We start from the raw sequence: 44,625 nt of genomic DNA, 5'->3' as shown, positions 1-44,625 counted from the left end.
TGCGATTCACAGTGCCATATACAATCTTTGTCTTGAAGATGAATTTGATAAGAATGGTAAAATGCTCGTACACAAGGGAGATACGGCTAGCGCTTTGCAAATAATTAAAGAATATTGTGAGAAAATTGATAAGTGTTGGTAATCTCCCCGTAAAAAGGAAGTATTTATAAGTAGAATTTTCTCGTTATAGTAAAAGGAGGAGATTTTACATGAAGAAGTCACGATTCAGCGAGAGTCAGATATTTAAGATTTTAAAGGAAGCCGAGAATGGTGTACCAGTACCTGAATTATGCCGAGAATATGGCATGAGCAGCGCAGCATTTTATAAATGGCGCTCTAAATATGGCGGTATGGATGTATCCGCGATGAATCGCCTAAAAGAGCTTGAGCAAGAGAACAAACAGCTCAAAAAGATGTACGCAGAATCTCAGCTCAAGACAGAGATTCTGAAGGATGCGCTAGAAAAAAAGTTTTAAGGCCGTCTCAACGGAAAGAGATGGCCGTGTCAGCGGTTGATAAGGGTCTCTTAAATATTCGTCAGGTATGCGAAGCATTCGGGATCAGTGAAAGTTGTTATCGATATAAGAGAAAGCTTTCTGATGAGAATGGTCTTATTGCAGACTGGCTCATACGGTTGACGCATAACAACCGTAACTGGGGTTTTGGTCTTTGCTTTTGTCATCTTCGCAATGTAAGGGGCTTCGGCTGTAATCATAAGCGTGTTTATCGTATATATTGTGAGCTTGAACTTAATATGCGTATAAAGCCTAGAAAGCGTATTCAGCGAGAGAAACCGGAGCCGTTATCTCAGCCTGAGAGTGTTAATAAGGTATGGTCAATAGACTTTATGCATGACCAGCTTGGAGATGGTCGCAGTGTAAGGCTACTCAATGTTTTAGAGGATTATAATAGAGAAGGTTTAGGTATTGAGATCGATCTATCTTTGCCTACTGAAAGAGTTATTCGCTCCCTTGATAATATCATTGAGTGGCGAGGAAAGCCGGAGATGATCCGCTGCGACAATGGCTCTGAGTTTACGAGCAGCAAGTTTCGTGTATGGGCAGAAAAGCGTAATATACGTATAACATATATTCAGCCAGGCAAGCCTCAGCAGAATGCCTATATAGAGCGTTATAATCGGACTGTGAGATATGACTGGCTTGGACATTACATATTTGATAATCTTGAAGTGTTAAGAGATCATGCCACTCACTGGCTATGGACATATAACAATGAGAGGCCGAATACTGCTATAGGAGGCATTACTCCTATACAAAAACTAAAAAGTACAGAAAGATATTCTACTATAAGTTACTGCTAAAAATGGGAGGATTACATTTCCACTGATCAATAGCTTCGTCTGAAACGGTTATTGTTGAGCCTTCTTTTATAGCCCATTTTCATCTGTTACTTTGGGCTCTAAATATAGTTTTACGTCAGTTTTTGTCATATTTAAATGCTGCAACAGAATTTGTAATTTCTTTATTAACAACATCCAGATCAGAGATCATATTGACAGTTTCATCTGCAATATTATGGTTTTCTTTAGCAATAGAATCTATTTCAAGCATACTTTGATTCAGAAGATCCATAGCTTTTGCTTCTTCGTCTGTGGCCTGAGCTATTTTTTCCACTTCCTGGGTAACTGTTTTAACGCTGTTCAATATCTCTTCCAGCGCTACTCTTGTTTTCTCAGAAGTCTCCATTCCCTCTTCCACTCTTTCTGCACTGGACTGCATATTAGAAACTGTGGTTCTAGTTTCCTGCTGGATAGTAACAATCATGCCGGCAATATTTTTTGTAGCTTCTGTAGTTTTATCCGCAAGTTTGCGTACCTCATCAGCCACAACAGCAAAACCTCTTCCGTGATCTCCTGCTCTGGCTGCCTCAATAGCAGCATTCAACGCAAGCAGGTTTGTCTGATCTGCAATATCATTTATCACTTGTATGATCTGACCGATCTCATTACTAAGCTCATCAAGCTTTACGACAGAATTCTTACTCTGGGTAACATTATCTGTAATCAGAAGCATGCCTTCTTTCGCCTTCACAGAAAGGCTGTGCCCCTCCGTAACCATCTTTTCAGCGCTAACAGCGGCTTCAGCGACAAGTGAAGCATTAGAAGCTACCTCCTGAACAGTCGCATTTAGCTCCTCTATGGCACTGGCTGCAGATGTAGATGTCTCCTTCTGCTGAACAGCTCCGGCTGATATTCTCTCTGACAAAGATCCAAGATTATTAGAGAGTGTAATAAGATGCTGTACCCTTTTGTCAATATTAAAGAACGAGCAGCTTAAATCTTTTGTCATATAGTTAACGGCCTGGCCGAGGTCACAGATTTCATCACGACCACTCACCGGTATTTTTGTTGTAAAGTCACCGTTAGATATAACTGCCATTTTCTCCTGAATAGTTTTGATTTTAGAGACTACGGTAATTTTTATATATGAGTTTAAAACAATAACAATTACCACTACTGTTGCTATTAATAAACCAATAAGTATATAAGGCAGTTTCATATTGGCATTAATTTCGTCCATTACGATTTTGCTTGGAGTGCCTACCATGTGGTAGCCAAGGGTATTACCTGTGGAGATATCTTTTACGGGGATGCTGATAAAGAAGTACTCCTTTGTCAGAAGTTTGCCTCTTTTTATAAGATCGTCGGGACTAATGCTTTTAAAAGAACCTAAAACATTTTCGCTGAACCATTTGTTATTTGCTATGTGGTAGTTGCCTATTGTTTTATTACTGGCTATTTTAGTTGACTTTGCAGCGATATCAGGTGTAGCAATCAAAGCGTACATTATCCCTTTTTTCTCCAGATCTCTGCTGACCGAGCCTACACCCTGTAAAAACTCAATAGAGCCTATATATTCGCCGTCAGACATAACGGGAGCGATAGCTCTTATCATAATCCCTATTCTTCCTGCTTCAAACTGTACGATAGTTTTTTTGTTATTTATGATATTTTTTATAGAAGTTCTGGATTTGGTAAGGTCGTCTCCATATTTTACAGTATTCCAGTTTCTGATAAAAGAATGTCCGTTTTTGTCATGTATATGTATCTTGATTCCCTTGTAGTTAGTATTAGACTTATACATCTCTCCTATAGACATAAGGGTATTGATTCCTATTTCTCTCATTCCGGTAGCGAGAGAGCTTACAATATTAGGGTTTGCGCTGAATCCTACAGCATTGGTTATGCCTACATCATATTTTTTTTCCAGAAGGTTCTGGATGTCTTCTGTCATTTTTGTTTCATAGCGTAAAAGAGCTTCGTCAGTTTTCTGCTGTTTTACATAAAAAAGAGTTGTTAAGGCAATTATTACAAAAATGCCGCCGATGATTACGTTGAATATAAATATTTTTTTGCTTATAGAATGAAACATAATAAATGCACCCTTACAATTAATTCTATGGTTAGTATAATAATACATACATTAACCTAAGTCGAGTTTTTTAGACACCATAACTTTATCATTTAGCGTAACGCTTCGTCATTTCTAATCGAGCATATGCAGCAGGTGAGGTTTATGTATCTGGCTGCTATTATCGATTGGCACAGCAAGGCTATTCTAGCCTGGAAGCTTTCCAACACTATGGATACATCACTTGTATGTGATGTTCTTGAGGAAGCTATTTATAAGCACGGCACTCCTGAGATCTTCAATTCAGATCAGGGCAGTCAGTACACCTCTTATCACCATACAGAGATGCTTAAGGGGCACAATATAAAGATATCCATGAACGGCACGGGACGTTCTATCGACAACATCGCCATTGAAAGATTTTTCCGTACATTGAAGTATGATGATATATATGTCAGAGATTATAGAACTATCAGTGAATTAAGAGCCGGGATCTGCAAATACATAGATTACTATAACAATAAACGACTGCACTCAGCCTTGGGTTACAAGAGACCTATGGATGTGCATATGAATCAGGTAAGAATAGCGGCATAGAAACACATTAAGAAATCAACTTATGCTGTCTTGACAAGGGGTGGCACTATATGGCTCTTGTTGATAAAACGGCAGAAGGAAGCTTAATAAATCAGAGGGTCGGCAAAATTGTACCGCTTGACCCTAATAATGTTAATCTTAAATTTGCTTACTATTTCCTAAGTCAAAAATTAGTAAACTCCGATGGAAACATTCACGGAGAATCTTCCGTTGGCAAAGGAAAAATATTGGGTATGAATAGAGAAGAACTGACACTTATCAGTTAACTGACACCGAACCTTAAGAGGGTAACTGTCAGATCATGTCGTGGTCAGCACACCTTATCAGCTAAGCAGACGGATCCTGTGGGAGTACTTACCAGGGATATCTACCGCAATTCTTTCTGCCATTAATTCTACAGACCAAGTAAACAAATTTTGCACGAGCATTTTCACATCTTTTCTGTAAGGAGCTGGTTCATCAAGCAGATTGTTATGCAACTCATCCGATATTCTTCCAAATTGCATGGATTTATCTTCTTCTGCAATCAACTTTCCCTCTAGCCATCGCCAAGCTCTACTTTCTGAATATGCTTTTGTTAATTCAGCTAGAGTTGCATCTTTTGTTAGGCCTAATATGTTTAAATCATGTAATACATTTATATCTAAATCACCATTAGCACTCAAACTGCAATTAACTTGTTCAAAAGATGACCAAAACAAGTCAGCTACCCATAACTTTCTAGGTGTTTTAATCAATTTGTTAAATATTCTTAAAGGCCATTTAAGATTACCAAAATTTATACGATCATTTTCAATACTATTACAATACTCTAAAATTTCAGCAAACAATTGATTATCAATAAGGACACTTTCTTCTAGTATTGTTTCAATTATTATAATATCTTCAGGACACGGAGTAAAACTAACGCCTAATTCACTATTCCCTCCAGGAACAAGTGCTAAACCATAACTAGTCATATTTGCGCTTCCAAGAAATATTATGGAGTTATCAATACATATAGCTTTAGCATGTAAATTCTGATCAGCGTATAACTCCCAGCCATAAACCTTCATTTCCTCATAAGCAGTAAGGCTAGACGCACCTGTCAGTAAATCTGACAACCTCCATCTAGTAACAATTTTAACTTTTATATTACTGCTCGAAACACGCTCCTTAATCCATGAAAGCCCTTCAGTCGTCAAGAATGCAGTAAGAATGGTTATACTGTCTTCAGCTTTATTTAATGCTTCCGACAGCTTGTTCCGATACTTCTCTGTGCCAAGCAGCATATTAAACAGCCTTAAGCATTATCTTTCAATTTACTTAGAAATGATTTCAGATGCCTACCCCATATATCTCTCATCTCATCAAGGTCATCAATTCTACTATAAAGCTCATCTTCCATTCTTGCGTATGACATTAGAGTAAGGTCAAGAGCATTAATATATTGGTCATCACCAACATCTAATAATGGCTCATACAGGCTATTAAAGAAAAGGTGACTTCGGTTGATTACTAACACACATGTACTACCTGTGGTTTCAACGCCAATAAACTGGGAACCTGGCCAGGATTTAAAATCTTTCTCAATTGCCAAATTGATCTTCTCTGGAGCAACCTGGCTAGCATTTTTATCAGTCAAGGTTGTATCTGATTCTAAAATACGATTTTTCCACTCCATAAGTTTCTCATCTTCTGATTTAGATTTACCTACTTCGCTTGACTTTGTTTTGGTTTTCTGAGTCTGAAGATCAGTATTTGCAATACGAGTACTGGTATCAGGCTGCGCTCTTTCCTTTGCACTTCCTCCTCGCTTACCAGCCCCCCTCTCTTTGATACACTCCATTAGTTTTCTGTGGTTATTAGAAAAAATTCTACTAAGTTCCAATCTTAGTTTAAGCTTCAAATCTTGTTCAAGCAATTCATCAAAGTCTTCTGCATGCTCAGTCTTAAACTCTTTCTCGTCAATATAGTCTACCCCTCTGACTGCTTGCTTATTATTTGTTACACCAAAAAGCTCGTCAAGAATTGGCTCAAATCTAATTTCACAACCCCACCACCGCTCTCTCTCATCTCTGTCATTGAAGAAACCGAAGTTGTTAAAATCAATTTCTCTTGCTGCTCTGACAAAGGAAATGCCTGTATTATTGCGATAGTGACTCCCTACTATTGAACCTCCTCCTAAAGCTTGTGTCTCTGGCAATGCTATAGTAAATCTCATTTCAACAGATGCAGTGTTACCAGACGAATCATAAACTATAGGGATATTGATAACTTCTCCATACATTACATTCAATGCTTGTGTTTCATAACCTGGGACGTTATTTGGAGTCATGAGATAAAGAGGATCATTCGCATAAAGAGTGACAACTGAACGATCTTTACCTGTTGCTACCAAATTTATTTTAACTTGGTTGCCATACCTGTTGTCATCATCTAAAAAATGTCTGTATATTCGACATAAATCCTTATTGAGTATTTTATAAAGAGTTCTCGATTTAACCATATCCAGTCTATCACACTTGCTCCAAACTATTAATGTCCCTGAATCTGATAACTCACCCTCTATCTCATTAAGGTATTTCTCAGGAAGCTCAACCTCTTCTACAGGATTTACTGTTTGCAGATTCTCTTCTTTGATTTGATCGACATCTAAAAAAGTGTGGTAAAATTTTTTATCTTGCCATGAGTAAACATCTACCTTTCGTGCTTGACTTACTGAAGCATTAGGCAAGCCTATTCCAAATCGGCCCATTCCAGTTCTTGAGTTCAGTCTGGTACCATTTCCGAACTGCAAACATATTTGGAGCGTTTCTGGAGTCATGCCGCAGCCATCGTCATAAACCGCTAATTCTCTGATTTGGGTGCTATTTCTTTTATGCATGGCCACTTTCTCTTCAAACGCAATCACTTGGATATTCTTGGCTCCAGCTTCTATTGAGTTATCAATTAACTCAGCCAGTGCGCTAGCCGTATTTTTATATCCAGCGTCTCTGAATGTTTCAATCGCCGTCTTTGCAGGTATGATACTATTAGGCATTTTCTACTCCTTTTATTGCCAATCGCTGTTAAAATTGGTGAAGGCATGATCTTCTTCAGGAAACCCTACTAAGTTATCCTTTATATCTACAAGGATACACTCCTCATTCCCTCCCATCTTCGGTCCTCTAATCCCTCTTCCTATCATTTGTGAATAAAGAACCAGAGAACCTGTTGGTCGGGCAATTAATACAGCATTGGTATTTGGAGCATCAAACCCAGTTGTTAATACACCATAGTTAACCAATACTTGGACTTCATTTTTTTTGTAATCTTCAATATATTTTTGTCTATCATAAGATGAGCAATTGCCATCCACGCATCTAGCCTCAATATCTTTTATATTTAGCAACTCTGTAAGCATATGTGCATGGTTCACTGATAAAGCAAAAACGATAATACTATAGTTTTTCCTGCATAAACTTGCGATTTCACCTAATATACAAGCATTTCTAGCAGCACTTTGCTCGAGTTTAACAAGAACAGATTTTGGTAAGTCTAGAAAATTTGAGATAAACTCAAGCTCACTCGGCTCTAAATCAATTGATATTTCACTAGGAATTTCTTTGCGAACAATTTTTGACAAATATCTATTTTCTTGCAAGAATTTAATAGGGTTGGCAATTTCTTCAGCTGTTTCGCTAGTTAGGCTTATTTTTTGTCCTCCGAAGAAATCAACTAACTCTTGAATTTCTTCACTATTTACTCTCCCAGGTGTAGCACTCAAACCAACTATAAAAGTTTTATCAATATCAGATATAAACTCAATGCCAGAGCGGTATGTTGGAGCAATAGCTTTATGAGCTTCATCAATCAATATGAATTTACACTTAGCTTTTAATCTTGATATTGATCTAAAAATCTCACTATTCTTTGATAGGCGCATTGAGTGTATTTTTTGCAAGCTTGCAACTAGAAAACCATTTTCAGATTCGAAACTAGGGACATCATAATCCCCCCAAAGTCTATAGATTGTAACTGGGGCATCTCCTCTCACTGACCATAACTTCGTAAATGTCTCCACTGCTTGCTCACACAATTCTTCAGAATGTGCTAACCAAACTACAAATGTCGACCTGTCTGCAACGGCTCTCCAGTAGTCAACAATTGCTTCGATGCTTGTTCGTGTTTTGCCAGACCCTGTCGGCATATGTACCAGTAGGCGTTGTTGACCAGAACTCAGTGATCTTATAAGTTGATTTTTAATTCTCAACTGATAAGGGTAAAGCTGAGTCTCAGGAGATAATTCTTCATGTGAAGGTTTTGACTCATTTACAGGAGGTAGGTAAGAGTCATCAAGGTCAAAAATGGCTAACAATCTTTTGGCATAATTACTACTACGAGACCAACTAAAAGAGTATAGTTTGTCAATATCTGCTTCAGATAGTTTTTCTTTTATATCGGTAGCGCCATAGAGGATAAACAGTTGGTACTCTGTAGGCAGGCGTAATAAGACTTCTCTCCTAATTTCCTTAACTGAAAATACCTGCGAGCCATGCCTAAGCATAAGAAATTTTACTAAGTTTGACTCTTTAACTCTCGCTGAAGAGATTTCAATTATGTTTTTGATACGATCTACACCCACTAACTCAGATAAAATTGGACTCCCCAATCGTTTTAATCTTTCATTTAGATTTAATCTCTCAAGATTTTCAGGTAATACCACTATATCACTCGCTTCATTTTTTCAGCATCAACTTATTAATAGTTAGAACTTAAAAAGCAAAATACTAAGATGATAGTTTATCAAGTTCTTGACAAACGTTTCTTTTAAGCTCATGAAAGCGTTCTTCAAGTACACGCTGGTAATATGTATATTCATCTTCGCTATCTCTACGTTGATACTTTTCTTGTATTGGAGTAGGCACCATGTGACCATATTGTACGATTTCATCTATCTCAGAAAAGTATTTTTCAGGCTCCATATCCCTAATAATCTCATTTGCTTTGGCTGAGATGTAGGTCCTATTCAAAGGACTATTTAATATGTGATCCTTCTTCTGCCTTAACTCATCAGCTGATTCATTTAATTTTTTAACACTTCCGAACGGGACAATGTGGTGATCATTCAAAGACAACACATAGGTTAGCTCGTCTCCAGTGTCACTTTTAACTTCAATTTTCTTATTTATCGCTACATCATAAGCAGATAATCTAACTCTAGAATATTTTCTCGGGATAAAATCACCTGGAAGGTTGCTAAGTATATATTGTAATATCCCACTATATATTGCTTTGGGCACAGAATCTTCATTCTTAAGTAATAAGGTATCTAAGTCTGAATAACGAGTATCTTGGAAGATGTTGGTAAGCCTGCCTATGAATGGGTTCTCCCCCTTATTGCTTATCCACTCGTATAAAGAATATATATCATTAATACATTTTTCGTTTTGCCCTTCTCGATATGCGCCTGAAAATAGAGAGGCCCAATACCAATACTCTAACTTATCTATAGATTTTTTCTCACCCCAAACCTCGTCAAACGACAACATGTATGCTATTGGGACAACCATTAGTTTGTAGGGAAGTTTTTCGATTATAGTTATACCGCACCTTAGCTGCAAAAAAGCATATGCACGCGCTAAAGCAATAACTGTTTCTTTTGTGTTGGAATTAATTTTCTCGTAATCTAATTCAAGTTGTTTTGCATTTTTTAACAGGTCAATTTTGATGACTCTATTATTTGCATTAAAAAGTATTTTTCGGGAGTGAGTAAATAGGGAAAGAATATTTAAAAAGTGATCTTTTGCCTCTCTAACAATCTTGTTGTCAATTACTAATTTAAAATTATTTGGTACCCAAGAAGAAAGTTGACCATTGCCTACAGCATCAGGAATCCGAACATCTTTTTGATATAGGTCAGCGATTCTCTTTGACAATGATTCATGTTTTGTATCTTTAGCTGCCTTAGCAACTACGAGGTCAAAGGTATTGAGTTTTTGACCACCTTCATTAATTGTTGTGAAAATTGCTATGGCTCGACTTATCTGATCCGCAGGTAACTCAATAACAGGTATTGCCTGTTTAAGCAAATTATTCAGATAGTTGCTAACGGCTGCGCTCCATCTTTCCGCAAGACCAGACCACGCATAGGCTATTTCATCACTATATTGTTCATTATCATCCAAGAACTCTTCTATGCTTGGTTCTACGTCTTTTAATAAATTAATAATCTGATTTTTGTCATCTCCTAACTCAGCTTGTAAATCTTCTTTTCTTTTAATAGCGATTTTCCTAATTACCTGATCATGCAAATTATCCCTTTTATACGGATATAGTGAATATAAAGGTATCAAGCACTCTTCAGCTGCCATTCTGATCACTTGCAACTGCATCCTATTGCTAGTCATTTTATTTCCATTGTCATCCTTAATATCGAAGCCAGGCGAATGCCATTCATGTGTCTTTGTTTTATAAATTTTTTTTGAAACGAGAAAGTCTAAAACATCATCTGGTTCACAATTATCAATCCCTTGAAAAGAAAGATTATTATAGCCAAAAACATCCTCACCATTAACTTGAGGTTTAACATTGATAAACCATCTTGCTCTGAGTTGGCTGTAAACATCTTCATACTTCTGTTTCCATCTATTTTCATCATAATACAGATCGCAAAAAAATAATTTCAAACTTGTAAAGCGTTGTTGACCATCCAATAAATAACTACAGTCCTCTTTAGGTTCTATTATCTGATTTTTTGCCCCAATCTCTCGAGCTAAAAAATCATCTTTATTTCCATTTAAAAGCAAAAGGTTGCCAATTGGGAGTTTTACAAGGAAAGACGCTAATAATTTTTTTTGCTTATCTTCTTTCCATTCCATATCTCTTTGAAAATCGGGCAAAACAATTTTATTACTTTCATTTTCAACAAAAAGTGATTCAAGCGTCATCCTAGAGTCCTCCAACATCTTCTCCTTATATGAAACAGCTTGGGCAGCTATTTCCCATATCCGCATCAAGTATATCAATCAGGCTTTTATTGTTTTTACGCATGCCTTTCTCAATTCTTTTTATCTGCAACAACTTAATCTCTTTTATCCTTTCAGGTTTTACAAGATCCTCAAGACGTTCATTATCCATCCAGGAGTAACCATCTTTTTCATACTCCATGGCCATATAAAAAAGTTTCGGATGTTGCTCATAAAGCCACACCCATTCAATTTTTTGTTGGAAAAAACAGAAATAACAACCTGACCTGCTCCTAGAGTAATACCCTGTCAGCTCTTTACCATCATCATTAACAGTAAAGGGTTTTTCTTTATAATACTCAGGTACTCCAACACCACTCTCTTCTAGCATTCTATAAACATCAGCCAATACAACTGAATCATCTTTTCCAATTAGCGGAAAACTATCAACAGTACCAAGCGGGTAATCAGTACCTTTTAGAAATTTAAAAACCACCTTATTAAAACTAACTGCATCCAAATTTATCAATCTGTTTAGCTTGTTGTCAAGGTTAAAGCCTTGAGAAAGCTTGGTCGTAAGTACAGTAAGAACCTCATCTTTGCTAGAATCATTACCGATAACTTCTAATGCTATATCTGTAATGTAGTCGATATTCGAATCGGCTAACACTTTACGTATTACATCAACGCTCCAAATATTATTCCTAAATGGGAAAACCGATTGAATGTTGCTTTTTTTTGAAATATAACCTTCTCTAGATTCGTCTCCCCTGATACCAACATAAGAGACAACAGGCTCATCACCGATATACTTTTCAAAAGGTTGTAATTTCAACTTCTTTGTACACCAACGTTGACTTGGAGAAGGGAGGTATCCTCCATAAAGTTCTAGAAAATGGTCAAAACCTGATTTGGTACTATTCTCAGCGGCTTTTAATTTTATAATTTTCTTACCAAGAAAAACCTCAAGCTTCTCTATGACACGGTAAGTCTCATCAAGCTCTTTTTCTGTGTCGCAGAAATAGTACTCAAGCTCTAGTTCAGGGAATTTAGTTTTAAGGTAAATAGCGAGTGCTGCACTGTCTTTCCCACCAGAAATGCCTAATACATGTCTAACCTTTATACTCATTCAACTCATCCATTAGTAAGTTTGCCAAAGCAATAAGTCTCACTTTTTCATCACCCTTAGCAATTTTTCTAACTACATCTTTAAGCTCGTCAACATACAGTAATTTATCCTTGGGTATAGATATTGTTCTCTCCACTAGCCCTCCCTGTATATTGGTCAGTGAACACTTCACAACATGCTCATTTTCGACATCGATACTATCCTCTGAGAATTCACGTAGGTTATCAAGTTCTCTCAATATATGTTTAAGGTTCTGAATAAGCATCATTTCCTCGTCATCTTGCATATTCTCAAGTTTTTTCCCTAGAACTGGTTGAATTAACGATGACACCCAAGCAACCCTATCATCAATATTTGAGTACAATCTTGTATAAAAAACTTTCTGATGTGAAGTTAGCAGACCATTGTTTACACTGCTAAAACGTTTTTGAATGATCTTTTTGTAATCTTCAAACACCATATCTTGATAGCCAAGTTCATCTAATAAAGAATTCTCAATCCTTTCAATTAGTTCTTGATAACATGACCTAAGTTCAGAGATAGATTTCTGCAAGTGCCCTACGTAGCGTTCAAGTAATTCCTCATTTTCTATTAGCTGCTCAACGGTATAGCCCAACGCCTTAGGGAACGATTCAAAAAATGTTTGTTCCGGATCTTTTGCGAAAACTATAGACTTACGAAACTGTATTGTGGACTTTGAAAGCTTATTTGTGTTTTTAGCGTATTCTGGCAAGCCACTATAAAAAACTAAGAATGGTTTTATTGTCTCAATAAATGACTCATTCGTCACTTGGGCTCCAGTTTTCTCGTTTATCATTTCACGGTACTTATTAAATAGGTTTAACCGAACTCCAGTAACATTAAATGCTTTAATGGTATATTTACTTGGTGACTTCCTGATAAGCTGAAGAACCTCAAGGCTTATCTCAGGAACAAAAGCACCGTCTTCATATATTGCATACTCGTTTTGTTTAGCTAATAAGAAAATTGGCACCCAAAACTCGATAAGGCCGTATTTAAGCCTATAAGGTTGCTTTTGCAATTCGTCTATTAAGTTTGCCACCGTTTTCTCTTTATGTTTTGATTCCTCTAAGAACTCTTCACATCGGTTCCAGAGAGGTGTAAAAGATGCTTCTAGCGGTTTATTTAAGCCAAAGATTCCACTATCGCTGCGATGTATACCAGTCTTTTTAAGTAATGCTAAATAAATAGTCTTTTCAGCAGGATACTTAGTCTTATCAAAGGCTATATCTTTATCCTGAGGATAAGTTAAAAGCCTTTTAAACAACTTATTCCATGCAGTAGATATTGTCGATGAAAGTTTTGTTCTATTGATAAGTTCATTTTTTAACACTGGTGTGCAGTGGTAAAGTTCATCTGAAATATTAGATAGCTTTTTATTAAGATCAGCTTTGCTTTTGATTTCATGCGCCTGGCCTTTATAATGCCAAGAAACCTTCTCAAAATCAAAAATAATATTATCAACCAAACCTGACAACTTACTCACAAAAAATGCTTTCATATTATTGAGTTCTAATGTCGCTACTTTATCATCAATCACATTTGAAATAACAGACTTGATCTTATCTATTTCGAATAAAATTTGTTTAATTTCTGAGAGGTCTTGAATAACACAATACACAGTATCTTTATTATCTTTAGAAAACTTTTGAATTTCACTCATATCAACGTTGTCATTTATTACAATATTAATGCGACCATCAATTTCGTCAGACAAAGGTGTATGTGTAGGGATATCGGTGACTTCATAAGTAAAAAAGCGAGGAGTCCCCTTATTCAAAAACGATGCCTTTGCCATTTCCACATTATATGGAAGATATTTTTTTAATTTATCTACAATATTTACGCCAAAAGATATTTGCTGTGACGCTTCATAGAGAGCAAGATCTATATCTAAATCTGTACCTTCAAATAGTATATAACTAGACTTAAACGCTAAAAAACGAATTATCTTTTTACTTTCTAGTGTTTTCAGCACAGTCTCTGTAACACTTTTAGGAATTTTCTCAATTACATCCATGTAAGAAAACAAGAATTCAATATCTACCTTTGCCCCAGCATCGGCAAAGATATTTAGCAAACCAATTGTTTTAACAATTTTCAGAGCAGATTCTCTATCTTCGTATACTGAGCTAAGAACCCTCTCAGTTGATTTATTAATCGCGGCCCACTGTAAATAGTAAGGATTTTCCTTATTATATATGTAAGAATGAAAGTTATGAAAGAGATAGTCGTAAGCTGAAGTTATGCTATAAAAAGCTCCATTGGAAGTATTGTGATTTTTCAGACCTAAGTAGTCATATGATTCAACAAAACTAAAAATGGATCTCTCATTTTGGCCATATAATTGGAGACATTTTGCTAATATGACAATACTTATTGGATCAAATGGATAAATATCCTGTAAAATACTGCTATCGAAATTGTTTGAAAAATCACAAATTTTAGCTTCACTCAAAACTCTTAAATCATCACTATTTAGATTAATGTCACATGTACTTTCAATTAACTTTGTATTTTCTTTCAGAAGATAGATTAAATTCCCAACAGGCTCATTAAATTGAAGTTCTTTAAACCTTCCCTTAACTTTATACCATTCTTGTTTCTGAGAAATTGAAAGTCCAGCTGAGTAAGCATCAAAGTTCTGGTGCAGTGTAGTCAATACTATTACATCTAGGTCGTTACTACTCACCATTTCGGCGAATTCCTGCATAAAGAACAGTTCTTGCTCAGGGTTATTATTGGCCGCATATTCCAAAAACTTACCAAACTCATCGACTGAAATCAGCAAGCTCGTATTTTTTTCTCCAAAACGTTCTAGAGATACCATTAGATCAGAAATTATGTTTTCTGTCTCAATATTAACATCAAGAGCGTTACAAATCTCATCACGAAATGACTTATAAGCGCCGGTTACTGAAAGAACTTTTATTTGATCTCCCTTGAGCAACCGATCCAACTTAAGGTGTTTTTCAATACCTAACAGGGTTCGCATAATTGCCAGCAAAAATGACGATTTACCAGTGCCATATGAACCGACAATATTAAACACCTTAAACCCTGCCTTATGATTATCCAAAAGCTGGTCTAATATATCTGAAACATTTTTAGTTACAATATATTTAAAATCTTTTTTAATATCTCGCACAATATTTACTGATGGTCTAAAGTCACTCATAGCAAGCCCTCAAGACTCTATCAACCGGGAAGTTATCTTTGATCTGCAAAAGCTTAACTCCTGCATCTTCAGTAAAGGTAATACCATTATAGGTACTCACTATTTTCTCAATAACACTCAGTAGGTCTTTTGCTCCAAGGCAAAGTAATTGCCCCAAACCATTGTTGCCATTCAAGATATCATTAAAAGTAATGCTATCCCCAAACTGACTATTTGATAAAATTCCATAAAGAGCTACATTCGGATTAATGTTGTTTGCCTCTGAGCCATCAAAAGTGTACCAAGCCTCAGAGCCAACAGTAGAACTACCCATCTCTCTTATAAGCCTCAAATCATGAAATAGTGTTGTGTAGTCATCCTCAAAGTTTTTAGATTTCTTACTCGGAGATAAGTATGTTTTAATAAATACACCTATGTCTGTTTTTATTATTTTTTCACTTACTGATTGTTCATTATCAAAACAAGCACTTACAATAAAATTATTTAAGTGTTCTTTTGTAAACTCTATTCTCTGTTTTCGAAACTCATTAAAGACTAAGTAATACAAACTTGCTTTAGCCTTCATTATTAAGTTAAGGTGCAATATCCATAGAGTGCTCTTATGCTCCAGGTATGGATCTAGCCCCACATCATCAGCGAAAATCAGATGTGCAAGCTCGGTCAACTCAGTCTCCTTTGTTAGACCAAAGGCTTCCATCCAATATCTAATAGAAGCTACCATGTTTTTGCCCACACCAAGCGATATCACTGCGTCTTCACTATTAAATTTATTACCGGCAACTAAGAACTCATACCCTTTCTTTAACCAGAAGAAACGACAATAGAACGATTCGTGTCCAGAAAAAATCAGTTTCGTCAATTCTAACTCCATAATAATTACATAAGAATTCTTAACTAAATGATACTATACAATTTATAGTATCCCATTTTAAATCCTTTGTCATCATTTCGTATATCTTTCAAGCAATCTTAAATTAACTAAACGACAGTTGTTGACGTGTCGAAAGATAATTTTGTGTCTGTTTGGTGAGAGATGCGTAAACTATACATAGCCCTTGTAAGAGTCCTCTTTTCTTACAGCATATATTTTGAGTTTCCCGCTCTTTCAGCATACTCCTCAGGAGTCATTGTAACTGCCCCTTAGTCTAGTCCAGTTCACTCAAGCAACTCTTATTATCCCGTCATAAGCTGATATGTCAGATATCCCGTATTTATTGAGAAAGGTTATGTTTTGACCTTGTATGTCTTGTTTTGTTAGGTAGTCATAGAGCCTTTCATCTCCGTCAACTCTTTGTATATCAATCCCTTTTTCATAGTTGAACAATATCTGGTTTTTATATGCATTGTACTCCCTGCAAGCTTCTTCAAAGTTTTTCTTTAAGTCCGGCAAATTCAGTTCCGGATCATCGTTTATTAACAGGTGGTAATGAGGATGTGTCTTTGCTGAATTGTTTTCATATATAGCAAAGCCCTTTAGGTGACTATCAGGTTTCTTTCTGAATCTATTGCAGTAAAATCGTTGATTCACCTTCTTCAGCAATAGGTTTATGTTTTTAATGAACATCGCAACACTTTTGTTTGAATGGCAATCATTGTTTTTGCTTTGAGTGATAGTTATAAAGTAAGCAATATTCGAATTGCGCAGTAGCTCAGTTAGTCCTTTACTATTTTTATATCTCTCCATCAATATGTTGTAATTATATATGAAGTTATCTGCTTTTGTTTTGGTTTCATCGTTCATCTCTATATCTGTGTTATTCTGAATGTGAGTTCTTATTATTGCCAGCTCTTGTGTGATTGCCTGAAGTTCACTTTTGTGTTTATAGCCTAAGCAACTGTCTTTCTTCATCAACTCAATGTTTCTTTCATAATAATCAACATTTCTGATATCAAATATGTCTTTCATAATAGCTCCTTATAAATATTTTGACTAGATGGCACATGTGCTTAAACTTCACCTATTAACAATTTTTAGTATTTAAAAATTGCCTGGTAATGTGTCAAATTGTTATTTAGTAAGTACCATCACGTGCATCAACTCACGTGGCAATACTCACCAAACAGCAGAGATAAAATCTCTACTACTATTTACTCAGAAAAAATTCTGTTTTTGACAAACAGGTATTTTCTGCAATTTTTTTCATCATGACCTGATGGGCGGTTTGCCCGGAAATGTTAGAACAAGTATTTGGGTTATATACATCCTAGAGCTTATTTAGCCCTGTTAAATAAACACTTATTGAGAGCTTCCTTTACCTAACCCACTAAGTAAAGAGCTCATAATCACCTGACAGTAGGTTTCGCATATATGCTTATACGATATCTGAAACCAGCTGCTTATTAAGTTGTTTAAGCTGAACGTTTGTTGCGTTCCTCTACTTTTTCCATTAACCAAGACTCAATTTCATGCTTTAGCCAACCTGTGGTTCTCTCGGTAAGTTTGATTGATTGGGGGAAATTCCCTGTTTTCATCAAAGCGTAAATCGAAGACCTGGAAAGGCCGGTCATGTTTTCAACCTCCTTCCTACGAATAATTTGTAGTTCAGTAATTTCTGTTTTCATATACTCTCCTTTAGTATTATTAAATGATAGCAAAAAGTTTTATTTCTTCTGGACATCTCATATTTACTTCCACCGAAAGTTATCCTTATTAGCTATCATATGTTGTATATATTTACTTTTATGATATTTTGGCATTTCGATAGTAAATGTAATATAATTGAATATGTCGAAAACAATCTATGTGTGTATTGAAAGAAGATATTTGATAAGGCTGAACGACCAGAGAGAAAATGCTGAAAGTTTATTAGAATATGAACTTGGGTATGGAATCATGAAGTATTTCAATTATTATAAGGGCTTTGCGAAATGTCAGAACAAGTCAGCAAAGGGTAAGATGAGCTGTAAGCTTGGTGAACTGGTGTGCCTTTGTATAGGATATTTTGAGAACGTTGAGGTGGGTAAACTTCGAGTTATAAGCGAGTTCGCCTCTTACTGTGTAAAGGAACAGCTTTATCTCCCTAGAGATGACTATTCTACAAATACTACTGTAAAGGCCAATACTCAGAGAAAGACCAAAGCTGATGAATTTGCAATATCTATCAAACCTTATATATATGAGCTTATGAGCTCTGGCTGTATAACAAAATATAAGATTGCTGAGGAGCTCAACAAAATGGGCATTCTTACTCGGCGTAATATGATGTGGAATGCGAAAGCTGTTTCACGAATTTTAAAGCGCTTGAATGAAATGAATTGAATCAGACTCCTTTCAGTTTATCCAGATAATCCGCCCACCACTGCATCATTCGGGCCCTTTCATCGAGGTGTTGGGCGTAATTGTATGCAGCTTTAACAGTATTATTTTCAACATGAGCAAGTTGACGCTCAATGCAGTCTCCACTCCAGCCGTTTTCATATAAAGATGTGGATGCCATAGCTCGAAAACCATGTCCTGTCATATCATCTTTAGAGTATCCCATTCTTCTTAGGGCTGCGTTTATGGTATTATTGCTGATTGGACGTTCCTTGGAGCGCATTGATGGAAAGAGGTATTTCCATCTTCCGGTGTGCATCTGGAGTTCTTCAATTATCGAGATTGCTTGGCTTGAAAGTGGCACAATATGTGGACGCTTGGTTTTCATCTTTTCGGCAGGAATTTTCCATATTTTTTCACTAATGTCCAGTTCGTTCCATTCCGCATGTCTTAGTTCCCCTGGCCTTACAAATACAAGTGGAAGCAACATTAGTGCAAATCTTGTTATGATTTCGCCCTGATAGCCATCGATGGCTCTTAATAACTCACCGATCTGTTTGGTGTCGGTAATCGTTGCCATATTCTTTGAGGTGGTTGGGATGAGCGCCCCTTTCAGGTCTTGAGTAGGATCTCGCTTAGCCTTTCCAACAGCTATTGCGTAACGAAATATTTCACTGCAAATACCCTTTGCTCTATGGGCAGTTTCAATTGCTCCTCTATTTTGTATTTTTTCAAATACTCGTAGAAGTTCTGGAGGTTCTAGAAATCGAATGTCTTTACTTGCTATGTATGGAAGAAGATTCTTTTCAATCGAACGCCACTTCTTTTTAGCATAATCATCAGACCATTTACGTTTGTTCTTTATGAACCACTCACCAGCAATGTATTCAAATGAGTATGCTTTATCGAAAGATTTACTATCCCTCAGAGTTTTTCTATGTTCGACAGGATCTATCCCTTCTTTTATCAGTTTTCTTGCAGCATCACGAATTTCCCGAGCTTCTTTTAGTGATGTTTCCGGATAGACTCCAATAGCATATGTTTTTCTTTTCCCATGTAGCTTGTAATCCAGGCGGAAATACTTCCCCGATTTCTTAATCAAGAGATACATAGCCTTTTCATCTGCTAATCTGAAATCTTTGTCTGAATATTTAGCATTTTTGATTTTTAGATCGGTAAGTGCCATTACAGTATCTCCTTTTAATATATTATAGATACTGTTATAAGTACTGTCAAATCATACAGTACCTCGCTGGATGTTGGTGGACGATATTGGTAATTACTGTCTTGTAAAACTTTGTCTATGTGGTATTTGTTAGACATGAGTGGAGTGTGTGGATTGTAATGATATGGAGGCGGCGGGAATCGAATTATAGCCATTGCATTATAACGCCTTATGCTATATTTAAATAAATTAGATGTTGACAGTGCTTTATAAAATATTTTATATAATATTTCATCATGTTACATCAGAAAATTTGGTGACATATGGTGACGTATTAGTGGCGATTTGGTGACACGAAACGGAATCGAACCGAGAGCCACAGCACGGAATCTAATCAGGGTTGAATATGGCAGATTTACCAAAGGGACTTAGAGTTAGAGGAAAAAGCAAGCTGATTGAAATTAACCTCTATTACAAGGGTGAACGCCTCTTTGTGCGTACAGGATTACCCGCAACGAAAGAAAACCTAAAACACGCAAGCATACTGCGTGAAACCATGATTAATGCAATCAAGCATGACAAGCTCAATGGGACTGAACATTTCAACATTACCGACTACCTGCCAGAATCAGGAAAGATTAACCAGCTTTTAGGCAGAAACACAGTAAACAAGGGTGCTACTTTTCAAGACTATGCAGAGAAATACAGAAAGAGAATCCTTGAATGTCATGAGTCAGGCGAACTTAAATATTCATCATTAAAAAGCTACAAGACAGGGCTTAGAAGACTTGAAACAGCCGCTTTCTATAAAATGAAAATGCGTGACATCAAGAAGTCACATATTCAGGAATACATCACCCAGCTATTAATGACAGTAGGCAAGAAGTCTGTAAATAACCTTCTCACACCGATGCGTCAGGCTTTTGAAATGGCTTTTGAAGATGAAGTTATTGACAGCAACCCAGCAGACAGAGTTAGAAACCCAAAATTCCCTAAGCCAGAGATGCAACCGTTTACAAGGGATGAAGTGCTTAAAATATTAGCTTATTTGAGAGAACATCACCCTGAACATGCTGGCTATATTGCGTTTGTTGTTTATACAGGTTGCAGAATAGGCGAGGCAATGGCCGCTAAGTGGGAAAACCTTTCTTGTGATGGTGACGAGTGGGCTTACTACATAAATAAAAACATAGTTGAGGGGAAAGAAAGCACACCTAAAACTATTGAAAGCATAAGAGAAGTCCCAGTTTTAGAGCCTTTAAAGCCCTATATACAAAGACAGAAAGCAATTTCATTAATGGCAAGTGAATACATATTCCCAAACCCCAGAACTGGCAGACCATTTAACAGAAATAGACCAGTAATAAACGGCATATGGAGACCGACATTAAAAAAGCTGAAAATTGCATACAGAGACATGAAACAGTTAAGACATACTCATGCCGTACTTGCATTAATTGCAGAAGACAATCTGCATGACATAGCAAAAAGACTTGGACATGCTAACACTGGTATAACTACAAAAGCATATATTAAATACCACAAAGGCTATTCTAAGCGTTCAAATCTTGAAACCTACTTAGATGAAGAAACAAACTGCAAAAGCAGTGATTTAATAAAAGGAGGCATTAAAGATGCAGATTCAAGTAACTAACCCATTTGACCACAGTGTAGTAGACAACAAAGAAGTGGTGGACATCACACAAGCCCCAGAGAGAGCTTTAGAGCGTGTTATGTACAACAAAGAGACAGGAGAATATATATTGCTCTGTGACCACCAAGCACTTGTCATTAAGCCTTAATTTCGGTCTTATAAAGCAGACAGCGGAAAGAATGCTGTCTGTTTTATATAGCTGAAATATACCGCCCAAGTGGTAGACGTGTGTTAATAAATATTACGAAAGAAAAGAATGGTTATTTTAGGGTATGCTATGACTGATTTTATGCAGAAGATTAAAGAGCATGAACACCTTGTTGAAAAGCAGGTAAGAGCCAGACTTAAAGACTTTGGCGAAATACCAGTGGACGTTGAGGACATGAAGCAAGCGTTTTTAATTCTGCTTGCACAAGCTGTTGGCGACTATTACGAACACGAAGAAAACAAAGCAAGTTTTGACACATTTTATGGCGGAATAATTGAAAAGTATTGCAAATACAAAATCAGAGAATACACCAGAAGAATCAAGTCAAGTTCTGGTAAAATACTTAATGGCGTTATGGAAACATCAGACGATGACTTTGAGCAGTATGGTGAGAATGACGGTTACGGCAGAGAGTCATTGCTTTTTGACATAGCAGGTCAAGACCCAAAGGTTCAGTATAAAGTTGCACCGAGCCACAGGTTAAAGCTCATGTTCAGGTGCAACGGGGAAGTTGTTGCAAAGCGACTGATGAAGACTATGAGAGAGCAAGGCGGAACATATAGAACTCTGACCAAAGGTAATGATTTTCTTGTGTTTACCACCGTGAAGCCACGCTTGGAGTTAAATGAGTTGTTTGGCATTGAATTGTATGCACTTGCTTATGAACCTTGGGAAGAGCTGGCGAAGAGAATAGCTACAGGAAGAGCCAACACCCAGACAGAGTGTATGGTGTTGTGTTTGACGGAAGCGTCAGTTAAGAGGTTGAAGCGTCAAGCGGATGCTCAAGGCATAGAGCGTAGAACATTTGAAGAGTCGAGGCATTTTTATACATTGCTGTCTGGCATTCCGATTTTTGAAAAAGAGAAGTCAACAAAGGACATGTTTTTTCTCAATCTCAAGCATCAACCTTGGGACACCGTGCATCATGACTTGACTGCATGTACTAGACCCATAAAAGTGTAAATTCTGTCCATTTGAGCGACAAAAAGCAAAAATTTTTTTTCTCAGTATTAGCAATATTTTAAGTGCCCTGTTAGTCGAAAACCTAGACAAGTGACAGGGCATTTTGCAATTATACATATATAGGGGAATATTAAAAATTTTTTGAAATATTTCTTTTTTCAAGAAACGCTTTCTTATTAAATGTGAATGTTTCATCTGATTTAGAAAAATAATAAATCAGGTAGACTATAAAGCCTATTCCAAAAAATAAAAACCACAGCAACCCCCAAAAGAAGCTAAATTCCTTTTTTCTAATTAAATATATTCTTTCATCTGATTCGTTATGAACAGTCCAGCCATTGCGGTTGTAATACGCCAGCCTTTCTTCAATGGTTTGATGGGAACTTAAGGCTTTTTTGTGTTTCTTGTCACTTATTTTGTCTGAAATTTTCAATATTATAAGTGACAAAACAAGCACCACTGCTAAAAATATTAAAATTTCCATTTTACACCTCATAAGTTTTTAATGTAAATACAATAAACCTTAAGTGAATTCAATATTTTTTCACAAGTTATTATATAGTTAAGACTAAATGACCTATAAAATGTCAAGTTTGGTGTGATTCCTAACCCTAAGTTCATGCTAAACCCTAAAGCCGTTGGTGGTGTAATGCCGCTGACGGCTTTTTTTATTTGAACTTACACAACCAGAAATACAACAGAAATAAGTCATACAGGAGGGTTCAAAGTGCAGAGAGTAATCAATATTTACATTTCTGACAACGTAGTCAAAGAGCTTGACGAGATGGCAAGCAAAGAAGGCAGAAGCCGCAGTAATTATGTAACACACATAATCAAGCAGGCAATCAGACAGACAAGAAAAGCTAAAATGCAAAAAACAAAAATGGAGGATTAACCATGAAAGCAGTAAATCTTGACAAATTCAAGAAGGTTCAGAAAGTAACACTGGACGGCAAAGAGTACGAAGTAAAGGGAGTTTCCGCTCGGCAATTCATCGGCGGTTTTCTGGATGATGAAACAAGCACGCTGTCAGACAGAGAACAGTTTGAAAAAATGATTGATGCTCTGGGAGAGCTAACCACAATCCCAGTTGAGGTGCTTAAACAACAGGACTTCGGAGTGCTTACAGCATTAATGCTTATAGCTCAGGGCATAGACCCTCAGACACAAGAAGCTAAACAGTAACATAACAGGGGGAGCTTATGAGCTTAGGCAATCTAAGCGTTTCCCTTCGCCTTGATTCATCTAACTTTCATTCAAATTTAAGCAGGGCAAAAAAGGGATTGTACAATTTCTACCAAGAAAGCGTACGCATTAACCAGTCTATAGAGCTGGGGAAGAACATTTATAACGGCATAGCCTCAGCAGTAAAGCAAGGCATAGATGCCGTAGAGGAAGGGGCAAAATCTCTTGATGTTAAAGAGGTGTTTTCTAACTTAGCCGCTAACATGGGTAAGGATGCAGAAAACATGATTACACAGCTTAAAACGTCTACTAACGGCTATTTAAGCGAAGTAAGAGCAATGACCCTTTCAACACAAGCCATGATGTCAGGAATGGACTTTAAGGACGTTACTGTCACTATGGAGTATTTGCAGAAATACGCCAAAGCCACAGGTAGAGACTTTAACCAGCTAACACAAACAATCATGACAGGATTAGCCAGAGGCTCAACACTGATGCTTGATGATGCGGGCATAATCATAGATGCCCAGAGTGTCATTAATGCAAAAACTCAGGAATACGGAAGAGCCTTAACAGAGGTTGAAAAAAAGCAGGTTTTAGTTTCAGCCGCCATTGACCAGATGAAAGGGAAAATGGGAGCTTTGAACACTGAGCAGTCAACAGCCTATGACGGAATACAAAGGCTTAAAGCTGGCTGGGAAGACATGAAAACAAAGCTGAGTCAGTGGGCTTTAAGGCTTACTGCTCTGGGTAAAGTAGCCTTAGCAGGCTGGCAGGCAATCTTTATTCAACTAAGGCTCTATTTCAATAAGCTGGCTTTTGACGTAACACATGTATTTGATTACATGAAACAAAGCATTTTAATGTCACTGGCTACACTGTCAAACAAGATGTCAAGTATACTCTTTGACCTGAGAGCCACAGCACCAGACCAGATGAAGGGAACTATTGAAAGAATGCTGAATATGACTATTGCCATGACAAACAGTCTGACACAGAAAGCGGCGGACACAAACGGCAAAATCATAGAAGAGCAAAACAAGCAGTTACAGCCCCTCATCAATGAGACTGACCAGAGAATCAAAGAGCTTATGGAGAAAAACAAGCTCTGGTATGACCTAGCCACAGGGAACTACAACCCTAAAGGCGGAGGCTCAGGCTTTAATCTGCAAGTAACAGACAACGGCTCTGGGGATTCAGTAACTCAAAAGCTACAGACGCACCTTGACAGGCTCAAAGAGCGTGTAGCAGATGTCAGACTAGAACTTAAAAACTTAGGTCAGGACGATTACACGCAAGAGATGAACAACATCAATACCCAGTATGAAAGTATGCTGGCAGGCTTTGAAGGTAATACAGCAGTACAGGGGATGGCTGACGAGTGGAAAGAAGCCGCAACAGCTCTTGCGAAAGCCAGACAGGAAATGTCAGAAACAAAGGCAGAGTTTGACACATTTCAACAGAGCTTAGAAGCCAAAGCAGGCATGATTAAGGCTGTCTTTGACACAATAGGCAATGAGCTTGCAAACGGAATCAATGACGCTATTTCAACAGGCAAACTGAACTTAGGCGAGATGCTTAAAGGCATTGTGCAGTCAGTTAGAATGATGGCTATAACCAAAGCTATAAACCTGACCATAGAGGGTTATTACCACCAATACTTAGCAGGCGTGTATAAAGCGGCGGCTCTTGCGATTGTAGACCCTGTTAAAGCGAGTCTTTACAACCAATCTGCAATGGCTGAACAAATAGCATCAACAGGTGCTTTTGCTGGTGCTGGTTTCTTTGGCGGTCTGGGTGCATCCTTGGCGGCAGGCGAGCTTTCCGGTATGGCTCACAGCGGTATAACAGAGATTCCCAGCGAGGGGACATGGTTACTGGACAAAGGCGAAAGAGTGGTAGACGCAAAGACCAACCAAGACCTTAAAGCATTTCTGGGCAATAACGGCGGAACTTCCATTGTGCAAAACATCACCATAAACGGCGGTGATGAACAAGGCGTAATGAAGGCACTTCCACAGCTTAAACAGTCAGTCATTGACATAGTGAACAGCGACATTTCCCAGAATGGAACAATCAGGCAGACCATAAAGAACTATACATAGCATTTTAAGCCCGTCATTTCGATTCTGACGGGCTTTTGCATTTCTTAGAAGGGAAACACCTTAGCAATAAATCTAAGTGGCTTAAAATCAAAAAATATGAACTTAGGAGGTTCAATCATGAAGACAAGAACACTTGTCATAATAGCAGGCAAACTGCAAAGACCAGAAATACTGTCAGACCTTGAGAGGCTGACCAAACTTGAAAACGACATGGAAATAGTAAGAGCCAAACAGGCAACTTTACAAGAGATGCTAGACAGCATCAGACAGGACGGTCAACACGGTTCAAAGATGGAAAAAGACCTAATGTTTAAAATCAATTCTCTTGATGACACAACAGCAAGACTTGCACAACAGGCGGAAAAAGTACGCAGTGAAGCCGTAGAAGAGTTAAAACACATTGCACTTGAAAAAGAGGTGGAGAAAGCCGCCGCCCAGACAGGAACGAATGCAAGAGGGCTGATTAAAACAATCCTCAATAAAGACGGCATCAATTTTCAGTCTGACAGTGAAGGTAACTATTTTGTGACTTCTAAAGGCAAACTGCTAACAACAAGGCTGGAAGAGATGAAAGCAGACCCTGAAACATCAATCCTGTTCAATAAGCAGGAATCTAACAGCCGGGCGGAAACCAGAATAACTAATCAGGTAAATAAACAAATCAGCCCGGTAGACCGCAAAGAAATAATGGATTACCTCAAATACAAAGGCAACCCATTCAAGAAAGAGTCACACAACCTGACCATGCAGGGAAAACTTGTTAGGCTCATGCCTGAAAAGGCTGAGGAGCTGAGAGAGGCGGCTAAATATGCTTAATATGTCATACGCTGAATACATAATGCTTTGTTGTGAGGCATCGTTAGAGTTCATGCAAGGTATACATGCTGGAAGGTTTACACCTGAACAGTTTGAAGAATATGCCAATGCCTTAGAACAGTTCTTTGCGTTAGATGACATGTTCAAAGAGGCGAAACATGAGCCATGCCCAGCCTGAGAAACACCGCATAGTCATAAACGGTCAGTATGTAGATGTTACTCTGAAAGAGCTAATACAAGGCTATACAGAGAACGCACAACATAAGCAGGCAAAAGAGACACAAAGACAGAAACAGCTTGATGACATTAACAGCTTAAACAGCATAGCTTTGATGAAGGCAAGACGGGTTATTACAGACAGTAAGAACATGTCAGACATCAAGCGGGCTTTGGACGTAGTGAAGACGGTTCAGGACGTTGTTGTAAATTCTAATGCAGTAGACAAGACACCTATTGACGGACTTGTGGAAACATTAGCCGCATTGAGACAGTCAGCACCGCCTTACATGCCTGAAAAAGACTAAACATTTCAAATTTATTATTATTTATTATGGGGGAAACATGACAAAAAAATCAGAGAAAGTGTCTGATGCTAAAAGGGATTTTAAAAACACCCTGAAAATAGGACAACTTTCTACATTGGAACAGGTTAGAAGAGCCTCAGCAAAGGCGATTAAAGAAGCGTGTGCAGGCAACTTTTCTTTTGAATATGCGTATAAGCTGGTGAACATGCTTAGAACTCACAAAGAGCTTATTAATGCAGAGAGAGAAGAGAAAGACGCACAAGCAGACAGGGGAGTTTCTAAACTGCAAGAGCAAATCAACAAGAGGCTTGATGAACTCATTGTGGAAGAGAACACCAGAAGAGCTGAACAGGGCTTGCCTGTTATGACGGACATTGAAGAGGAGACATTCAAATTTCAGAATGAACCTACAGTAAAATATGAGCTGACAAAGCATTAAAACAGGCGGGGAAACCCGCCTATTTGCTTGTATGTAACAAGGGGGGAGAGACAAACCCAGTAAAACACACTATTAATCAATAAATCCAATCAGTTACAGCATTTTCAAACTTGACAAAAATTAACACTTTTTTAACACACTAAAATTAGGGGTTAGCATGGAGGTTATAGGCTATGGAATAGACCATATAACTTTGTCTATTACATTAAAACAGAAGGGACTAACACCAGTAGAAACCTATGACAGATTCCATAAAAGCATTATTGAATACTTTGAACTGGACTGTGTAGGTGTAGCGGGTGCGAGGTTCAATGAGGACATGGAATACAGGCAGAACGGAACACCGACACAATTCACATTAAGCCTGTTTTCATGCCTCACCAGACGGCTTAAATTGACCACAGCGGAAGAGTACGCCGAACATATACACGAATGCCTTTTAAAAGCATTCCCAGTCTTAGAAAGCGTATTCGAGACCGTATACAGGGTGAACAAGGTTGAATACTTCATAGACTGGCAGAAAGGGAAAATTAGACCGTTTAAGAAGACGATTAAGAGCATCAAGCCGTCAACTACAAAGCTGACATTCAGCCAATGGGAGAACGGAGACACACCCAGCAGTTATTATGTAAAGGCGAACGGCTGGGAGCTGGTGAGGTACAACAAAACAAAACAGCTCATAGATGAGCGAAAGACGGCGTATTACCCGCATGAGTACGCCGACATAGACAATCCTGTCTATAGAACAGAGCTGAGGCTTTTTAAGGACTACATACAACGACATGATGAAGAAAGAATCAAGACGGAACATGTAGCACTAAAACTGCTTGGCAACATCACAGACACCCAGAGAGACATCAAGAAACTGAAAGCAAGCATCAACCCAAAAGGCACGCTGAAAGTTTCCTCAAAACCATTAAGACACAGAACACTTGCAGACGTAGAGGACACCATATACAGCCGTGTTGCTAATGAGGTTGAAAACGTCAAGTCTGCATATGAAGCGGCGGGCATTCCTTTTGACCGCTCAGAGGCTCTGAAACGCTTTGACAGCATCATTTCAAGCACTCACCCACAGAAGGACAAAACAAGACGCTACAAGCGTCAAATAACAGCTTAGAGAGGTTTAAATTATGTACGAAGTAGTAACAAAATACATCAGAATTACATCAAACGGAAAGACCAACGAAATTATAGCAACTGAGGATGTCAGCAGAGAGATTGAAAGGCTCAGAGAGGAGAATAAACGACTTAAACAAGAGCTTGCAGACAAGAAAGAGAAAAAGCAGGATTCAGGTTTTCTGAACACAAACGAAGCGGCGGAATATTTGAAAGTCACACCTCAGCATGTCAGAAACTTAGTAAATGACAAAAAGCTGGTTTTCATGCGTGATTTTGTTAAGACAAGTTCAGGCAGGCTGATGTTTAAGAAAAAGGCTCTTGATTCATGGATTGAAGGCAGAACAAACACAAAGCTTGCGGTAGTTTAAAGCTGACTCAGCAACAGCTATTGAGTTATTGCCCTATTTGGTGTATTTTGCATTTTAATAGAAGACTTAGGGGCAATCATGAATATATTGCAAGCCATTAAGAATATTGCAGAATTAACACAATCTGAAATTCAAGAAGATTTTTCAGGACGTAATAGAATCAATAACGTAGGGAAAGCATTAGAGCTATTTATACAAAATGCTTTTGCAGGAACATTTGACATTGAAGATGAGCAAACAAAGCTCACAATGTTTGAACAGATTTTTTCATACCAAGGGAATCAAAATAACCCTCCTGACTTAATCCTTAAAGGTAGCGATGCAATAGAGGTCAAGAAAATTGAGGGCAAAAACTCAGCGATTGCATTAAATAGTTCTTACCCAAAAGCGAGGCTTTACAGCGATGATGACAAAATCATACAGGCTTGCAAGGATTGTGAAAACTGGACGGTTAAAGACATCATTTATGCAGTAGGCAATCTTAAAGACAGCAAGTTGCATTCTCTTTGGATGGTGTACGGTGATTGTTACGCCGCAGACAGAGAAATTTATGAGCGTATAAAGCACGCTATTTCAAGTGGTGTGAATGTCATAGAAGGCATTAGCTTTACTGACACTAAGGAGCTGGGCAAAGTCAAAGGTGTTGACCCTCTGGAAATTACAGACCTTAGAGTTAGGGGAATGTGGCATATACTACACCCGAACAGAGTATTTAATTATATTAATCAAATTACATCATTACAAGAGTCTGATTTTGAGCTTATTGTACTCATGAAGACAACAAAGTTTGAGTCATTCCCAGACTCTGACAAACAACAAATAAACAGTATACAAGGAATTAGTGTTCATGACATTAAAATCAAGAACCCTAATAACCCTGTTCAGCTTGTTGATTGCAAACTTATAACTTTTACAAGATGAGGTTAGCATGAAGTTAGTTTCATTATTTAGTGGTGCTGGTGGCTTAGACAGAGGCTTTGAGAATGCAGGGTTTAATGTTGTCTGGGCAAACGAGTATGACAAGGAAATATGGGAAACTTATGAAAAGAATTTTCCTCACTCACACCTTGAAAGACGTTCTATAACTGACATCAGCACAAGTGAAATTCCCGATTGTCACGGAATTATAGGCGGCCCGCCATGTCAAAGCTGGAGCGAGGCTGGAGCATTGAGGGGCATAAATGACAAAAGAGGTCAACTTTTCTTTGATTTCATAAGAATTATTAAAGAAAAACAACCTTTGTTTTTTCTTGCAGAGAATGTGTCAGGAATGCTTGCAGGCAGGCACTCGGAGGCAATAACTAACATAAAAAAGATGTTTATAGACTGTGGCTACAATCTGTCATTCAAACTATTGAATGCGGCTGACTTTGGAGTACCACAAGACAGAAAGCGTGTTTTTTTTATTGGAATACGCAAAGACTTAGGTTTTTCTTTTCAGTTCCCAGAACCTCATCAAGAGCGAGTGCTATTAAAAGATGCAATCTCAGACCTTGCAGACAATGTGATGCCAGCAAAACCAAAAAATTATACCAACGGTTCAGCATGTGCATTGCCTAACCATGAGTACCTAACTGGTGGATTTTCAACAATATACATGTCAAGAAACCGTGTAAGAAGCTGGGATGATATTTCTTTTACTATTCAGGCAGGCGGTAGACACGCCCCTATTCACCCACAAGCACCTGAAATGATTTCAGTGGGTAAAGATGAAAGAATTTTTGTAAAGGGCAAAGAGCACCTTTATAGAAGACTGTCAGTCAGAGAATGTGCAAGAATACAAACATTCCCAGACAATCACGTTTTCTATTACAATAGCGTAATGGCTGGTTATAAAATGGTTGGTAACGCTGTTCCTTGTAACCTTGCATCAGCACTTGCAACGTCTATACATGACCAGATTAAACAGCATTGCAGTATTGAAGATGCTGAACTAAGCAGAGCAATTTAAACAAACTCTATAAATGCAAAAGCCGCCTCATTTCTGGGCGGCTTTTTTCTTGCAAACTTCTTTTACTCAGCATCAGAAAAACAGTGACATAAAAATAATTTTAGTGGCGTTTTGGTGACACGCAGATTTTTATACACTGTAACTTATTGCTAAATAATAAGTTTAAAAATGGAGGCGGCGGGAATCGAACCCGCGTCCGGAGAACTTTCAGCAAAAGGCCCTACATGCTTAGTCTATGATTGAGTTTCCCTGCGAAATTGGCCATAGACAATCCGTTCCGCAGGTAAGTTCCTTAGTTTCAGACCGTGCGGACGGAACACTCCGCACAGCTTGGCCTGCTTTGTTTGGCGCTCTAAGAAATGCCGCAGGCAGGCAAAGCTTCGAGCGTCGCCACTATTTATGCAGCAGCGAGTGCAAATTCGTCGTTTGCAATTACATTTGTCCAGGTTATTACGAGGTCCCGGGCCTCGGCATGCTCCTAATTCCTACGGCTTCCCCGTCGAAACCAGTTCGCCCCCTTATAACTCTATATTCTGCTTTTAAACATCTATATATCTGTGAAAGATAAATATATTACATTGTTCAATTTAAACAAGTGTCACATGCGGTTCTTGAGCGCCCGCTCCATCTCCCGGTTCATATCCTTCTCACGCATCGACCTGCGCTTATCATGAACCTTTTTACCCTTCGCCAGCGCAATCTCTACCTTTATCAGGTTGCGACCGTTGAAGTACATTGCAAGAGGAACCACAGAAAGCCCTTTCTCCTGCATCTTCCCCATAAGCTTATCGATCTCCTTTCTGTGCATAAGGAGTCTGCGAGAGCGGGTGGGCTCATGGTTTGCAATATTCCCCTGGGAATATTCCGATATGTGACAGTTGATTAAATAAGCCTGGTTTGACAGGAACTTAACGAAGGAATCCTTAAGGTTAACATTGCCGTTACGTATCGATTTAACCTCGGTTCCACGTAACTCAATGCCCGCTTCGAATTTCTCCACAATTTCATAGTCATGAAAGGCTTTTTTATTTTTTGCTATAGTTGCCATAATCTCTTTCCAAGAATGAAAAATGTATCACTCTTCCAAACAAATACAAGGGGAAATTTCAGTTTTCGACTAATATGACACAAATAGGTCACTATTCCGTTATCCAATGACATTCATGTATCTACAATATATCATAACGCATATTGTGATTGCACTACATGAAATAATCGTAAAAAAGTTCCTTTTATTTTTCCGTAACTTTTAGAATATGAACAAAGAAGTTAAAATTTGTCTATTGTAAGAGAATGTGATTTAGGGTAAAAAATATTAGAAAGTATATTAATGGAGAAGCAATGTCTATAAAGTGGACTTCGGAACTGATAACGGGAATTGATTTCATAGACAGGCAACATAAAGCCTTTGTAACTATAATGTACCGTCTTCTTGAGGCGATGAAGAACGGTGAGGGGAAGGAAGAGCTTCCCAATACGCTGCGATTTATGGAATTTCATGCAATCAAGGCCTTGAAAGCTGAAGAGGAGTTTATGGAGAAGATCGGCTACCCTGGTGCGGATTTCCATTTTACTCAGCATAAACATTTTCATGAAGAGCTGGCCGCTCTCAAAGATATGTATTCCCAAAACGGATACACAGTCTCTTTACCACTGACATTTCAAAGGAAAATGGGTGACTGGCTCCACCACCATGTGGCCAAAACCGATGTTATCCTTGGTGATTATGTGTCGTCAAACAAGAAGATTATGGAAGAGATATCCTAACTGTTATAGAGCTTTAGGTAACAAGAAGGGCGGCCTTGGCCGCCCTTTTTTGATCATGATATTTGTTTTGAGGCCTATAGAGAAAATCTATTATGAGTTTGCCGCAGGGCAAGTTGCGCACTTCTCCGAGGAGCTGTCCTTGGATGAGCATGCTGATGCATTATCATACCCTTGATTGTACCAGCCCCCTCCCTTGAGTTGAAAGCTGGTTACTGACATAATCCTGGATGCCTCGCCGCCGCACTTGGGGCATTCCTTCTGATTCTGGTCACTGGTGATTTTTTCCATCATTTCAGTAACTTCACCACAGGATGAGCACTTGTATTCGTATATAGGCATATCAACCTCCGAAAGGGTTTGTTATTTTGCAGTATAATAACATCAAAGAAAATGAATATTACCTGCTGTGATAAAAATCAAGTAAAAAGTTAAAAATTTTTCCATTGAGCCTTTCTGAAAAAGGGATACAATATATCCCTATGGATTTTAAACTGTTTTCAAACTACTCCCCATCCGGTGATCAGCCAGCCGCCATCGACTCCCTCGTCTGCAACTTTCAGGACGGTGCGGATTCTCAGGTACTGCTCGGTGTAACTGGCTCGGGGAAAACCTATACAATGGCTAACGTGATTAAGAGGCTCGGCGTGCCGACCCTTATCATCGCCCATAATAAAACCCTTGCCGCACAGCTCTATGGAGAATTTAAGAAGTTTTTCCCAGATAATGCTGTGGAGTATTTTGTCAGCTATTACGACTACTACCAGCCCGAGGCGTATGTCCCCGCCAGCGATACGTTCATCGAAAAGGATTCATCCATAAATGAGGAGATAGACAAGCTCCGCCACTCCGCCACAAGAAGCCTTCTGGAAAGGCGTGATGTAATAATTGTGGCGAGCGTATCATGCATATACGGTCTCGGCTCCCCCGAGGCATACCACGGGATGCTGGTTTCGCTCGAAACGGGCGAAGAGGTGGATGTTGATGAGATACTGGAGAAGCTTATCGAGATCCAGTACGAACGCAACGATTATGATTTCCACCGTGGCACATACCGAATGAAGGGTGACGTGCTGGAGATCTTCCCCGCCCATGAGGATGACACAGCCTACCGCATCGAGTTTTTCGGCGATGAGGTGGATCGGATGTCCGAGTTTGATCCTGTAACGGGGCAGACCATAAAGGACAGGGCGAAGCTTGCCATATATCCGAACAGCCACTATGTGACATATAAGGTGACCCGTGAGGATGCCGTAGAAGATATACGCCGTGAGCTTCTTGACCGTTGCGCATACTTCAACGAGCGAGATATGCTTCTGGAGTCCCAGAGGCTTACCCAGCGCACCATGTTCGATATAGAGATGATTAACGAAACAGGCTACTGCAACGGAATAGAGAACTATTCCCGTTTCTTTGAGAACAGGAAGCCAGGTGATCCGCCCCCGACACTTCTCAGCTATTTGCCTAAGGATGCCCTCGTTATCATAGACGAGTCGCATATAACCATCCCGCAGATCAGGGGGATGTATAACGGCGACCGTGCGAGAAAAACTACCCTGGTGGACTACGGCTTCCGCCTCCCCGCCGCTTTGGACAACAGGCCCCTTAAGTTTGAAGAATTTAAGAAGGCAGTGAATACAACCATGTATGTCAGTGCCACACCTTCGGATTATGAGCTTGAGGATTCAGATGGAATAGTTGTCGAGCAGATAATCCGCCCCACGGGCCTCATCGACCCCGTTATCGAGATCCGTTCCGCCCGTACACAGGTGGATGACCTTCTTAACGAGATTCGTGGTATAACGGAGAAGGGGGAGCGTGTACTTGTGACAACGCTCACAAAACGCATGTCGGAGGAGCTTACCAAATACTATGAAGAGATGGGGATACGGGTAAAATACCTCCACTCCGAGATAGATACCATAGACCGTGTTAAGATAATCCGTGAACTCAGGATGGGGAAGTTCGATGTCCTTGTGGGCATCAACCTCCTTCGTGAGGGGCTTGATATTCCTGAAGTCAGCCTTGTGGCAGTTATGGATGCGGACCGGGAGGGCTTCCTCCGTTCGGAGAAGTCCCTTATACAGACCATAGGGCGTGCCGCCAGAAATGTAAACGGTCGTGCGATATTCTATGCGGATAAGGTAACCAGAAGTATGAAAGCCGCCATGGAAGAGACCGAGCGTAGAAGGGCGAAACAGCTTGAATACAACGAGGAACATGGCATAACGCCCGAGAGCATACGCAACGAGATCTCCGATATTATGGAGAGCATATACGAGCAGGACTACGTAACAGTTGATCTGCCCGACGAGGATGGTATAACATTTACCGGCGATCGGGAGAAGGATCTCGAGCAGATTAAGAAGAAGATGCAGGAATATGCAGAGGCTTTGGAGTTTGAAAAGGCCGCCCGCATGCGGGACTTGATCTTCGAATATAACTCAAGGAAATGATATAGATGGCAAAGAAGATAGCGTTAATAACGGCAGGGGTTTTTCTGCTGGGTATAATAGCCGCCGGTGGCGGAGTTCTCGGGTATATATATAAGCTCAGCAAGGAGCTCCCCTCTGTGGAGGACCTCAAAAACTTCGAATACCCCCAGCCCACAATAATATACGACCGTAACGGTGAAACTATCGCAGAACTGGGGAGCGAACGCCGCTATCCTGTTCCTGTGGACAACATGACAGAACACATCATAAATGCCATCGTTGCCGTTGAGGATGCACGCTTCTATGAACACGGCGGCGTGGATCTTATGGGTATCCTCCGTGCCTTCATAACGAACATGAAGGCTGGAAGAGTTGTGGAAGGGGGGAGTACGCTCACCCAGCAGCTTGTGAAGGAGATCTACCTAACTAGGGAGCGTAAGCTCCGCCGTAAGGTGAAGGAGGCGATCCTCGCCTATAAGCTGGACAACTATATCTCCAAGGAGAAGATCCTCGAGCTTTACCTGAACTATGTCTACTTCGGCCGTGGCGCATACGGTGTAGAAGCGGCGGCGGTGAACTATTTCGGCAAGTCCGCAGACAACCTCACGCTCCCCGAGGCGGCCATGATAGCAGGTCTGCCAAAATCCCCCGGACGCTATCCCCCGCATATCAATCCGGAAAGAGCGCTCCAGAGGCGTGACCACGTGCTGTACAGGATGTTCGAGACGGGATATATAACCGAAGAAGAATACAACAAGGCGACTGACACCCCCATAGAGATAGTGGAGAGCATACCACCGAAGAACGCCGCAGCGGGTTACTTCACAGACTTTGTTATAAAGTACCTTAAGGATCAGCTCGATATTGAGGACCCTGAGAATACTGGGATGAAGGTTTATACAACCCTCGATCTTGAGATGCAGGCTATAGCTGAGACCGCGGCAAAGAATAACCTGATACGCATTACTAAAGAGCTGGGTTATACCGGTCCTGTAACAAGCGTTGACGCAGACAAGCCCACGGCGGATATGGAATCCGTCCAGAAAGCCCTTGAGGAGGACCAGCAGTATATCATCGATCTCGGTTACCAGCGTGCTGTCGTTACCGATTCGGAGAAAAACAGCGCATCCATACTCCTTGCGGACGGCACGGCCGGAACTATCAGAGCCAGAGACAACCGCTGGGCAAAGCCGAGAGAAGGCCGCTACAGCAGGTTGACCGACGTACGGACGATTCTGGATACCGGCGATGTAGTTTACGTTACCTTGCTGGACGAGGAGAAGGAGCGGTACTCCCTTGAGCAGATCCCGGAGCTTGAGACCGGTCTTATCTCTGCAGATCCCGCAACGGGGGAGATATACGCCATGGTGGGAGGATTCGATTACCGGAAATCGATGTTCAACCGTTCCGTTCAGGCGAAGAGACAGGTGGGCTCTCTGTTCAAGCCCATAGTGTACTCCACTGCGCTTGAAACGGAGTATGAGATAAACACCGAGGTCTTTGATGCTCCCGTTGTGAAGGCGATGGAAGAGGAGGGGGAGTACTGGAAGCCTGAGAACTATTCGGGCAAGTTCTTCGGTCTCACAACCCTCAAAGAGGCGCTGACGAAGTCCAGAAATATCGTAACTATCAAGGTTGCCGAGGATATAGGTATCGGCAACATCCTCCGCTATGCCCAGCGTTTTGGTCTTACGGAGAAGCTGGAACGTGACCTTTCCACCAGCATCGGCTCAGGCACGGCACCGCTCATAGAGATGGTTTTCGCATTCAGTGTTTTCCCGAATCTCGGGCATAGAGTGGAGCCCCTGTACGTAACAAAGGTTGAGGATATAAACGGTGAGGTTATCGCAGAGAACGAGCCTTCCGAGCCCATAGAAACCATACGCCCTGCCACGGCCCAGATCATGACAGATATGATGCGAAACGTTGTTGAGCACGGCACAGGCAGGCGTGCAAAGGTCATCCCCCGCCCTATCGGCGGTAAAACCGGAACAACCAACGACTTTAAGGATACATGGTTTGTCGGCTACATGCCGAACCTGGTAAACGGAGTATGGGTCGGCTTCGATGACTTCCGCAAGATAGGAAACGTCCGAACCGGCTCAAACACAGCTCTGCCCGCATGGGTGGAATACACCAAGAACGTTACGGACATGTTCGAATATGCCCTGTTCCCCGTTTCCGATGATGTTGTTTACAAAAAGATAGATACGGATACCAGAAAGATCACGGACAGCTTCTCTCGCAACTTCCACTTTGAGCCCTTCGATACGGGTAAGGCGAATTGAGCGGCATTGATAATCCCGAGATGATCCCGTTCCCCTATATCCATGTTAGAGGGGAGGGGAGTATAGCAGGTGCGAACCGCCTTGGCGAGATGCTTATGGATGAGCTTGCCTCTACCGGCATATCCAGAGTAGGGCGTTTCCTTGTGGACAGGCTCAGGGATGAGGAGCTGGTCTTCAAAACCGTTCGTGGAACCTACGGACTTAAAACATTGCGATCCGATGAAGTCAGTTGGGAGATCGTCGTTATTGTCATAGACGAGTTCAAGCAGAGCCTGGGTGATATTGTCGATATCAGCTCCCTCCAGCACGAGATAAAGAATCCCCTCACTGTCATAGACGGCACTGCGCAACTCATTGCCGCAAAATCATCCGATGATTACCTGAAGAAGTGCACCGATATAATCCTCAAGGAGAGCGGCAGGATAAAATCTATGCTGAGCAACATACATTTGCTCAGCGAGATGAGTATCGAGATATCACCGTTCAGCATGGAGGATTTTGCCGCAGATCTGCGTGATTCTGTGATGATAATCTTCCCCGATGTGGATATAAAGCTCCACGCTGTAAGGAATCTGGACAGGATAACAGCGGACAGGGAAAAGCTCTTTATGGCTGTTTATAACATCCTCAAAAACGCCGCCGAAGCGCAGAAAGAGGGCGATATACACATAGAGCTCTCCATAGACCCTACCATAAAATACCGCCATAAAGACTCGGACAAAGTGAGCCCCATGCTGAGAATCGTAATAACCGATACCGGACCAGGCATTGAGGATACGGTCTATCACAAGCTCTTCACACCTTTCTTCACCACTAAGAACAAGGGTACCGGTCTCGGGCTTGTTATAGCCAAGGAGATTGTGGAGAAGCATCACGGCCGGATTGAGGTAAGCTCCAGAAAGGGTTCTGGCACATCCTTCTCCCTTTTTATTCCATGCTATACCGATGATATATAAGTATAATTTTACTTAAAGCCAGTTGTATGGTCATTGTGTTCTGACCCATCGGTTATTACGTTTAGTTCATAAACATAAAATGTTTGCATAATCTGTACATTGGGGGTAAGATCTTTGTCTAATCCCTTGCAAAGAGATGGGGGGTTTCCCGTGTAAGTCGGGAGTTCCCCCTCTCCCTTAATTTAATCTGGAAAATTCATCCATATAATCTGGGAAATTTATCATCCTGAGAATATCCCTGGTCTGATTTTATGTATGTAATTTCCATGGATGGGAAATTCCATACATAAAATCAGACCATGGAAATCCCACAACATTTATTTAGTCCCGAACAGCCTGTCCCCCGCATCACCAAGACCGGGCACGATATAGCCAACCTCGTTGAGCTTTTCGTCCAGAGACGCTGTATACACCTTTATGTCGGGGTGCGCCTCATAGAAGGCACGGACACCCTCGGGTGCGGCGATAAGGCTCATGAATTTGATGGATTTTGCACCCTCTTCCTTGAGCATCTGAGCTGCGGCAGCGGCAGATCCACCCGTAGCAAGCATAGGGTCTATCAGGATGAAATCCCTGTCTTCGCAGTGGGTTGGAATCTTGAAGTAGTACTGTACAGGCTGGAGGGTATCGTGATCACGATACAGGCCGATGTGCCCTATTCTGGCGGAAGGGATAAGCTTCATCACACCATCCACCATACCAAGTCCCGCACGGAGGATAGGCACGAGAACAACCTTCTTACCGGAGACCTCCTCTGCGTCCATATCACACATCGGGGTCTTGATCTTTACCTTCCTGAGGGGGAAGTCCGAGGTTATCTCATACGCCATGAGCATGGCAACCTCGTCCACAAGCTCCTTGAATTCCTTCTTAGGGGTTTTCTTATCCCTTATGTAGCGAAGCTTGTGCTTAATAAGGGGGTGGCTTATTACCGTCAGGTTGGGATGTTCAGACATTTATTTCTCCTTGGGAAGAATTAGATTGAGTACAACACCAATAACGCCAGCTAGTCCGATGCCGCCTAGGGCGAAATCGCCTACGGAAAGGGTGAGGTTTCCGATACCAGTAACGAGTACCACGGAGGCGATCACGAGGTTTCTGGGATGGCTCATGTCCACCTTTGCACGAACGAGCGAACCGACACCAATAGCCGCGATCATTCCGAAAAGGAGGATCATAATTCCGCCCATAACGGGTACGGGTATCGTCTTAAGCACAGCGCCGAGTTTACCGAAAAATGCGAGGATAATAGCAGTAACAGCGGCAATGCGCATGTAAACGGGGTTGAAGGCCTTTGTGAGAGCAACTGCTCCCGTAACCTCTGAATATGTGGTGTTAGGGGGACCGCCGAGGAGCCCTGCAGCAGAAGTTGCAATACCATCACCGAGGAGCGTTCTATGAAGACCGGGCTGCTTGAGATAATCTTTTCCGGTGGCGGAGCTGATGGCGAGAACATCGCCTACGTGCTCAATGGCGGGTGCAATAGCCACGGGGAGGATATAGAGTATCGCAGCAAGGTCGAATATGGGGAACTCAAAGCTTCCGCTCTTTGCAGCCTCAACCCAGGGGAGTGCAAACCAGCTCGCATTCGCTATCGGGTCAAAGCTCACAACACCCATTACAAGGGAAAGGAGATAGCCCGCAACGATACCTGTGAGTATGGGGATAAGGCTGAAAAGTTTCTTGCCGTAAGTAACTACAAGGATAGCGGTTATGAGTGATACCGCAGAGATGATAACTGCTTTCTGGTCGAGGTTTCCGCTGCCGTCGAAGCTCTTTGCCATATTAACAGCAACGGGAGCGAGGGTCAGACCGATTACCATGATAACGGGGCCGGTAACTATGGGAGGAAGGTACTTCTCAATGGCCTTAACACCACCCTGCTTGGCAAGAAAACTGAAAAGGATGTAGGAAAGACCCGCAAATGCAAGGGCACCGAAGGTTTCGCCGTAGCCGAAATTTTTAATAGAGTACTGAATCGGAGCAATGAATGCGAAGGAACTGGCAAGAAACACCGGAACCGTGTTCTTTGTTATAACCTGGAATATAAGTGTACCGATCCCTGCTGTGAAAAGGGCAATGGAAGGATCCAGCCCTGTGAGCAGTGGAACCAGAACGAGTGCGCCGAATGCCACAAAGAGCATCTGCACGCCAAGAATGAGTTTTTTGAAACCTTGAGCTTCCTGCATAGAATATCGCCTCCTGTTGATTTTCGCTGTTCCGAAGGAGCCGATACCCACCATTTGCCGCACTTTCAGGCGCACCGAACCCGGTTCGCTCTCCTGAAAACACTGGTATAATTACTTAAAGAATAAGGAATATCCCCTGCTGATATATGTATTCATCGGCAGGTGAATACGGCGTACACTCAGAACGAGTGATTTTAGGGTAATATTGCGGATTGATCAACAGAAGGAATTTAAAAAAATAAAGGGGGCCCTCTGAGCCCCCGTAAAACAAGGAGTTTATTTTTTTAATTAGGTTTTGAATTTACCCACCAGCAGGTCAAGTTCCTCGGCCAGACGCTGGAGGTCTGAAACGGTATGGTTTACCTCGTTAATCGCCGATGAGCTTTCTTCAACGCCGGAGGAGATAGCCTGGATGTTGTCGTTGGTATCGTTCACAGCTCTGCTCTGCTCCTCAATGGCGGTGCGTATGATAGCTGTGGACTTATTGATATCATCAACGGCGGTAACAATCTCGTTAAAGAAGCCATCCGCCTCGTTGATCGTTTTAACGCCCTCATCCACTCGTTCTTCGGCACTCTCCATGCTCTTGGAGGCGGACTTTGTCTCCCTCTGGAGGGCTCCGATAATTTCGCCGACCTCCTTGGTCGCCCCTTGGGTTCTTTCTGCGAGTTTGCGAACCTCATCTGCGACAACGGCAAAGCCTCTACCCGCTTCGCCAGCCCTTGCTGCTTCGATGGCGGCATTAAGAGCAAGCAGGTTCGTCTGGTCTGCAATATCGTTGATTACGTTTATAATATCGCCGATCTGATCCGAGGAATCCGAGAGTTTATTAACAGATTCAGCAAGGTGATACGTTTCCTGCTTGATCTCCTCAATCTTGCCCACAGCCTCCCGCAGTTGTGTTCTTCCATCCTGAACCTTGGTTGAGGCTGTCTCGGCGTTTTCAATGGAGTATGAAAGGCTGTCGTTGATCTCGTTTGCAGATGTGCTCATCTCCTCCATGGCGGCGGCTACGCTTGAAACCTGTGCAGCCTGGTCTGTGAAGGTGCGGCTGAGCTCTTCGGTGGTGGAGGCGAGTTGGGTATTTCCGGAGGCAACGCTGGCGGAGTTTGCCTTAACCTCGCCTACAATCTGATTGATAGCCTCAATAAATTTATCGAAATACATGGAAAGCTCGCCCAGCTCATCGCATTTATCCGAGCCGATGCGCCTTGTGAGATCCCCTTCACCTTCGGAAATATCCTTGAATATTCCGGAGAGTTCGCTAACCCTTTTAAAGACAAGTTTATTGAGAGCAACTATAATGATAGCCAGAATGATCGCCACAAGAACCACTGCCGCTATCAGGAAAACGGTTATGATATTGTTCGCCTCGTCCACCTCTTTAAGCACAGCCTTCTTCGGCTTAGCTATAACAAAGTAACCGATCTTCTCATCGTTGAGATCATTAAGCGGTTCTGTGACAACGAAGTAATCCTTAACCAACGTGTAATCCTTTGAGAAAACAGAGTCTAAATCTGAACCTGAAAGTGCCTTAATGAGCCCTTCATCCATAACCTTTTGGGATACGACATAGTTTTTGAGTCTCGGATTGTCCCTTGATTCATCGGCGATATCCAGAAACTTATCATCCATAAGCACAAGAACCGAAACATCCCGATCCGCAAGCTCCTTAACCACCGAATTAAGACCCTGAATAAACTCAAGGGAGCCTATGTATCGGCCGTTTGACTTAATCGGCGCCAAAGCCCGGAGGGTTAGACCAGCCCTGCCTATTTCGAAGGCGGCAAAAGGCTTTTCAGTCTCCTTAACCTTTAGTATAGTCTGTCTAAATCCGCTGAGATCATCTCCATTCTTGTCCGGACGCCAGCTTCTCAGGAAAGATTTAACATCTTCCGTATGAAGATGAATCTTTACGTTGTTATAATCAGTATACTGTTTGAAAAGCTCGGTTACCGTTGCAAGGCTGTCATAGGCAAGGTTTCTGTCCTGAATAACCATCGCCGTTGTTACACCACGATCACTTCCGATACTGATTGCATTAGTAAGACCTATCTCCTTTTTGGTATTGACCTTTTGCCTGAACAGATAGGTAACATCATCTGCAGTGTCCGCAAAAACATTCTGCTCAATCTTTGATGTAATTGTGCCAAGATAGAAATACAGAAGCCCCAGAACCACAAAAGCCGAAACAGCAACGAAAACAATCAACTTCTTCTTGATAGATAGGCATTTCATCAGAATTACCTCATTTGTATATTTTGACTCACACATTTAAAATAAACCCAAAGCAGTTCGTTTTCAACATATTGTTTTAATTTTGTAAAAATAAAGTGTATTGATAATTCTATAGCTGTTAGGTTCTTACGGTATAAGCAGACGGTTGAAATATAATATCATTGTCAAAAGGACATAAATACTCATGTTTAGCACGTCTTTACCCAGCACATGCTCATAAAAAAAGCGGGCACAGAGCCCGCTATTGATAATCATTATTTTATCAGTATTTTATCAGCCGACTGTACCCGGCTCTCGCTCACCAAGGATTGTTTCGATGACATCCGACGCACCGAAGTTATACTCCCCCCGGCTTATGTATTCCTTAATGAGCTCGAAGTATGAGCCTGCTGTTACAAGGGGCTTCTCAATGTATCCGTTCATATACTCACTCGCATGCCCGATATTCGCAAGGAGACCGTTGCAGAGGCACTTGCGCCCTTCGGTCTCCTCAACGGGTCCTCCCTTGGCGATATAAGCCTTAACAGGCTCTGCGGGGCAGCGGTATCCCACTGTTCCATCCTCCTTACGGAAGAGTGTGCGCAGATAGCCGAGGTTGCAGATTCTTGGTCTTGCGAGGTATTCGGATAGCTCGGACAAGGTATCAAGAACCCGAAGCACCTTAAAGGGGAACCCTGTGGGCGATGCGAGGGGGTCTGTCTTTACCTCGAACTTTCCGAATCTGAGGATAGCGTTTCTGAGCTTTTCATCAAGACCGGACTCACGGCAGAATGCAAAGGCAGTTCCCACCTGAACGCCAACGGCGCCCATGCTGAAAGCCTCTTTAAGTTTTTCGTACTTCTCATAGCCACCAGCCAGCCAGAAGGGTACGGAGAGCCCCTTTATCTTCTCTAGGTCTATCCTGTCCTTATCGCCGTAGATAGGCTCACCAGATTCATCGAGCTTCATTCCGCCCCTTGGGGGTGCGTTGTGTCCGCCTGCACTGGGGTATTCTATAACAAGCCCATCCACCTTTCCTGTCGCCTTCTTAACCATCGTAGTGGCAAGAACGTTTGAGGATATTATGGCGAGAAACTTGGGCCTTGAAAGCATGGGGAGGTCGCTGCCGAAAAGTGCTGAGGGACTGAAATTCATAACGAAGCTGTCATCAACCTTTGCCCCTTCCACATTTATCTTCATGGAGGCATCCTCGCCCCTGCTGAATTTGTCGAGTATACCGGGAATCTCCCTGGGGATTCCAGCACCCATAATAACATAGTCCACACCACCCAGCATCGCTCCGTAAAGGGAAGCAAGGTTAGGAAGCTGTATCTTCTCAAGAAGGTTTATCCCAACAACGCCCTCATGCCCCTCCTTTGCAAGGAATACCTCTACAAAGTTGGCCGCAACAGTCAATTCCAGAAGCTCCACAGGGGGTTCCATACTGAACATAGGTATCCTGGCGTACTCTTTGCCGCTTTCGATACCGCCTTCTACATAAAACTTTTCAATAATCTTTTCAGCACATTCCTGAAATGGGAAAGCGGCGAGGGCTCTTCTCATATGACCGCCTTCGTCACCTTCCTGAAGCCTTCTTACGAGGATTATGTCCATAGCAGTGCCGGAGATAACACCGAGCTGACCATTCAGAGACACCTCTTTCGCCAGCCGCCAGTTCGAGACTGCGGCACCCATGCCACCCTGTATAATAACGGGGTTTTCCATAAGTTCATACTCCGTAGTTTTATTTGAATATATTATTAATAAGCGCAACTTGACCGCTCGTGTCAAAATA

General features: G+C 40.8%; 39 protein-coding genes and 1 other RNA gene. 21 read left to right on the top strand and 19 right to left on the bottom strand.

The genetic code is table 11. The annotated features are described in order from the left end of the window. Positions 1 to 209: 209 nt before the first annotated feature. A protein-coding gene (locus K300_RS14805) for an IS3 family transposase (protein WP_155827570.1) occupies positions 210 to 1,321 on the top strand; the annotation gives its coding sequence in 2 pieces (ribosomal slippage) (positions 210 to 462 and positions 462 to 1,321; 1,113 coding nt in all). 115 nt (positions 1,322 to 1,436) lie between these two features. Here K300_RS14805 and K300_RS16080 read toward each other — a convergent pair. Then, on the bottom strand, positions 1,437 to 3,392 hold the full coding sequence (locus tag K300_RS16080; RefSeq protein ID WP_022850812.1) for a methyl-accepting chemotaxis protein: 1,956 nt from the start codon (positions 3,390 to 3,392) through the stop codon (positions 1,437 to 1,439). Positions 3,393 to 3,527: 135 nt separating this feature from the next. On the opposite strand from K300_RS16080, the gene K300_RS14795 reads away from it, so the two are divergent. After that, a complete protein-coding gene (locus tag K300_RS14795) occupies positions 3,528 to 3,968 on the top strand; it encodes an IS3 family transposase (RefSeq protein WP_430681896.1) in 441 nt (146 codons plus the stop codon). A gap of 50 nt (positions 3,969 to 4,018) precedes the next feature. Continuing rightward, the gene (locus K300_RS0106230; protein ID WP_022850810.1) at positions 4,019 to 4,234 is read left to right on the top strand and encodes a restriction endonuclease subunit S domain-containing protein; all 216 of its coding nucleotides are present in this window, start codon (positions 4,019 to 4,021) and stop codon (positions 4,232 to 4,234) included. 57 nt (positions 4,235 to 4,291) lie between these two features. Here the strand turns inward: K300_RS0106230 and K300_RS0106225 are convergent, their stop codons facing one another. The 9 genes from K300_RS0106225 to K300_RS0106185 all read right to left on the bottom strand — a co-directional run bounded on the left by K300_RS0106225 (position 4,292) and on the right by K300_RS0106185 (position 17,787). Further along, positions 4,292 to 5,239: a phospholipase D family protein gene (locus tag K300_RS0106225; RefSeq protein ID WP_022850809.1), complete on the bottom strand. Its 948-nt coding sequence runs from the start codon at positions 5,237 to 5,239 to the stop codon at positions 4,292 to 4,294. An 11-nt stretch (positions 5,240 to 5,250) separates the two neighbouring features. After that, complete coding sequence (locus K300_RS16075; protein ID WP_022850808.1) at positions 5,251 to 6,990, bottom strand: ATP-binding protein; 1,740 nt, start codon at positions 6,988 to 6,990, stop codon at positions 5,251 to 5,253. Positions 6,991 to 7,002: 12 nt separating this feature from the next. Then, positions 7,003 to 8,655 (bottom strand): DEAD/DEAH box helicase, encoded by a 1,653-nt coding sequence (locus tag K300_RS14785; RefSeq protein ID WP_155827569.1) that lies wholly within the window; start codon positions 8,653 to 8,655, stop codon positions 7,003 to 7,005. A 64-nt stretch (positions 8,656 to 8,719) separates the two neighbouring features. Beyond that, positions 8,720 to 10,879 carry a DUF262 domain-containing protein gene (locus K300_RS0106210; protein ID WP_022850806.1) on the bottom strand — a complete coding sequence of 720 codons (2,160 nt, stop codon included), beginning with the start codon at positions 10,877 to 10,879 and terminating at the stop codon, positions 8,720 to 8,722. Between the two features lie 25 nt (positions 10,880 to 10,904). Further along, positions 10,905 to 12,026: a phosphoadenosine phosphosulfate reductase domain-containing protein gene (locus tag K300_RS0106205; RefSeq protein ID WP_022850805.1), complete on the bottom strand. Its 1,122-nt coding sequence runs from the start codon at positions 12,024 to 12,026 to the stop codon at positions 10,905 to 10,907. After that, a complete protein-coding gene (locus K300_RS0106200) occupies positions 12,010 to 15,225 on the bottom strand; it encodes an OTU domain-containing protein (protein WP_022850804.1) in 3,216 nt (1,071 codons plus the stop codon). Before K300_RS0106200 ends, K300_RS0106205 begins: the two co-directional genes overlap by 17 nt. Continuing rightward, the gene (locus K300_RS14780) at positions 15,218 to 16,084 is read right to left on the bottom strand and encodes a DUF4007 family protein (RefSeq protein WP_051135289.1); all 867 of its coding nucleotides are present in this window, start codon (positions 16,082 to 16,084) and stop codon (positions 15,218 to 15,220) included. The genes K300_RS0106200 and K300_RS14780 overlap by 8 nt, the downstream gene beginning before the upstream one ends. Positions 16,085 to 16,384: 300 nt before the next feature. Further along, positions 16,385 to 17,131: a hypothetical protein gene (locus K300_RS0106190; RefSeq protein ID WP_022850802.1), complete on the bottom strand. Its 747-nt coding sequence runs from the start codon at positions 17,129 to 17,131 to the stop codon at positions 16,385 to 16,387. Positions 17,132 to 17,574: 443 nt separating this feature from the next. After that, on the bottom strand, positions 17,575 to 17,787 hold the full coding sequence (locus K300_RS0106185) for a helix-turn-helix transcriptional regulator (RefSeq protein ID WP_022850801.1): 213 nt from the start codon (positions 17,785 to 17,787) through the stop codon (positions 17,575 to 17,577). Positions 17,788 to 17,950: 163 nt separating this feature from the next. On the opposite strand from K300_RS0106185, the gene K300_RS0106180 reads away from it, so the two are divergent. Next, the gene (locus tag K300_RS0106180) at positions 17,951 to 18,484 is read left to right on the top strand and encodes a recombinase family protein (RefSeq protein WP_155827568.1); all 534 of its coding nucleotides are present in this window, start codon (positions 17,951 to 17,953) and stop codon (positions 18,482 to 18,484) included. A 1-nt stretch (position 18,485) separates the two neighbouring features. On the opposite strand, the gene K300_RS0106175 is transcribed toward K300_RS0106180, so the two are convergent. Beyond that, positions 18,486 to 19,667 carry a tyrosine-type recombinase/integrase gene (locus tag K300_RS0106175; protein ID WP_022850799.1) on the bottom strand — a complete coding sequence of 394 codons (1,182 nt, stop codon included), beginning with the start codon at positions 19,665 to 19,667 and terminating at the stop codon, positions 18,486 to 18,488. Between the two features lie 385 nt (positions 19,668 to 20,052). Between K300_RS0106175 and K300_RS0106170 the strand changes: the two genes are divergently transcribed. The 3 genes from K300_RS0106170 to K300_RS0106160 all read left to right on the top strand — a co-directional run bounded on the left by K300_RS0106170 (position 20,053) and on the right by K300_RS0106160 (position 22,471). Then, positions 20,053 to 21,300 carry a site-specific integrase gene (locus K300_RS0106170; protein WP_022850798.1) on the top strand — a complete coding sequence of 416 codons (1,248 nt, stop codon included), beginning with the start codon at positions 20,053 to 20,055 and terminating at the stop codon, positions 21,298 to 21,300. Then, complete coding sequence (locus K300_RS16700; protein ID WP_022850797.1) at positions 21,281 to 21,448, top strand: hypothetical protein; 168 nt, start codon at positions 21,281 to 21,283, stop codon at positions 21,446 to 21,448. Before K300_RS0106170 ends, K300_RS16700 begins: the two co-directional genes overlap by 20 nt. Before the next feature lie 141 nt (positions 21,449 to 21,589). After that, entirely contained in the window at positions 21,590 to 22,471 is an 882-nt protein-coding gene (locus tag K300_RS0106160) for a hypothetical protein (RefSeq protein ID WP_162139858.1), read from the top strand. A gap of 130 nt (positions 22,472 to 22,601) precedes the next feature. Here the strand turns inward: K300_RS0106160 and K300_RS0106155 are convergent, their stop codons facing one another. Beyond that, positions 22,602 to 22,955 (bottom strand): DUF8108 domain-containing protein, encoded by a 354-nt coding sequence (locus tag K300_RS0106155; protein WP_022850795.1) that lies wholly within the window; start codon positions 22,953 to 22,955, stop codon positions 22,602 to 22,604. A gap of 243 nt (positions 22,956 to 23,198) precedes the next feature. Between K300_RS0106155 and K300_RS16525 the strand changes: the two genes are divergently transcribed. The 10 genes from K300_RS16525 to K300_RS0106100 all read left to right on the top strand — a co-directional run bounded on the left by K300_RS16525 (position 23,199) and on the right by K300_RS0106100 (position 30,981). After that, the gene (locus K300_RS16525; protein WP_022850794.1) at positions 23,199 to 23,366 is read left to right on the top strand and encodes a ribbon-helix-helix domain-containing protein; all 168 of its coding nucleotides are present in this window, start codon (positions 23,199 to 23,201) and stop codon (positions 23,364 to 23,366) included. Between the two features lie 2 nt (positions 23,367 to 23,368). After that, complete coding sequence (locus K300_RS0106145; protein ID WP_022850793.1) at positions 23,369 to 23,656, top strand: hypothetical protein; 288 nt, start codon at positions 23,369 to 23,371, stop codon at positions 23,654 to 23,656. Positions 23,657 to 23,673: 17 nt separating this feature from the next. Further along, complete coding sequence (locus K300_RS0106140; protein WP_022850792.1) at positions 23,674 to 25,761, top strand: hypothetical protein; 2,088 nt, start codon at positions 23,674 to 23,676, stop codon at positions 25,759 to 25,761. Between the two features lie 117 nt (positions 25,762 to 25,878). Further along, positions 25,879 to 26,577, top strand: a complete 699-nt coding sequence (locus K300_RS0106135) for a hypothetical protein (protein ID WP_022850791.1) — start codon at positions 25,879 to 25,881, stop codon at positions 26,575 to 26,577. A gap of 158 nt (positions 26,578 to 26,735) precedes the next feature. Then, positions 26,736 to 27,101, top strand: coding sequence for a hypothetical protein (locus K300_RS0106125; RefSeq protein WP_022850789.1), 366 nt, complete (start codon positions 26,736 to 26,738; stop codon positions 27,099 to 27,101). Positions 27,102 to 27,138: 37 nt separating this feature from the next. Continuing rightward, positions 27,139 to 27,540, top strand: coding sequence for a hypothetical protein (locus tag K300_RS0106120; protein ID WP_022850788.1), 402 nt, complete (start codon positions 27,139 to 27,141; stop codon positions 27,538 to 27,540). 157 nt (positions 27,541 to 27,697) lie between these two features. Beyond that, a complete protein-coding gene (locus K300_RS0106115; protein ID WP_022850787.1) occupies positions 27,698 to 28,660 on the top strand; it encodes a hypothetical protein in 963 nt (320 codons plus the stop codon). Positions 28,661 to 28,673: 13 nt separating this feature from the next. Continuing rightward, positions 28,674 to 29,030: a helix-turn-helix domain-containing protein gene (locus tag K300_RS0106110; protein ID WP_022850786.1), complete on the top strand. Its 357-nt coding sequence runs from the start codon at positions 28,674 to 28,676 to the stop codon at positions 29,028 to 29,030. A 78-nt stretch (positions 29,031 to 29,108) separates the two neighbouring features. Continuing rightward, complete coding sequence (locus K300_RS0106105; protein ID WP_022850785.1) at positions 29,109 to 29,951, top strand: NgoPII family restriction endonuclease; 843 nt, start codon at positions 29,109 to 29,111, stop codon at positions 29,949 to 29,951. 7 nt (positions 29,952 to 29,958) lie between these two features. Continuing rightward, positions 29,959 to 30,981 carry a DNA cytosine methyltransferase gene (locus tag K300_RS0106100; RefSeq protein ID WP_022850784.1) on the top strand — a complete coding sequence of 341 codons (1,023 nt, stop codon included), beginning with the start codon at positions 29,959 to 29,961 and terminating at the stop codon, positions 30,979 to 30,981. 166 nt (positions 30,982 to 31,147) lie between these two features. Here the strand turns inward: K300_RS0106100 and ssrA are convergent. Both ssrA and smpB read right to left on the bottom strand, forming a co-directional pair. Then, positions 31,148 to 31,499: a transfer-messenger RNA gene (ssrA, locus tag K300_RS16520) on the bottom strand. A gap of 80 nt (positions 31,500 to 31,579) precedes the next feature. Further along, positions 31,580 to 32,029, bottom strand: a complete 450-nt coding sequence (gene smpB / locus K300_RS0106095) for an SsrA-binding protein SmpB (RefSeq protein WP_022850783.1) — start codon at positions 32,027 to 32,029, stop codon at positions 31,580 to 31,582. A 293-nt stretch (positions 32,030 to 32,322) separates the two neighbouring features. Here smpB and K300_RS16070 point away from each other — a divergent pair, with 293 nt between their 5' ends. Next, a complete protein-coding gene (locus K300_RS16070) occupies positions 32,323 to 32,748 on the top strand; it encodes a bacteriohemerythrin (RefSeq protein ID WP_022850782.1) in 426 nt (141 codons plus the stop codon). 90 nt (positions 32,749 to 32,838) lie between these two features. On the opposite strand, the gene K300_RS0106085 is transcribed toward K300_RS16070, so the two are convergent. Next, the gene (locus tag K300_RS0106085) at positions 32,839 to 33,087 is read right to left on the bottom strand and encodes an FmdB family zinc ribbon protein (protein ID WP_022850781.1); all 249 of its coding nucleotides are present in this window, start codon (positions 33,085 to 33,087) and stop codon (positions 32,839 to 32,841) included. A 140-nt stretch (positions 33,088 to 33,227) separates the two neighbouring features. On the opposite strand from K300_RS0106085, the gene uvrB reads away from it, so the two are divergent. Genes uvrB through K300_RS0106070 form a run of 3 tightly spaced genes read left to right on the top strand, consistent with a single transcriptional unit; the run spans position 33,228 to position 38,424 of the window. After that, complete coding sequence (uvrB, locus tag K300_RS0106080; protein WP_022850780.1) at positions 33,228 to 35,201, top strand: excinuclease ABC subunit UvrB; 1,974 nt, start codon at positions 33,228 to 33,230, stop codon at positions 35,199 to 35,201. Positions 35,202 to 35,206: 5 nt separating this feature from the next. Beyond that, positions 35,207 to 37,468 carry a penicillin-binding protein 1A gene (locus K300_RS0106075; RefSeq protein ID WP_022850779.1) on the top strand — a complete coding sequence of 754 codons (2,262 nt, stop codon included), beginning with the start codon at positions 35,207 to 35,209 and terminating at the stop codon, positions 37,466 to 37,468. Then, positions 37,465 to 38,424 carry a two-component system sensor histidine kinase NtrB gene (locus K300_RS0106070; protein WP_022850778.1) on the top strand — a complete coding sequence of 320 codons (960 nt, stop codon included), beginning with the start codon at positions 37,465 to 37,467 and terminating at the stop codon, positions 38,422 to 38,424. Before K300_RS0106075 ends, K300_RS0106070 begins: the two co-directional genes overlap by 4 nt. 317 nt (positions 38,425 to 38,741) lie before the next feature. Here K300_RS0106070 and upp read toward each other — a convergent pair whose 3' ends face one another. The 4 genes from upp to K300_RS0106050 all read right to left on the bottom strand — a co-directional run bounded on the left by upp (position 38,742) and on the right by K300_RS0106050 (position 44,555). After that, positions 38,742 to 39,380: a uracil phosphoribosyltransferase gene (upp, locus tag K300_RS0106065; RefSeq protein WP_022850777.1), complete on the bottom strand. Its 639-nt coding sequence runs from the start codon at positions 39,378 to 39,380 to the stop codon at positions 38,742 to 38,744. Continuing rightward, a complete protein-coding gene (locus K300_RS0106060) occupies positions 39,381 to 40,613 on the bottom strand; it encodes a uracil-xanthine permease family protein (protein ID WP_022850776.1) in 1,233 nt (410 codons plus the stop codon). Between the two features lie 288 nt (positions 40,614 to 40,901). Continuing rightward, on the bottom strand, positions 40,902 to 42,851 hold the full coding sequence (locus K300_RS0106055; RefSeq protein ID WP_022850775.1) for a methyl-accepting chemotaxis protein: 1,950 nt from the start codon (positions 42,849 to 42,851) through the stop codon (positions 40,902 to 40,904). Between the two features lie 273 nt (positions 42,852 to 43,124). Then, complete coding sequence (locus K300_RS0106050; RefSeq protein WP_022850774.1) at positions 43,125 to 44,555, bottom strand: nitronate monooxygenase; 1,431 nt, start codon at positions 44,553 to 44,555, stop codon at positions 43,125 to 43,127. Positions 44,556 to 44,625: the final 70 nt, after the last annotated feature.

This window comes from Limisalsivibrio acetivorans (assembly GCF_000421105.1).
Taxonomy (GTDB): domain Bacteria; phylum Chrysiogenota; class Deferribacteres; order Deferribacterales; family Geovibrionaceae; genus Limisalsivibrio; species Limisalsivibrio acetivorans.
Note: the sequence above shows the minus strand (reverse complement) of the source record. Positions and strands in the feature narration are given on the sequence as shown.

Bases quoted from the DNA above. Each gene is read 5' to 3' on its own strand.
- K300_RS16075 (WP_022850808.1), bottom strand. From the start codon at position 6,990: ATGCCTAATAGTATCATACCTGCAAAGACGGCGATTGAAACATTCAGA.
- K300_RS0106060 (WP_022850776.1), bottom strand. From the start codon at position 40,613: ATGCAGGAAGCTCAAGGTTTCAAAAAACTCATTCTTGGCGTGCAGATG.
- K300_RS0106210 (WP_022850806.1), bottom strand. From the start codon at position 10,879: ATGACGCTTGAATCACTTTTTGTTGAAAATGAAAGTAATAAAATTGTT.
- K300_RS0106125 (WP_022850789.1), top strand. From the start codon at position 26,736: ATGAGCCATGCCCAGCCTGAGAAACACCGCATAGTCATAAACGGTCAG.
- K300_RS0106180 (WP_155827568.1), top strand. From the start codon at position 17,951: ATGTCGAAAACAATCTATGTGTGTATTGAAAGAAGATATTTGATAAGG.
- K300_RS0106075 (WP_022850779.1), top strand. From the start codon at position 35,207: ATGGCAAAGAAGATAGCGTTAATAACGGCAGGGGTTTTTCTGCTGGGT.
- K300_RS16070 (WP_022850782.1), top strand. From the start codon at position 32,323: ATGTCTATAAAGTGGACTTCGGAACTGATAACGGGAATTGATTTCATA.
- K300_RS0106185 (WP_022850801.1), bottom strand. From the start codon at position 17,787: ATGAAAACAGAAATTACTGAACTACAAATTATTCGTAGGAAGGAGGTT.
- K300_RS0106105 (WP_022850785.1), top strand. From the start codon at position 29,109: ATGAATATATTGCAAGCCATTAAGAATATTGCAGAATTAACACAATCT.
- K300_RS16080 (WP_022850812.1), bottom strand. From the start codon at position 3,392: ATGTTTCATTCTATAAGCAAAAAAATATTTATATTCAACGTAATCATC.
- K300_RS0106170 (WP_022850798.1), top strand. From the start codon at position 20,053: ATGGCAGATTTACCAAAGGGACTTAGAGTTAGAGGAAAAAGCAAGCTG.
- K300_RS0106190 (WP_022850802.1), bottom strand. From the start codon at position 17,131: ATGAAAGACATATTTGATATCAGAAATGTTGATTATTATGAAAGAAAC.
- K300_RS0106155 (WP_022850795.1), bottom strand. From the start codon at position 22,955: ATGGAAATTTTAATATTTTTAGCAGTGGTGCTTGTTTTGTCACTTATA.
- upp (WP_022850777.1), bottom strand. From the start codon at position 39,380: ATGTCTGAACATCCCAACCTGACGGTAATAAGCCACCCCCTTATTAAG.
- K300_RS0106205 (WP_022850805.1), bottom strand. From the start codon at position 12,026: ATGAGTATAAAGGTTAGACATGTATTAGGCATTTCTGGTGGGAAAGAC.
- K300_RS0106100 (WP_022850784.1), top strand. From the start codon at position 29,959: ATGAAGTTAGTTTCATTATTTAGTGGTGCTGGTGGCTTAGACAGAGGC.
- K300_RS0106055 (WP_022850775.1), bottom strand. From the start codon at position 42,851: ATGAAATGCCTATCTATCAAGAAGAAGTTGATTGTTTTCGTTGCTGTT.
- K300_RS0106200 (WP_022850804.1), bottom strand. From the start codon at position 15,225: ATGAGTGACTTTAGACCATCAGTAAATATTGTGCGAGATATTAAAAAA.
- K300_RS0106230 (WP_022850810.1), top strand. From the start codon at position 4,019: ATGGCTCTTGTTGATAAAACGGCAGAAGGAAGCTTAATAAATCAGAGG.
- K300_RS0106135 (WP_022850791.1), top strand. From the start codon at position 25,879: ATGAAGACAAGAACACTTGTCATAATAGCAGGCAAACTGCAAAGACCA.
- K300_RS0106050 (WP_022850774.1), bottom strand. From the start codon at position 44,555: ATGGAAAACCCCGTTATTATACAGGGTGGCATGGGTGCCGCAGTCTCG.
- K300_RS0106110 (WP_022850786.1), top strand. From the start codon at position 28,674: ATGTACGAAGTAGTAACAAAATACATCAGAATTACATCAAACGGAAAG.
- K300_RS0106145 (WP_022850793.1), top strand. From the start codon at position 23,369: ATGAAAGCAGTAAATCTTGACAAATTCAAGAAGGTTCAGAAAGTAACA.
- K300_RS0106160 (WP_162139858.1), top strand. From the start codon at position 21,590: ATGCAGAAGATTAAAGAGCATGAACACCTTGTTGAAAAGCAGGTAAGA.
- K300_RS0106120 (WP_022850788.1), top strand. From the start codon at position 27,139: ATGACAAAAAAATCAGAGAAAGTGTCTGATGCTAAAAGGGATTTTAAA.
- uvrB (WP_022850780.1), top strand. From the start codon at position 33,228: ATGGATTTTAAACTGTTTTCAAACTACTCCCCATCCGGTGATCAGCCA.
- K300_RS16700 (WP_022850797.1), top strand. From the start codon at position 21,281: ATGCAGATTCAAGTAACTAACCCATTTGACCACAGTGTAGTAGACAAC.
- K300_RS0106175 (WP_022850799.1), bottom strand. From the start codon at position 19,667: ATGGCACTTACCGATCTAAAAATCAAAAATGCTAAATATTCAGACAAA.
- K300_RS0106140 (WP_022850792.1), top strand. From the start codon at position 23,674: ATGAGCTTAGGCAATCTAAGCGTTTCCCTTCGCCTTGATTCATCTAAC.
- smpB (WP_022850783.1), bottom strand. From the start codon at position 32,029: ATGGCAACTATAGCAAAAAATAAAAAAGCCTTTCATGACTATGAAATT.
- K300_RS0106225 (WP_022850809.1), bottom strand. From the start codon at position 5,239: ATGCTGCTTGGCACAGAGAAGTATCGGAACAAGCTGTCGGAAGCATTA.
- K300_RS0106085 (WP_022850781.1), bottom strand. From the start codon at position 33,087: ATGCCTATATACGAATACAAGTGCTCATCCTGTGGTGAAGTTACTGAA.
- K300_RS0106115 (WP_022850787.1), top strand. From the start codon at position 27,698: ATGGAGGTTATAGGCTATGGAATAGACCATATAACTTTGTCTATTACA.